The organism is Marinobacter sp. DS40M6 (genome assembly GCF_028581595.1).
Lineage (GTDB): Bacteria > Pseudomonadota > Gammaproteobacteria > Pseudomonadales > Oleiphilaceae > Marinobacter > Marinobacter salarius.
The window spans coordinates 169,607-226,183 of sequence record NZ_JAFCAE010000006.1 but is presented as its reverse complement, the minus strand read 5'-3'; the positions used below and the strand labels follow the sequence as shown (position 1 = coordinate 226,183).

The window sequence follows — 56,577 nt, the reverse complement described above, 5'->3', positions numbered from 1 at the left end:
ACGAAGCCGAGCACGCAGGGCAGGTGGTTGAACAGGTGGTGCGGCCAACCGGCCTGCTGGACCCGGAAATCGAAGTTCGCCCGGCCTCTACCCAGGTGGACGATCTGCTCTCGGAAATCCGCTTGCGCACTGACGTCAACGAGCGGGTTCTGGTGACCACGCTCACCAAGCGTATGGCCGAAGATCTGACAGACTTCCTGATGGAGCATGATATCCGTGTGCGTTACCTGCATTCGGACATCGATACCGTAGAGCGTGTTGAGATCATCCGTGACCTGCGCCGGGGCGAGTTTGACGTACTGGTAGGCATCAACCTGCTGCGGGAAGGTCTGGATATGCCAGAAGTATCGTTGGTGGCTATCCTGGATGCCGACAAGGAAGGTTTCCTGCGTTCGGAACGTTCGCTGATCCAGACCATTGGGCGGGCTGCGCGTAACCTCCATGGCAAGGCGATTCTCTATGGCGATCGGATCACCGGTTCCATGCAGCGGGCGATCGACGAAACCGAACGCCGCCGAACGAAGCAGGCGGCCCATAACGAGGAGCATGGCATCACGCCGCAGGGTCTGAACAAGAAGATCGCGGATATCATGGAAGGCGCCGGTGGTGGCGGTGGTCGCGGTCGCCGTAAGGCCGAGCGTCCGGGCGAGAAGGCTGCCGAGGAGGCAGAGAAGTACCGTGCCAAGGCGGGTAACCGCTCTCCGGAAGAGGTTCTCAAGGAGATCACCCGCCTGGAGGACGATATGTACAAGGCCGCTGCGGATCTCGACTTCGAGACGGCTGCCAGGTTACGGGATGATATTTCCGAGCTTAAAGAGGCTGCCTTGCGGACTGGCTAACGCCTTGGTCCTACTATGACCGCTGCCTGCAACGGTTGGATCTTGCCGTAACGGGACATGCGGTCGAACACCCGGCGGTCTACCGGCAGGTATTGCTTGTCAGCGACGGTCTCACCAACGTCCGTGTCGATTTCCGGGTCGTGCAGGTATACAAACTGATCATCCATCGCACACACCGTCACCCAGTGGGGCACGCGGCTGCGATTCAGTTGCCAGGTGCTGATCAGGATCACCGGCACGCGGCCATCGTGGAGCGCAGCCTCCATACCATCCAGGGTGAGCGGGTCGTGATGGAGTTCGATGCCGGTCTGGCCGATGTCGTAGAGAAAGCCTTCGTGCACCAGCTCCAGAACCCGCTTCTTGTCGTCGTTGCGAACCGTGTCCTTGAATAGGGCACCTTCTTTGCTGATGTAGGCGCTGGCGTGGAACCCGCGATGCCAGGCCGCCAGTGCCAGGCCGTGGGGGCCGCAGCCGCCGTGGCCGGCGAGCATAAAGATGGTGGTGGCCTCACGCCAGAGTTTCAGTTCTTCCAGGGTGGTCATCGGCTGCTGTTCATCCAGGGCCGCCATGGCCATGATCAGGGCTGCCGGGCCGCAGGAGAATTCTGTGGTCTGGGGGTAATAGGGTACCGCCGGAAATTCCCGCGAAGGTTCGTAGAACAGGATGCGACGCTCGAAGCGCAGCGCGGTGCCGTGGTCTTCGTAGTAGTCCCGATAGGTGCCGAACTGGCGATAGCCCAGGCGTTGGTAGAGCCGTATCGCCGGGGAGTTGTCTTCCCGCACTTCGAGTCTCATCACGATGCGGCCGGCGTCGACCGCCGCAGCTTCCGCCTCACGAACCAATTGCTCGCCGATATTGCGGCCGCGTTCGGCTGGCGACACCGCGATGGAATAGATTCGCGCCAGCCGGGTGGCCGCGCTCATCAACACCAGGCAGTAGCCCACAAGTTCGTCGCCGGCCAATGCGACAATCAGGCGATCCCGCGGCATATCCAGGAAGCGCCGGAAGCTGCGCCGTGAGATCCGGTCTTCGGTGAAGCAGCGGTTCTCCAGCTTTACCAGTGCGTCCAGGTCATCGCTTGTGGCGTGACGAAAAGCGAGTGATGTCATAGTGAAAGAACTCTGGATAACTCAAATGTGGCGGCTTCGCCGGATTCAGCTTTGACGGCTATTATGAGTGAGTGCCGACGTTGCCGATAGCATGCAATCATGCGTAAAAGCACGCATTTCGTGCTAATTGTAGGCTAGAGCGTTCCGGCGTATTGTTGCGAGATTGTACAGGCACCGTCGACGCATGGTGGGCCTGTGTTCCCCAAGCTTCCGGCACTGCCTTCATGGAGGAATGCCACTGATGTCACGATTGTTGATTGTTGTTGACCGCGCCAAGGACTGGGCACCGTATTACCCCAGTGAAGACGTGCTGACTTTTGATCAGTATCTACAGTTTTCCGCGCCCACTTCCAGTCGGGTGCGGGTGATCAACCTGTGCCAGAGCGCCCGGTACCTCAGTCGTGGCTATTACTGTTCACTGCTGGCTGAGGCTCGTGGCCATCATGTGGTGCCGTCTGTGATGACGCTCAACGACCTCAGCCGCAAAGGGCTGTTCTCGCTGCAGTTGGATGAACTGGATGCGAGCGTGATCAATTGGCTTGAGGAAGCCGGGGCTGAGATCGAGCCCGCCGGTGACAATAACCACGCCACGCGGGAAGTGCGTGTCCGCACGTACTTCGGGCAGGCGGAACATGGGGATTTGAAGCCGGTTGCACGCGCGTTGTTTGATCGTTTCCCGTGCCCGGTTCTGGACGTGGTGTTCCGCCGTGGCAAAACCTGGCAGATAGCGTCCATGAAGCCAGGCTGTCCCGCCGACCTGAAAGGGAAAGAACAGGATGCATTCGCGGCGGCGTTTGACCGTTTCAGCAGCATGGTCTGGCGCAAGCCCCGTACCCGCCGTCGTTATCGGTTTGATCTTGCGATGCTGGTCAACGAGGACGAGGAAATGCCTCCCAGCGACAAAGAGGCGCTGGAGAAATTCGAGAAGGCTGGCCGTAAGCTGGGGATTAACGTGGAGCAGATCGGCCGCCGTGATTATATGCGGCTGCCGGAATACGACGGCCTGTTTATTCGCGAGACTACTGCCATCGATCATCACACCTATCGTTTCGCCCGCAAGGCCGAGGCCGAGGGCATGGTGGTGATCGACGACCCGGTGTCGATCCTGCGTTGTACCAACAAGGTCTATCTGGCGGATCTGTTGAAGAACAACAAGATCCCGACACCAAAAACCCTGATTCTGTCGAAAGATCAGAAAGACAGTGCTGAACAGGTGATTCGTGATCTGGGCTTTCCTGCCGTTATCAAGATTCCTGACGGTGCCTTTTCGCGGGGAGTCACCAAGGCGGAGGATGAAAAAACGCTGCGGGCGGGCCTGAAAGAGCTGTTCAAACAATCGGCACTGGTACTGGCCCAGGAGTACCTTTACACCGATTATGACTGGCGTATCGGGGTGCTTGGCGGCCGGGCCATCTATGCCTGTAAATACTACATGGTGGAGGGACACTGGCAGATCTACCAGCACGGTGGCGCGGAAGTGGACAGTGGTGGTTTCGATACCATGCCGACGTACGAGGTGCCCCGGAACGTCATCCAGGCAGCGCTCAACGCCACACGTCTGATCGGCAATGGCCTTTACGGTGTGGACATCAAACAGTCTGGTAACCGAGTGGCAGTCATTGAGGTAAACGACAACCCCAGCATTGATGCCGGGGTTGAGGATCGATTCCTGGGAGGGGAGTTATACACCCTGATCATGCAGGAGTTCCTGTCCCGCATGGAGGAAAAGCGGCGTCGCTAGACAGACGCCCTGTCAGTTCTCGGTATGGGCGTGCCATATCCTGAGGCTGCCGAACCACGCGTAGCGGCCAAGGTCCTCGCTGATCTGACGGGCGTCAGGAAGTGCCTCAGACTCAGGAATCTCCATAAACAGTTCCATATGGACCCGGTTGCGGAGGTAATGCAGCCGTAGCCGGTTGTTGGACGGCAGGTTTTCTATGTGTTGGTGAAGTACCTCGCGGATTTCCGCTCGAGCGGGCAGTTGCTCGGAGGTCTGGGGGTGGATTTCGTCGTTCTCGGCATCAATGTGGAAATTGATGTCGAGAATGTTGTCCAGGGCATTGCGCATGGCTTTTACCACCTGCATTCCTATCTGATGCCCTTCGGAGACACTGATCTCCGGCGACACCACGAGGTGCACATCCAGCAGGATGTCATGCCCCATGCGCCTGCTGCGAAGTTCATGCACGTTGCGCACGCCGTCGGTCTTACTGGCGATGTGTTTCAGTGCTTCGGTATCTTCCGGGGACAGGCCTGTATCGACGAGTTCTTTCACGCTGTCGCGGGTGAAGCGCCAACCGATGTGAATGATGATCCCGGAGATAATCACTGCCGCGAGAATGTCCAGCCACAGATAGCCCAGCATGGCGCCGATGGTCGAGAAGAGCACCACCACGGAGGAGAGGGCATCAGTGCGGCTGTGCCAGGCATTGGCGATGATCAGGTCCGAACGGATCGCTATGCCAACCCGGCGTGTGTAGCGATAGATCCATTCCTTGCTGGCAATGGAGATGACGGCTGCCACCAACACCGGCCATTCGGGAATGTTCACAGCGCCGCCATCAAGCAGTCGCAGGGTGTTATCCCAGGCCAGGGCCGCGCCAACGGCAATGAGGATGCTGCCGAGCACCATGGTGCCCATGGTTTCTATGCGTTGGTGGCCATAAGGATGGTCCTGGTCTGGCGCTTGACGGGACACCCGCATGACACCCAGTACGACCAGGTCCGATGCGACATCCGTAAAGGAATGAATGCCATCCACCAACAGCGCCTGGGAATGAAACAGCGTTCCGGCGATGACCTTGAGAATGCCCAGTACACCATCCAGTAGCATTCCGATAACGGTTACACGCGATGCTGCCCTGCGCTCCTGGGGGAGTCCCTTGGGTTCTTGGGAGGAAAAGGTCTGCTGGTCCGTCATTGAGGTTCTCCGTGGGCCTGATCGTCAGTATAACGAACCTGCCACTGTATGTTTTATGCACATGGGCGTAATCGCTGAATGACGTAACATTCTGTGACTGAACTGCCTGTCGTGACAGAAAAGGCTCCGTAACTATTTGATATTTATAAATAAATAAACTGATCAAAAAATGATCAATCTGTAGGCTGGCGCGAATATCAAGGGTTCGGCCGCGTTGCCCCGCGATTTTCAACAGGGTTATCCACAGATTCCGTGGAAAAGGTCACAAGAGCTTAACGCTACAGACATTTAGCCGTCATATTTAAGGTGTAGGGCGATGCTGTGGAAAACTTCCGGTATACTCCGCATCGTTCTCGATCAGGGAGATTGTGTATGTATGGCATTATGCGCGAACTGCTGTTCCGGCTGCCACCGGAGACTGCTCATAACCTGACGTTGTCGGGGCTCGATATGGCAGGAAAGCTCGGGTTGCTCCAGGCGCTCGTCAGCAAGCCGGAGCCGCTGCCAACCAAGGTGATGGGCCTGGAGTTTCCCAATCCCGTTGGGCTGGCTGCAGGGCTCGACAAGAACGCTGATCATCTGGATGCCCTGGGCGCATTGGGATTTGGGTTTATCGAAGTAGGCACTGTCACGCCTCTGGCTCAGCCCGGCAACCCGAAGCCGAGAATGTTCCGGCTCCCTGAGCACAGCGCCATTATCAATCGGATGGGTTTTAACAATCATGGCCTTGAGAACCTGCTGGATCAGGTGGACAAGCGTCGTTACGCCGGCGTACTGGGTATCAATGTCGGCAAGAACAAGGCCACACCCAACGAGGAATCCGAGTCAGATTATCGCAAAGGTATCGCGGCGGTGTATTCCCGCGCTGACTACATCACGGTGAACGTATCATCCCCCAATACGCCCGGCCTGCGGGATCTTCAGTTTGGCGACTCTCTAAAGGGCCTGATGCACGCCATCAAGGAGGAGCAGGCACGTTGTGAGAAGGAACATGGGCGCTACGTGCCGTTGGCGGTGAAGATCGCCCCGGATATGGACGACGACGGAGTGCGCTTTGTGGCCAACGCCCTGAAAGATTCGGGGCTGGACGGTGTCATAGCCACCAATACCACCATCAGCCGCGAGGCCGTTGCCGGGCATCGGTACGCGGAAGAAGCTGGGGGGCTCAGCGGGGCGCCGGTAAAGGCGTCTTCCACCCGGGTGATTCAGGCTCTGTATGCGGAACTGGGAGAGTCGTTACCGATTATCGGGGTAGGCGGCATTACCGACGGTGACAGCGCGGCTGAAAAAATTCGTGCCGGCGCAAAGTTAGTGCAGATTTATACCGGTTTTATCTATCGCGGTCCGGCGCTGATCCGGGAGTCGGTCGACGCGATTCGGCGTCTGACTTGATGCGGTGGTGAGAACGGTGTGCCATGAGGTGTGCCAGGAAGTGAGGCCAGAAATAAAGTGGGCCCGCTTAGCGGGCCCGTGCGGGGAATAAACCCCGTGGCGTTTCATCGCATGGTACGGGTCGGGAGGACCCGTTTGGGTTGCTCTGGGTACTGCGCCAAATTGTGTGTTGTTGAAAGATCAGATTAAAGATTCGGGGTGCTGACAAACAACGTTATGCCGTTACGTTTGCCAGTCTGTGGATGCCGGATACGCCGGTCATGCCCTCCCATTGATCTGTGCGGCCTTCTCGCCACCCGTTGAGCCATTCCTGGCGAACTTCCGGCTGTTCCAACGGGCAACTGTCTTTTGCTTTACCGGACACGCCGGCCAGGTAACCCCGTTTGAATGCACGAGCGTACATATCTCTTTTCTGTCTTTTCATGCCGTTCCTCACTGATGGATTAACAGAACAAGCGTGTACACATCTGCCGTGGCCGGGACTTGGGGCAACCCTTCCGGGGTAACCCACTATTGTCAGGTATGGCCAGAGCAGTCAGGATCCTGTTAACAGGGAGCCCTTTGTTGGCTCCCCGGAACGACGCGTCACCTACAAGGTAAGACTAAGCCAGCGCCCTTGTACACTATTTATTTCATCTATATGAAGCTTCTCTTATAGTTGTGTGACATAACAAGCCAGTGAAAACCTCGGAAAATGCGCTAATCCCACGACCTTAGCCGCCGTAGAAACGACTCAGGAGTCGAACGTGTCAGACCTTAACTTTTTCGTAACCTGCCCCAAGGGCCTGGAGTATTTGTTGGAGGACGAACTGCGTACCTTCGGCATGGACCCGGTCCGGAACGCACCGGCAGGTGTCTGGGCCAACGGCACCCTTGAAAGTGGCTATCGTGCCTGCCTGTGGTCGAGGCTCGCAAACCGGGTCATCCTTCATCTGGCGGACGTGGATGCCACCTCCGGTGACCAGATGCTGGGGGGTGTGACGGATCTGGAGTGGCAGCAGCATATTCCGATGAATGGCAGTTTTCGCGTCAACTTTGTGGGTCAGAACGAAGCCATCCGAAACACGCAATATGGTGCCCAGCGAGTGAAGGATGGCATTGTGGACCGTCTGCGCAGTGCCAGTGGTCAGCGGCCTTCCGTGGACGCCAAAAACCCGGATGTAACGGTATCCGCACGCCTGAATCGCGGCAAACTGTCGGTAGGCATCGACCTGAGCGGCGACAGCCTCCATAAGCGGGGCTACCGCACGGAAAAGGGGGCAGCGCCACTGAAGGAAAATCTGGCGGCGGCTCTGCTGACGAGATGCGGTTGGCCGGAACTGGCGAAAGCCGGCGGCGATTTCATCGACCCTATGTGTGGTTCCGGCACGCTGGTGATTGAGGCTGCCATGATGGCTCTGGATCTGGCGCCCGGCCGCAAGCGCGAACGTTTCGGTTTTGAGCGTTGGCTGGGCCACCAGCCGGACCTGTGGTTGTCACTGCGCCAGGAAGCCGAGAAGCGCGCCTATACCGGCAAGCAGGGCATTGAGGGGCGCGTTCCTGCCTTCCTGGGCTTTGACCAGGATCGAGGGGTGATACAAACCGCAGGGAACAACCTGCAACGGGCTGGCCTGGAAGGCATCGTAACCATCAAGCAGCGGGGAGTTGACCAGTTCAGCCACGAAGAGGCCTGGGCCGAGACCGGCCTGGCGCTGGTTAACCCTCCCTACGGCGAGCGCCTGAGCGAACGCAAGGAGCTGGGTGGTCTTTATCGCAGCCTGGGTGAAGCCGTTAAGGAAGCGTTGCCGGGCTGGCGGTTTGGCGTATTCACCGGTGCGCCCGAGTACGGCAAATCCATAGGCCTTCGTAGCTACAAGCAGTACCGACTCTACAACGGCAAGTTGCCGGCGCAGTTGCTGTTGTTCAACGTGGATGACGCCAGCGCCATGACACCGCGGGAGCCCGATGTACCTGGCGAGGTGACGCCTCGCATCGCCAATGAAGAGCGCGCTGCGATGCTGCGCAATCGCCTGAAGAAAAATATGAAGACCGTCGGCCAGTGGGCCCGCAAGCAGGGTATCGGCTGTTACCGCCTGTATGACGCCGATATGCCCGAGTTTGCACTCGCTATTGATGTCTACGAGGGTCGTGTCCACGTTCAGGAGTACGCTGCTCCCAAGTCAGTCGACGAGCGTTCCGCACGGGAACGGTTGGCCGAGGCTCTGGCGGTGATTCCTGACGCCATCGGTGTCGAGCGGGAAGACATGGTCTGCAAGCAACGACAGCGGCAGACAGGTACCAGCCAGTACGAAAAGCAGGCAGCCAGCGGAGAGTTTTTTAACGTTCACGAACATGGTTGTGTTCTGAAGGTGAACCTCAAAGATTATCTGGATACGGGCCTGTTCCTGGACCATCGACCAGTACGCAACTGGATTCAGCAGAATGCTGCGGGCAAGCGGTTCCTGAATCTTTTCTGTTATACCGGAGCGGCCACCGTGCACGCAGCGGTCGGCGGCGCGACCCGTTCACTGAGCCTGGACATGTCGAAAACCTATGTGAACTGGGCTCAGGAGAATCTCGCGCTTAACGGTGCCGATGCGTCCCATCACCGGGTGGAGCAGGCGGATTGCCTGGCGTGGCTGGCGGGCAAGCCAACCAGCGATCAGCGTTTTGACCTGATTTTTATGGACCCGCCCACCTTCTCGAATTCCGCCCGCATGGCCGGGGTACTGGATATTCAGAAAGACCATGGCCGGTTGATCCGCCAGGCGATGCAGCGGTTGACCTCAGAGGGCCTGCTGATTTTCTCGACCAACTTCCGGCGCTTCAAGCTGGATGAGAGCCTGGAAGAGGAGTTCGCCATTGAAGAAGTGACCCGGGACACCCTGGACCGGGATTTTCAGCGCAATGCTCGAATTCACCGGTGCTGGCAGGTCAGAACTCGTATTTAAAACCGGTTGAGAACTGGAAGGTGTTCGCGCCGGTTTCGGTGTCTTCAAATAACCGGCCACCTTCCAGGACGATGAAACCATTATCGATAACCTCGAAATCCAGGCCAAGCAGCCAGCTCACGCTGAAGGAACTGTCCGGATATTCGTCCGCGATTGAGGCGTAGGGCGAGTCATCGTCAGGATCGGCTTCCCGGGCCTTGCCCAGCGGAGTCAGAGTGGCAACCCCCTGGACGTGGGAAAACCCGAACTGGGCATAGGCGTTGGCGTAATCGGTGATCGGGTAATGGCCGCCGATGTACCAACTGGCGAAGTACTCGATGTCCAATTCCAGTTCGTTGTCGATTTCGGCGGTGGTGGTACCTGCACCTGCGCGGATCTCCACGTGAAAATACTCGGAAATATGCGTTCCAAGCACCATGGATCCTGTGGTTGACCAGGCTGTTTCGAGGGTGTTCTGGCCTACAGACCGGTGGTTGAGGCCGGTGGCCAGAATGCCGAAGTAGGTCATGCCTTCGCGGGGAGTTTTATCCTGTGCGCTGGCCATGCCCGGTGTGAGCAATGCTGCGGAAAGCGTGGCGGCCGTGAAGAGGTGTCGCAACAGCGTGTTCATTGTTATTGGGCTTCCTGGCGTTGTCGGATTCCGACAGATTCTGCCTTCTGTAACTGTTTGTTACGTCGACACAAGTCACAGTTCGCATTGCCAGCGACGTTGTAGGATGGGGTTCAGTCGAAGAAGCCTTCCTCACGTGCAATCAATAACAGTGCATAGACCCCGTTTTCGGGCAGTTGAGGTTCCAGGCCTTCGTCGGACAGCAGTTGCCTGCGTCGGTCGTCCAGCGCTTCCCGGGGCAGGGACGTGACCAGTTCTTCCATGCCCGCGATTTCGAAGGGCGCGTCCATGGCGACGGCAGTGAAGATCAGATCCACCAGGATTTCGTCCGGATCCATGCCGTCCACGTAAACCGTCTGGTCGGGCAGGTCCTGATGAAGCTCCTGGGCCAGTTCGATCAGGGGCACGCCCTGTTCTTCCAGGTAGAGCAGGTCGATATCGCCCAGGTCGGCGTCTTCCGGTATCCATTCGTCGGCCGGGGCGATGACGACGGTTTTCATCTGACCGTCTTCCAGTGACCAGGCCATGGCCACGGGGAACAGAACGTCGTCGGTCTGGCAGTATTCGATATCAAGAAAACGCGGTGCGGGCAAGGTACACTCTCCGGGTAGCCGGGCTGCGCGGGCAGCCGTTTTGTACGGATATGACGTCGGGCGCCATCATGCCATACTGGCGCCGCAATTATCAGTTTATCAGGGACATCATGGAACACGCTGAATTTAACACCAATCTGCTCGAATTTCTGAACGCATCACCGACCCCCTGGCACGCTGTAGCCAGTATGAAGCATCGTCTTGATCAGGCGGGTTTCAAGGCCCTGGATGAGAAAGAAGACTGGGAACTGGAAGCGGGGCAGGGCTATTACGCCATCCGTAACGGCTCATCCATCGTGGCGTTCCGCACTGGTCGCCGCGACCCCGCGGAAGCCGGTATTCGTATGGTGGGTGCCCACACCGACAGCCCCTGTCTGAAGGTGAAACCTAACCCGGAACTGCGCCGCAAGGGGTTTTTCCAGTTGGGTGTGGAAGTGTACGGCGGCGTGTTGCTGAATCCCTGGTTTGATCGTGACCTGTCCCTGGCGGGTCGGGTCACTTACGTGGATGAGTCCGGGTCGGTGAAAGACACACTGATCGATTTTCGCAAGGCCGTGGCGTATATACCCAGCCTCGCCATTCATCTGGACCGGGAAGCCAACAGCAATCGCACGGTTAATCCACAAACCGATCTTCCGCCGGTATTGATGCAAGTGCCGGAGGACGACACCACCCGCTTCACCGATCTGCTGACCGACCAATTGGCCACGGAGGCCCCAGGTGTCCGCGTTCGTAAAATTCTGGGCTATGAGCTTGGCTTCTACGACGCCCAGCCAGCATCGCTGGTGGGGCTGCGCGAGGACTTCATTGCATCGGCACGGCTGGATAACCTGCTGAGCTGTTACATAGGGCTGCAGGCTTTGATCGAATCTTCCGGAGACGAACCGGCGCTGCTGGTATGCAACGACCACGAGGAAGTGGGCAGCATGTCGGCGGAAGGGGCTCAGGGGCCGTTCCTGTCAGCGGTTCTGGATCGTTGGTGCGGTAAGGGTCGGGCGCGCGCGATTGCCCGCTCGATGATGATCTCGGCGGACAACGCTCATGGTATCCACCCCAACTACATGGACAGGCACGACGAGAACCACGGCCCGCTTCTGAACCAGGGGCCAGTGATCAAGGTCAACCATAACCAGCGTTACGCCACCAATAGCCGCTCAGCAGCGTTGTACCGCCACATCAGTGATGAGCTTGACCTGCCATATCAAACTTTTGTGGTGCGCAGTGACATGGGGTGTGGAAGCACGATTGGCCCGCTCACCGCCGGTAATCTTGGGGTGACAACGCTGGATATCGGTGTGCCACAGTTTGGCATGCACTCAATCCGGGAAATGGCAGGAACCAGAGATGGGGTGACGTTGTTCCGGGTGCTGCGGGACTTCATGCAGCGAGAGGAGGTGCTGTAAATGGCTCCCCGAGCTGGGCTCGAACCAGCGACAAACGGATTAACAGTCCGTTGCTCTACCAACTGAGCTATCGGGGAACAAAGTCGGAATGGCGCGCATAATAGGGGCTTTGCCCGGCGGCGTCAACCCCATGAATTGAAAGGTTAAATTTTGTACGACCACAATCTGTATTACAAGCCGCCCCTGTGGTTGCGCAATGGCCACGTCCAGTCTGTCTGGCCGACTCTGTTTCGCAAGGTGTCACTGACAGAGCCGGTCAGGGAATCGCTGCCAACAGACGACGATGACGAGCTACATCTGGATTGGTATCGCCAGGGGAACGACCGGTTGGCGGTGTTATCCCACGGCCTGGAAGGGCACAGTCAGCGTCCTTACATGCAGGGATTGGCGCGGGCGCTGTTGAACGACGGTTGGGATGTATTGGCCTGGAACTTTCGTTCGTGCGGCGGTGTGATGAACCATCAGCCCCGCTTTTACCACAGCGGCGCAACTGGCGACCTGGACAGGGTCGTGCAGCATGGACTTGCTCAGGGGTATGGAAAAGTGATGCTCTCGGGCTTCAGCATGGGCGGTAACCTCACTCTGCTATACCTCGGGCAGAAGTCAGAGCAGGTGGATAGCCGTATCTGCGGCGCTATCACCTACTCCGTACCCTGTGACCTGGCCGGCAGTGCCGATACGCTGGCCCGGCCCAGCCGGCGTATCTACATGCAACGTTTTCTGCGTGACCTTCACGCGAAGATGGAAGAGAAGTCGAAACGATTCCCGGGGCTGATCGATATTACCGGGTTCGAAAAGATTCGCAGTTTCCATGAGTTTGATGACCGCTACACCGCCCCGTTACACGGTTTCCGAGATGCCAGGGACTATTGGGAAAACTGTTCTGCCTTGTGGACTTTAAAGGACATCCGTGTGCCGGCGCTGATGGTTAACGCAGCCGATGACCCGTTCCTGTCCCGGCAATGTTTTCCGGAATCCCGTGCGCAACTGGGCGCTTACGTGCGGCTGGAAGCGCCCCGCTGGGGCGGCCATGTCGGCTTTGTTGAGTACGTTCAGGATGGCTATTACTGGTCGGAGCGGCGGGCTGTGGCGCATGCCCGCACGCTGGTGGCTTAAAGCAGGGCTATTCCCTGAGCATGGGTTCCAGTACTGGCCAGATGTTATCGAGCAACTGACCCTGCGCTTCTGCCGTTGGATGAATGCTATCGCCCTGCATCATGCCTTCCTGGTCATAGATACCTTCCAGGAAAAAGGGGAGTAGTTCGGTCTCGTACTGGTCAGCAAGTTCGGGGTAAATGTCCGCGAAGGCGCGGGTATATCGCTGACCGTAATTGGGCGGAATCTGCATGCCCACCAGCAGGGTTTCGGCGCCCGCCTCCTTTACCTGCTCAATCATCCGGGCCAGGTTCTGGCGGATAACGTTGGGCGGAAATCCCCGCAAGCCATCGTTACCACCGAGCTCGATGACAACAACGGCGGGTTCGTTCTTATCCAGAAGATCCGGCAGGCGGCGCAGACCGCCGTCGGTGGTTTCGCCGCTGATGCTGGCGTTCACCACCTGCCAGTGGTCCAGGCCCTCGCCCTCGAGCCGTTCCTGAAGCAGAGCCACCCAGGATTCCCCGGTTTGCACGCCGTAGGCTGCGCTGAGGCTGTCGCCAACGATCATCAGTGTGCTCTGGCTGGCCTGAGCCTGGGCACCAACACACATTAAAGCGAGAAAAACTATTGATCTCAGGCGTAAAAATACCGTATGCATAGAGGTCCTGTGTTCAAGACAACCGTTGTGGAGAGCTCGTGAGCGACTTAAGTGATCACAAACCGGATAACGTTAGCCCCATGCTGAAAGTCAGTAACCTGACGCACAAGGTCAGCCTGGAGACAGATACGTTGACGATCTTGCAGGGGGTCAGCCTGGAAATCAACCGGGGTGAATCCGTCGCAATTGTCGGGCGCTCCGGCTCCGGGAAAACCACGTTGTTGGGGCTGTTGGCCGGATTGGATACCCCATCTGATGGCACCGTTGAACTTGATGGTTCGGTGATCAGCAAGCTCAGTGAGGATGAACGCGCGAAACTCCGGTCCCGCCGTGTTGGCTTCGTGTTCCAGTCATTCCAGTTATTGCCGGCCCTAACCGCGCTGGAGAACGTTATGCTGCCACTGGAGCTGGGCGGTTTCGATTCTCCGAAAGCCAAAGCAAAGGAGTTACTGGAACGGGTCGGGCTTGGCGAACGGCTCTCTCACACCCCGAGGCAGCTTTCCGGTGGCGAACAGCAGCGGGTGGCCATTGCTCGCGCCTTTGCCTCCGAGCCGGCCATCCTGTTTGCCGACGAACCCACGGGCAATCTCGACAACCGCACTGGCGCTGACGTATCCGACCTGTTGATGACCCTGAATCGGGAGCAGGGCACAACATTGGTCATGGTGACCCACGACGAACGGCTTGCCGCCCGCTGTGGCCGACAATTCAATATTGAGGCCGGTGTATTGACCGAGCCCTCGACGGCCCCTCAGCCAGAAGCGGTGAACTGATGGCGGCTTCCAAGAAACTCATGTCGGTCAAACGTGACTGGCGCGAACGGGATGTTCGTGTGGTGCTCTCGGCGCTGATCATCGCGGTTGCCACGGTAGCAACCATTGCCTTGTTCGCCAGCCAGTTGCAGCGCACCCTGGTGTCGTCAGCCAGCTCTTTTCTTGCCGCGGATCGCCAACTGGAAGCGGAAAACGGCCGGCCGATTCCTGAGGGGTGGATGCAGGAAGCCGAGCAAAGAGGGCTGGAAACGGCCCGTATGGTCGAATTCTCCACGATGGTCTTTGGTGCCGGGAATTTCCAGCTGGTGTCGGTCAAGGCGGTGAACAACGAATACCCGCTGCGGGGCGAAGTGGAATACCAGGAGGGTGCGGAGGCACCGAGGCAAACGGTTGCTCATGGCCCTGCGCCGGGCGAGGTCTGGATCAACCCGCGTTTGCTGCGGCTCCTGGAGCTTGAACTGGGAGACACCCTGGAGGTTGGTAATCAGGGGCTGATCATTTCTGGCCTGCTGGTGCGTGAGCCGGACGGCGGCTTCAATATGTCCGCTCTGGCGCCGCGGGTAATGATGCACGTGGATGACGTTGGCGCCACCGGTGTGATTCAGGAGGGCAGTCGGGTTGAATACGTGTACCTGTTTGCCGGTGAAGAAGCGCTGCTCGACGATTACTACGGTTGGCTGCAGCCACGCCTGGAGCCCAGCCACGAGTGGGAGGGTGTGCGCGACGGCGAGACCTTCTCCCGCTCACTGGAGCGGGCTGAGCGTTTTCTGTTGCTGGGTGGCAGCCTGGCGGTGATGTTGGCGGCGGTCGCCGTGGCGGTCGCCAGCCGTCAGTACGCGTTATCGCAACGGGATACTGTCGCGCTGTTGAAAACCCTGGGGGTTCGCAGCCAGGGAATAGGCCGCCTGTACCTGCGTCGATTGGCTCTGTGGGGTATTGTTGGTGCCGTTGGCGGCCTGTTGGTGGCCTTACCTCTGTATTGGCTGCTGTCCAGCGTGTTGGGGGATGTGCTGGAGCGGCAGATAGACTACCAGATTGATCCCAATGCGTTGGCGCCGGCGTTGTTGACAGCGCTGGTGTCGCTGTTTGCCTTTGCGTATCCGCCCATCCGAAGGCTGCGGAATGTACCGGCGATGCGGGTGTTGCGAAGCCAGCCTGGCGAATCCGGCCGCGAAGCGATTCCCGACCTGGTGATTGCAGTCGTCGCAATCTTTGGCTTGGTATGGATGTATGCCAGGGAAGTGTCCCTGGTGTTGTCCCTGCTTGGTGGGCTTGCCTTGCTGCTCGGTACTCTGGGCCTGCTTGGGTGGTTGATGGTCACTACGCTGCGCCGCATCAGTGGTGGTGGGAACGCCTGGCGGCTGGCACTTGTGGGTCTGTACCGGCATCGCCGAGCCAGCCTGTCCCAGATTGCGGTCTTCGCCATGACGTTGATGCTGGCGGCTACGCTGATCCTTGTCAGAACGTCCCTGCTGGACGACTGGCAGTCGCAATTGCCTGAAGACACGCCCAATCACTTCCTGATCAACATCGCCCCGGAGGCGGTGGATGAGGTGGATGCATTCTGGGCGGAACGCGGGCACCCACTGGAGAAGCTGTATCCCATGGTCCGTGGCCGGCTTACCGAGTTGAATGGGAAGCCGGTGAAGGAAGCCGTGACCAAGGACGAGCGGGTCGGTGCCCTTAACCGCGAGTTAAACCTGACCTGGATGGAAGAATTGCCGGAGGACAACGGCATTGTTGCTGGCCAATGGTTCACGAACGGGCAGACCGACGGTGTCTCCATTGAAGCGGAGCTGGCTGGAAAGCTCGGTGTTGAGGTGGGGGATGAGCTTGGCTTCACCATTGGCTCAGAGAAGATCTCGGAAACCGTGACCAGTGTTCGTACGGTCCAGTGGGACAGCATGAAACCCAATTTCTACATGGCGTTTCCTCCGGGAGGTGGGCTGGAAGACATGCCCGCCACGTGGATTACGGCGTTCTATCTGCCGGCGGACCTGAAATCCCAGCTCAACGATTTTTCACGCCGGTTTCCCACGGTTTCCGTACTTGAAATCGACCATGTGATTGAGCGTATTCAGGAAATCGTACGGCAGGTTACCCAGGCTATCGAAGCGATATTGGCGTTGATCCTGGCCGCCGCTCTGGTTGTGATGGCTGCGGTAGTCAGTGCCACCATGCAGGATCGGCAACGGGAAGGTGCGCTGCTGCGGACTCTGGGCGGCCGACAGACACTGCTGGTAAGGAGTACCATGCTGGAATTCGCGTTGCTGGGATTCTTTGCCGGTATTCTCGGCGTTGCGGCTGCGGAAGGCGCCGTCTGGGCGTTGCAGTTCCGCATGTTTGAAGGCGAGTTCCGTTGGCACTGGCAGACCATACTGCCCATCCCACTGTTCAGTGCCCTGGTGTTGGCGCTGTTCGGTCGCTGGCAACTGAAGCCCGTATTGAGCGTATCGCCGATGCTCCTGCTCAGGCGACTTGAATAACAGAGGCGATTCCGGAGTTAACGGTAGTTGGAGAGAATTTCATCCAGTCTGCCGTTTTCCCGGAGGGCTTGGAGTTCCCGGTTAAACGCGTTGGCAAAAGGTGCCCACTCCTTCCGGAGCATCAGTCGGAAACCGTATTCGCTGAGCTTGGTCGAGGTAGTGGTGAACTCTCTCTGGAGCCCCTCGTTCCTCAGGATCCACTTGCCAACCAGGCGATCTGCGATCGCGGCGTCGAGATCTTCGCCATGGAGAACGTACAGGAACATGTCCCGGTCCTTGGAGACGTCAAAGCGCCTGATGTCTCCTGACTCAAAGTACGGTTCCAATGCGGGGTAATGGTAACCGAGGTGGGTTACCAGGGTTTTCGAAAGCAGATCCTCAGGCACTTCAAACTGAAACGCTGAGTCTTTCGGCACAAACAGGACTTCTTCAATATTCACCACGGGATCTGTGAAGACAAAATCCTCGGGGTTGTCAGTCCATTCCTTCGCCCGGGTGGTGCCGTCTATGTAGCCGTCCATCAGCATCTGATCGACCCGTTTGCGGGGAATTTTTTCGGCGACAACGCGATAATCCAACTGCTTAGCCACCAGGACAACCACGTCCCACATGATGCCGGACTGTTTGTCGCCTTCTGTGATCAGGTAAGGGGGGTAGCCATTCGGCGAGACGTTAAATCGGAATACGCGCTCTGCGTCCTGTGAGGGAGCTTCCTCGTTAGCGAATGCGGTTGCGCCGCAGAGGGACGTAAACAGGAGTGCCAGTGACGCAATAGAGATCAGGATGTGCCGACTGGATGAGTCTTTGCGCATAGATGCGAGGCTCTGTTTCAAGGAGATATTCTAATCCGGCTACATCCCTGCCAGCTACTGCGGAATTGTCACTGTTTATCCTGTCAATTTCAATGACATGATTTGAATGTTTTTGTAGCGTTGAGTGTCGGCCTGTATTCCCTGAAGGGCCTGAAACACCCGGCCTGAGCCGGGTGCCGGGCGTTACCCGATCAGGCCCAGGCGCGCTTCAGAACCGCGCGAGCATCTTCGAGGCTAACCTCTTTCGGATTGAACATCATGGCGCCGTCGTCCATGGCCATTTCGGCGATGGTATCAAGCTGGTGTTCCTCAACGCTGCCTGTTTCCTTGAGAGTGCGGGGCAGTTTGCAGCGTTTGTGGAGCTCGTCTCGCAGCTTGCGCAGGGCTGATATGCTGGCTTCCGCGCGGCGGCTGGCCGGTGTGGCGGAATAGACATCAGGCCCCTCGAGGTAGAGCAGTAACTCGCCTAGCGGTGCCCGGATCGACTCGAGGTTGTACTCCAGTACGTAAGGCAGGTACAGGCTCATACACAAACCATGGGGCAGGTGGCAGATGGCGCCGGTGGCGTGCCCGAGGGCGTGAACCAGTCCCACCATGGAGTTCGAGAAGGCGATCCCGGCCATGGTCGAGGCCTGCGCCAGCTCCAGTCGGCCATCGCTGTCCTTCGGGTTATCCATGACCTGCAACAGCGAGGTGCTGATCTTTTTAACTGCCGCTGTGGCATAGGCATCACTAAGCGGGTTCTTGGCCATGCAGGTAAAGGCTTCCGTGGCATGGGTCATGGCGTCCATGGCGGTGGCAGCCGTGATGTGGGGAGGCAGTGTCAGTGTCATCCTGGGGTCGATCACGGCCGCATTGGGCAGCAGGAATGACGAAGTGAAGGGGAGTTTCACCGATTTGGTTGTGTCAGTGATGACGGCTACCGACGTTACCTCCGAGCCTGTACCGGCGGTGGTAGGAACCACCAGGAACGGTTTCAGGGGATGTTTGATCACCCCCGCGCCACTGTAGGCGGCGATGTCATCTCCGCCTTCTGACACCAGAATGTTCACGGCCTTGGCGGTATCGATGGCAGAGCCACCACCCACCGCAATGATGGAGTCGCATTTCTCGCTACGATAGATGCCAGCAATGTCCCTGACCACGTCGGTGGACGAATCCGGCGGTACATCGTCGTAGATGCTGATAATTTCCAGCCCGCTTTCCTCGCAGGCCGCGACTACCGGGTCCAGAAGGCCGGCGGCCCTGACACCCTTGTCGGTTACGATCATCGGGCGCTTGGCGGCGAGGCCGGTGAGCTCGTAAGGAATATGCTCAAGAGCCGCTTTGCCGGCGATGACTTTGACCGGGCAGAAAAACTCGTAATATTGGTTCGTCATTATGCTCTTACCGTCTCGACAAAATGGGTTGCAACCTTGAGGTAGATACGGGCTGCGCTGAGGAGTTTCTCAGGCAGGTGAAGGTTTGAGGGGTATTCCTTTACCGCACGTTTCGCCACCAGCTTGGGCAGGATGAAGGTTTCAAGCCGATTGAGGACGCGGGTCATGCGAATGGCATAACTGATATCGCCATCCACCAGCATGCGGTCATTGGCGAACGCCACCGAGGTTTTCTCCTGGAACGAGAGCACCAGGAAGGCGTGAGCGATGTGCTTGAACTGAATGGACAGGTCCACCGGGCGAGGTGCGGAGTCCCCATGGTAATGAAAGCGGCCATTCCCGGTGTGTTCAACAATGAGTCGCGACCCGTCTGGCATCACCATCATTTCAAACAGGAAGCCATCGGGCAGGGCCCGGGCTTCCTTTTGCACCGCGGAATCAATTTCACTGACAGCCTGGAGCGCGCGCCCCATCACCTGGAACATCAGCTCCACATAAAGCCGCCGGGCCTGGAACACCATCGGCTGGATACGTTTCGCAAGCATGGCAATCGTCCGATTGTTGTTTAAGTACATCGATTTTTAGAGTTATTGCTCTAAAAGTCAATGCGGACGATGACGTCAGTTCTGCGTCAGTTGGGCCAGCTTGCGTTTTGCTTCCTCGGCCACCTCACCGCCGGCCTCTGCTGCGGTGCTGTAATACTGGATGGCTTCCTGGCGTTTACCCTGCTTGACAGCGACATCACCCAGCCGCAGGTAGGCGATTGATGTCGGCACAACCTGATTGGCCTGGCTCAGGTGTTCGCGGGCTTTGTCATAATTGTTCAGCTCCAGGGCATTCAGGCCGCTGTGAAGCTGGTAAGTGAACATCTCCGGATACAACGACGTGGCCTTGTCGAAGTCTGCGGCGGCTTTATCAAGGTTTTCTTTGGCCCGGTAGATGCGCCCACGAAGTGAGTAGAAAGCGGCTTCTTCCGGTTCTACCTTGATGGCCTCATTCACTTTGGCGAGTGCTTCGTCCAGCTTGTCGTTGCTGGCCAGTTTCATGGCTTCGTCATAGGCATCGTAAGCAGGCTGGCGGCTGCGCAGGAACGACAGCTTCTTCTCGTAGGTTTCTTCGCCGCGATAGCCGCCCGCGCCAATTTTATTGACCAGTTCCTGGTTTTCACGAACGCGTTTCTGTGACGGCGGGTGAGTGGCGAACATGCCTTCAATGAAACTTGTGTCACGGTCCTCAGAGAGCCGCACAAACACTTCCTGCAACTCCACCGCTGCCTGTGGGTCGTATCCGGCGGCTTTCATGTAACGAATGCCGTAGTGGTCGGACTCCAGCTCATCACCCTGGCTGTATTGGGCGAGTGCGAGTTGCGCCCCCATGGCCGCGCCGCCCATGATCAGGCCGGCCCATTCGTTATCAGAGAGGGCAAAACCCAACCCCGCCACGCCTGCGCTGATCAGCATGCCTTGCTGCATGCGCTGGACACTGTGGCGAGCGGCGGCGTGAACAATTTCATGGCCAAGGACTGATGCCAGCTGGGCTTCATCTTCCAACTCCATCAACAAGCCACGGTTGATGGCAATCTTGCCACCCGGGAGCGCCCAGGCATTGGGCACACTGCTGTTCAACACCACGAACTCGTAGGGCAGGTCGGGCCGATCACTGACCTTTGCCAGCTTCTGGCCTACCTGGCTGACGTACAGATTCAATTCCGGGTCGAGATAGAACTGGCCGCCCTGGGTTTGCTGAGTGGGCTTGTACTGCTCACTGCCAATGGAGAGTTCCTGGCTCTCGGGAATCAATGACAGCTGCTTTTCGCCGGTTACCGGGTTGACTGAACAACCGGCGAGGAAGGCCACCAGCACAAAAACGGAAAGATGTCGAAAGCCTTTGTGAACGTTCACGATAAACTCCTTGTTTGAATACCTGGGCAGACCCTGGCAGATATCCGCGGTCGCCATTGCTGGGCATTGGGATGTTTATACCATATCCCTGTGAGCGCCTGTGATACTACCCGTAAGAGCTTGTTGTGTGGAGGCTTTGTCGGCTTTGCGGTATGATCAAAGACTCCAATTCCCGTTTTATACCGCATCCGGAACGACTTCATGAGCAACTATCTGGAACTCATTGCCCTGGTCTGGTTTTTGATCTGCTGGCTGGGCTATTCCGAGTATTCCAGGCGCAAAGCCAATGATCGACCCTGCCTCTCCAACACTCTCGACCTTTATCGTGAAGACTGGATGCGCGTGATGCTTCGCCGGGATAACCGTATATCCGACGCCTCCGTGGTGGGTAACCTTGAGCGCAACGGTGCCTTTTTCGCGTCCAGTTGCCTGTTGATCCTGGCCGGTATCATCACGGCGCTGGGTTACACCCAAGAGGTCATGGAAGTGTTCAGTACCATGCCGTTTGGCACCTTGCCCAGCCGGGAAATCTGGGAAATGCGGATGGTCGTGTTGATGGTGATCTTCATCTACGCGTTCTTCAAGTTCACCTGGTCCATGCGGATGTACAACTTCGTCTCCGTGCTGATCGGCAGCGCACCGCTGACAACCGATACCAAGGCAAGTCCTGCTGCCCGGGAAGCCTTTGCAAAGAGCGCCGGAAGGGTTTGCAATCTTGCGGGCGATGCCTTCAACCTTGGGTTGCGCTCTTACTATTACGCATTGGCCGTGGTTTCCTGGTTTATCCACCCGCTGGTATTCATGGGTGCCTCTACCTTGATCGTCATCGTTCTGTACCGTCGGGAGTTCCGTTCTACCGCGCTGAGGGCGCTGCGAGACGGCAAGGTGTTCGAGGAGCCGCTGCCAAAGTCGGACACTGAGAAAGACTCCGGTAAAGAATCGGATAAAGAAACCCAACACTGACGTGATGAGCCGAACGTTATGAAAGACTCCATTGGGATGGATCGGGTGCGCCGGTTTATCGACACCCTGAACCAGGGGCGAGAACTGGGTTTGACGGTAACCGCGGTAAAAAATGGGCAGTTGACGCTGTGCCTGCCGTACAGTGACCGTATCATCGGTAACCCGGACACGGGAGTGATCCACGGTGGCGCCATCACGACATTGATGGATACGGCGTCTGGCTCCGCGACCCTGTGCGCCCTGGACGAATTCGAGCTATGCCCGACCCTGGACCTGCGAGTGGACTACATGCGCCCGGCCGAGCCCCGTAAACCGGTATATGCTCGGGCGGAAGCCTACAAGGTTACCCGCAACATTATTTTTACCCGTTGCGAGGCCTTCCAGGACCCCGGTGAGACCATCGCGAACTGCGTGGGCACCTTCATGCGGATCGGCAGGGAAGCAACCCCGAAATCCTTCCGCGATCTGATTACCGGAGGCGAAGAATGACCAACCCGGAAATCCTCCGCTATACCCAGGAAACCGGTGACTTCTCCCGCATGCTGGAAAGTATCCCTTACGCCCGGTTTATCGGCCTGGAGTGTGATCGCTATGGCGATGACCTGATCTTCCGCCTGCCGAAGAAGGAAGAAAACCTGGGCAATCCGATACTGCCGGCCATCCATGGCGGGGTGATTGGTGGCTTCATGGAGCTTTCTGCGTTGATTTACCTGATGATGTCCCAGGAAACCCTGCGCATGCCCCGCATTGTGGATTTTTCCCTGGATTACCTGCGTGCCGGCCTCGACCGCGAGACCTTTGCGGAATGTCAACTCACCCGCCAGGGCAACCGCGTAGCCAATGTGATGATCACTGCCTGGCAGAAGTCCCGCTCCCAGCCCATCGCGACCGCACGGGCGCACTTTCTTCTGGAAGACTGAATTCGTTGGATCGGGGTTGAAATGCCCCGGTCTAGCCCCATTTCTGGTTCTAACAACTCAGGCACTGGTGCAGGCAAGCAGTTGAGGATGGGCTTACGAAACACGCCTCGAGACGTCCCTGTGCGGCTCGGGCTCCGCCATCCATGGCTCCGCACGGTTTCGTAAGCCCATCCTCAACTGCTCGCCCGGGCTCCGTGCCAGAATCAGTATTACTCAATAGTCGGGTGGCGTGGGTTTGAAGCCCTGTCCAAAACCGTGCGGAGCCATGGATGGCGGAGCCGAGCGTACATGGACGTATTCACAGCGTGTTTTGGACAGGGCTTCGAACCCGCGCCGCTCCACCGAAGCAAACACAGCAGGAGACAAAACAAGCCATGACGGTTGAATCGCAAAAAGAGACCCTGGGTTTTCAGACCGAAGTTAAGCAGCTGCTTAACCTGATGATCCACTCCCTGTACTCCAACAAGGAAATTTTCCTTCGTGAGTTGATTTCCAACGCGTCGGATGCGGAAGACAAACTGCGTTTCGCTGCATTGAAAGACGACAGCCTGTTCGAGGGCGACCCGGAACTGAAAATCCGCCTCGACTTCGATGCAGAAAAGAACACCGTCACGCTGAGCGACAACGGTATTGGCATGAACCGGGACGATGTTATCCAGAACCTGGGCACCATCGCCAAGTCCGGCACTGCGGAGTTTCTCAAGCAGCTTTCCGGTGATGAGAAGAAGGACAGCAAGCTGATCGGTCAGTTTGGTGTCGGCTTCTATTCCTCATTCATCGTGGCCGATTCCGTGGAAGTGTTTACCCGCCGCGCCGGTGCACCGGTGGAAGAGGGCGTTCATTGGCAGTCTGCGGGTGATGGCCAGTTCACCATTGAGAATGTGGACCTGAACGAGCGCGGCACGCAGATCGTCCTGCACCTGAAGGATGACGCCAAGGAATTTGCCGACGGTTTCCGTCTGCGCAACCTGGTGAAGAAGTACTCCGACCACATTTCTTTCCCGGTGGTGATGAAGTCCGAATCTGAAGAAGAGGGTGAAAAGGGCGAGTATGAGACGGTCAACGACGCCACCGCCCTGTGGACGCTGTCTCGCAGTGAGATCAAGGACGAGGAGTACAAGGAGTTTTACAAGCACATTGCCCACGATTTCGAAGACCCGCTGACCTGGTCGCACAATAAGGTGGAAGGCAAGCTCGATTACACCAGCCTGCTGTATGTGCCTGGGCGTGCGCCGTTTGACCTGTATAACCGGGAAGCGCCCCGCGGCCTGAAGCTGTACGTGCAGCGCGTGTTCATCATGGACGACGCAGAGCAGTTCCTGCCGTTGTACCTGCGCTTCACCAAGGGTGTGATCGATTCCAACGACCTGTCACTGAACGTCTCCCGTGAGATCCTGCAGAACGACAGCACCGTTGAAAGCATCCGTACAGCGGTGACCAAGCGGGTTCTGGATATGCTGTCCAAGCTGTCCAAGAAAGAGCCGGAGCAGTACCAGAAGTTCTGGAATGAATTTGGCACTGTGCTGAAGGAAGGCCCGGCGGAAGACTTCAGTAACCGCGAGAAAATCGGCGGCCTGCTGCGCTTTGCGTCCACCCATACCGGTGAGCAGGCGCAGACCGTGTCTCTGGATGAGTACATCGGCCGTATGAAGGAAGGCCAGAGCAAGATTTACTACATCACCGCCGACAACTTCATGGCCGCCAAGAGCAGTCCGCACCTGGAAGTGTTCCGCAAGAAAGGCATCGAGGTGCTGATCCTCTCTGACCGCATCGATGAGTGGATGATGGGCTACCTGAACGAGTACGACGGCAAACAGTTCCAGGACGTTGCCCGTGGTGATCTCGACCTTGGCGAAGTGGAAACTGAGGAAGACAAGAAGCACAAGGAAGAGGCTGCCGAGGAACACAAGAACCTGCTGGAGCGCATCAAGACCGCACTGGATGACCGGGTGCAGGAAGTGCGGGTAACCAACCGCCTGACTGATTCACCGGCCTGCCTGGTGGTTGGCGACTTCGATATGGGCGCGCAGATGAAGAAAATCATGGAAGCGGCGGGCCAGAAAGTGCCCGACAGCAAGCCGATTTTCGAGATCAACGTTGAGCATCCGCTGGTTCAGCGCCTTGAGAACGAGCAGGGCGAGGACCGCTTCAAGGAGCTGTCTGCCGTATTGCTGGACCAGGCCACATTGGCCAGTGGTGAACAACTGCAGGACCCGGGCGCGTATGTAAGCCGCCTGAACCGCCTGCTGCTTGAGCTTGCCAACTAAGGCCGCCTGATGCAGCAGATTATCGTGGACGTCGATATCAGCCCTGATGAGTGGATCAAGCTCTATCAGGGTTCGGCGACGGACGTCCACACCAGGGCCCGGGACGGGCGTTCCGTCCGCTTCCCGGCCCGTATTCTCTCCCGCTTTTACCTTCGTGACGGCGTCCAGGGCAGTTTCCGTATCCTGTTTGATGACCAGGGCAAGTTCGTCAGCGTGGAACGCTTGTAATTCCGGCCTACCAACGCCCTTAAAAGTTCTCTACAATTCCCACCCGTTTATTCCTTGATCAATTCGTGGAGCCCCAATGCGAATAATCCTTGCCCCAATGGAAGGGCTGGTTGATGCACCCATTCGAGAGACACTGACAGCCGTTGGTGGCATCGACCGGTGCGTAACGGAATTTATTCGCGTGACTCAGGGCATGCTGCCGCCCCGTATTTTCTACAAGTACGCCCCGGAACTGCACAACGGCTGCGAAACCCAGGTTGGCGTGCCGGTGGCCGTTCAACTGTTGGGCTCGGACCCCGTCCAGATGGGCCGGCATGGCGCCAAGGCGGTGGAGCTGGGCGCCACACAGGTTGATATCAATTTCGGTTGCCCCGCCAAGACTGTGAACAAGCACAAGGGTGGCTGTGTGCTCATGCGCGAGCCCGAATTGATGCAGCAGATTACGGAAGCGGTTCGTGCCGCCGTACCTGCCCATGTGCCGGTGACCGCGAAAATGCGTCTGGGGTACGATGACCGTTCCATGGGCGTTGCCTGTGGCCAGGCGCTGGAAGCGGCCGGCGCGTCCGAAATCGTGGTTCACGCCCGCAGTAAGGTGGATGGATACAAGCCGCCGGCTTACTGGGAAGATGTGGCCCGAGTCAGGGAAGCGGTTAATGCCCATGTGATCGCCAATGGCGAGATCTGGACCGTGGCGGATTACTGGCGCTGCCGGGAGGTCTCTGGCTGTGACGATGTGATGATTGGTCGTGGGCTGATCGCCCGACCGGATCTGGCACGGCGGATTCGTGCCAGTCAACGTAAGGAGTCGGTGGCGGATATGACCTGGCCCGAGGTGGTCAGGCTGGTAGAGGGCTACGCCGTTGCGCTGCAGGAACGCCTTGAAGACAGGTTCGTGACCGGCCGTATCAAACAATGGCTGAACTATCTGCGTGGCGGCTACGCGGAGGCCCAGTGGCTGTGGCCTGAAGCCAGAAAGATCCGTGACGTGGCACCCATGCTGGCTTGCCTGCGACAGCCCGTCCCGGTGACTGAAGCTGCATAGATCTGTTCACGTTTACTGCTCCGGAATTCCATTCTCCAGCTACACTGCTATGAAGTGACGCATCCATCGTATTGGTTACGGTACCGCCAAAAACCGTGGAGAGGGAGAAATGAACAACGCCTGCAAGAGCCTGGTTGCTGCCTTTCTGGCAAGCACCGTATCGCTGTCGGCTGCCGCCGACTCCGTCAAGGTCACCCCGCTTGGGAGCCATGATGGCGAATTCTGCGCCATGGACCGGGCGCTCATCTTTGAAGACCCCAATGGCACCCGTATTCTCTATGACGCCGGTCGAACCGTTGCGGGTGCCGATGATCCCCGATTAGGCAACATTGATGTGGTGCTGGTCTCCCACGTTCATGGCGACCATGTGGGGGATCGCCATATCCGCGACGTCAATCAGGGTAGCTGTGGTGGGCCGGAGGTTCCGGTGGTGGTGCTTCCCGAGTCCAATTCCGTGAACATCACCGCCGCCAAGAAGGCAAAGATCGTAACGGGTAGCGAAATGCCGGCGTTTTTCGCCAGCAAGCTCAAAAGCGTTGAGGGTAATCCAGAGGATTCACTGCTGGTGAGGTTCGGGGCTGAACGGGTGGTGGGCGGTGTGGCCATCACGACCGTGCCCGCCGTGCACAGTAACGGCCTGTCGCCGAGCTTTCTCACCGGCCCGCTGGCGGAATACCTGAAAGCGGCGGGCGTCGGCGCCAGTGTCGGACCGCCCACCGGCTACGTGCTCACGTTCACCAATGGCCTGGTGGTGTACCTGTCCGGCGATACCGGTATCACCGCTGAGCAGAAACTGGTTGTCAAAGACCACTACGGCGCCAGCCTTGTGGTTCTCAACATCGGTGACACCTACACCACGGGCCCGGAAGAGGCGGCCTACGTGGTAAATGACCTGATCACGCCAAACGCGGTGATCGCGTCCCACGCCAATGAGGCCGCCACACAGGATGGCATGGTCCGGGACGGAACGCGCACCAAACAGTTCATCAGCCTGTCCTCAATGCCCGTTCACGTTCCTCTTAGTGGCAAAACCATGAGCTTTGATGGTACTGCCCACTGCACCGACGGTTGTTGAAAGGAAGGCTGGCCGTAGCGGTCAGCCTTCCATTTCTGATGAGTATTGCCCCAGGGTGGCCAGGCTGTTCAACTTGGCACGTTTAACCATTGCGGCCTGGGCAGCTTCGCGGTTGGAGGAAATACCTGCCCAGGCTTTCTGGGTCGGCTCCTGCAGTGCCCGCCCGTAGGAAAAGCTGAGTGTCCAGGGCAGGGGCGGGCCACTGTTCATGGCGTTCAGGTTCAGGGTCGCTTCCGCCGGGGTCTGGCCACCGGACAGGAAGTTGATACCAGGCACCGCTGCCGGCACCACACGCCGGAACACTCCCAAGGTGTGTTTTGCCACGTCCTCTGGGCTTGCCTTCTGGCCATTGGCGTTGCCAGGCGTCACCATGCTGGGTTTGAGGATCATGGTCTCAAGCTCAACACGATGGCGTCGCAGGGCCTGAAATACCTCGTTGATAACGGCCTCGTTCACCTCCGCGCTTCGCTCGATGCTATGGTTGCCATCGATCAGCACTTCGGGTTCCACAATGGGCACCACGCCGCAGGACTGGCAGATGGCGGCATAGCGTGCCAAGACCTCGGCATTTGCCTCGATGGCAGCGCGACTGGGGTTGGTATCGGTGATGTGGTAAACGTTCCGCCACTTGGCAAACCGCGCACCGAGTTGTTTGTAGTCTTCAAGCCGTTGGGCTAGCCCATCCAGGCCCTCGGTAATCTCATCACCGGGTGCATTAATCATCGGGCCCTTGCCCTTATCCACCTTAATGCCGGGCACAATGCCCTGTTTTGCCGCCACAGAGGGTAGGCTGGCGCCATCGTCCGCGTGCTGTCGCAGGGTTTCCTCGAACAGGATCACACCACTGACGTACTCTCCCAGCCCCGGCGCAGCGAGAATCAGGTTGCGGTAGTGTCGTCGGTTTTCTTCGGTGGATTCCACACCAACCGCCTTGAACCGTTTGGCGATGGTTGGGTTGCTCTCGTCCGCCGCCAGAATGCCCTTACCTTCGCAGACCAGTTCACGGATGGTGCTTTCAAGCTGTTCCTGAGTGTTCATCCAAAACTCCCGTCGCTATGCCAGTGAACGTTTAAAACTCTGGTTTCAAACCCCGAGTGTTCAGTATAGATCTTCAGCAAGCAGATCACAGTTATCAACCGGTAACTCGCGGGAGATATGGTGATAAACAAAAACTATTACATTGGTACGAAAAAACAACCTGAACTAATAGTGAAAAATGGGAGTACATTGACTAGATTGGTAGCTGATTGGTTCAGTTTGTCAGTGCAACAACGATCAATGAAACAGTGAAATAGATGGTAGCAACCCACGGAGAGAGTGATATGAGCGGAAACGAAGGTAAATGCCCGGTTATGCACGGGGCCCGCACAAAGCTGCAGGACGAGGGGCCGGGTGTCAACGATTGGTGGCCGAACCAGCTGAACCTGGGTATTTTGCACCAGCACAACCCCAAGTCGAACCCGTTGGGGGAAGACTTCAACTACGCCGAAGAATTCAAGAAACTTGACCTGCCTGCGGTCAAAAAAGACATCGAAGCCGTATTGAAAGATTCACAGGACTGGTGGCCTGCAGATTACGGCCATTACGGTCCGTTCATGATCCGTATGGCATGGCACAGCGCCGGTACCTATCGAACCGGTGATGGCCGCGGTGGTGCCGGCACCGGCAACCAGCGTTTCGCGCCCATCAACAGCTGGCCTGACAATGGCAACCTGGACAAGGCTCGCCGCCTGCTATGGCCTGTCAAACAGAAGTATGGCAACAAGCTGTCCTGGGCCGACCTGTTTATCCTGACTGGCAACGTGTCCCTTGAGTCCATGGGCTTCAAGACCTTTGGTTTTGCCGGTGGTCGTGAGGACATTTTCCAGCCCGAGGAAGACATTTACTGGGGTGCGGAAAGGGAATGGCTGGCCACCAGCGACAAGCCGAACAGCCGTTATTCCGGTGATCGCGATCTGGAAAACCCCCTGGCTGCGGTACAGATGGGGTTGATCTACGTGAATCCGGAAGGCCCGGATGGGAACCCGGACCCGCTGGCATCGGCTCGTGACATTCGCGAGACCTTTGCTCGCATGGCGATGAATGACTATGAAACAGCAGCCCTGACTGCTGGCGGTCACACCTTTGGTAAGACCCACGGGGCCGGTGATCCCGACAAAGTTGGCCCAGAACCGGAAGCAGCGCCGATCGAAGAGATGGGCCTGGGCTGGAAGAGCAGCCATGGCAGCGGCAAGGGCCGTGATGCTATCACCAGTGGTCTCGAGGGCGCCTGGACGCCCAGCCCCACCCAGTGGGACATGAGCTATTTTGACGTGCTGTTTGGCTACGAGTGGGAACTGACCAAGAGCCCGGCCGGCGCCCAGCAGTGGCGGCCGAAAGGATTGACCGAGAAAGACATGGCGCCTGATGCGGAAGATCCGTCCAAGCGCGTGGGAATCATGATGTCCACCGCCGATATGGCGATGAAGCAGGACCCGGAATACCGCAAGATCTGCGAGCACTTCCATAAGAACCCGGAAGAGTTTGCGGACGCCTTTGCTCGCGCCTGGTTCAAGCTGACGCACCGCGATATGGGCCCGAAAGCCCGCTATCTCGGCCCGGAAGTGCCGGCAGAAGACCTGATCTGGCAGGACCCGGTGCCAGCGGTCGATCACGAACTGATCAATGCCCAGGACATTGCTGACCTTAAGAGCAAGATCCTGGGAGCGGGCCTGTCGGTCTCCGAGCTGGTTTACACCGCATGGTCTGCCGCGTCGACGTTCCGTGGCTCCGATCTGCGCGGTGGGGCCAACGGCGCCCGCATCCGCCTGGCTCCCCAGAAAGACTGGGAAGTAAACGAGCCACAGCAACTGGCGAAGGTGCTGCAGGCGCTTGAAGGCATCCAGAAGTCCTTTAACGATGCCCAGTCGGGCAACAAGAAGGTTTCCCTGGCTGACCTGATCGTGCTCGGCGGTAATGCCGCGGTTGAGAAGGCCGCCAAGGATGCAGGCCACAGCATCGACGTGCCGTTCTCACCGGGACGCACCGATGCAACCGATGACCAGACGGACGTTGAAGCCTTTGACTGGCTCAAGCCCGAAGCGGACGGCTTCCGCAACTATCGCCGCGCGGCGTTCACCGTTTCCGACGAGGAAATGTTGATCGACAAGGCGCAGTTGCTGAACCTGAGCGCACCGCAGATGACGGTACTGGTAGGTGGCTTGCGGGTACTGGGTGCCAATTACAAGCAATCGAAGCACGGTGTATTGACCAACTCGCCGGGCAAACTCACGAACGATTTCTTCGTGAACCTGACCGACCTTAACACCGAGTGGAAGCCAACATCGGCTGACGCGGACGTGTTTGAAGGGCGCGATCGCAAAACCGGCGACGTGAAGTGGACCGGTACGCGTGTGGACCTGATCTTCGGTTCCAACTCGCAGCTTCGCGCGGTGTCTGAGGTGTATGCCCAGGCAGACGCGAAGGAGAAGTTCGTCAAGGACTTTGTCACCGCCTGGAACAAGGTGATGAACGCGGATCGCTTCGATCTGTCGTGATTGAATGCCCGCACCAAAGTGCGGGCATTTCGATAGTAAAACGGCGTTTCAATGAAAGTTGAAACGCCGTTTTTTTATGCAAGTTCTGCTATTCAGAGCCCCTGGGCACCCCTGCGAAGCCAGTCATGCACAAACGCCAGCTTGTGGCGCGCGAAATCCGACAGAACAAAGGGGTACAGGTCAGACAGACCCATTGATCGGTTTACATGGTTCACGCCCATGGCGATGGACGCGGCGATATGGATCAAACGCTGGGCGTCTGGTTCTGAATAGGGATCCCAGTTCGGACCTGGCACTTCCGGAGAGGTTAAACCGGAGGCCACAAAGCTGTCGGTCAGGTCCGTCAGGTGTAACAGATGCGCCGCGGTTTCCGCCCAGTCTTCATGGGGATGGGCCGAGGCATAGCTGGTGAGGTAGAACTTTTTCCAGTCCTGCGGCGGGCCGTTCTCATAGTGGTGCTGAAGCGCGCCCGGGTAGCTGATGCGCTCGTCACCAAACATTGCGCGGAAGGCATCCAGGAAGTCCTCACGCAGGCTCAGACGCCACCAGAGCATGTGGGCAATCTCATGGCGCATGTGGCCAATCATCGTTCTGTAGGGCTCTTCCAGCGCCTCCCTGCGGGTGGTGCGCAGCACCGGGTCTGCTTCTGCGACACTGATGGTGACGACGCCCTGGGCGTGGCCCATTGGCACCGGAGTAGGGCCCTCGGCGAGCATATGGAACACCGGCCTTGCGCCGGGGTCTTCCGGGCGAAACCAGTGCCAGCGACCCAGATTATCGATCACCCAGCGTTTGGAGGCCTCGGTTTGGGCCCAGTTGGGGATGGCGTTAGCAATCGATGGGTCTGGTGCCAGCGCCGTCATTGCACAGGCGCGACAGAAAGCGCCTTGCTCCGGTGCGATCCAGTTGCAGCCAATCACGTCCCGGTTGGCGCAGAAGGGTGGCATCGGTAGAAATGCTCGCGCCTGGGGGTCGTAGGCCACAGGCGTACCGTCAGCCGTAGCAAGATTATCAAACCAGAGAGAGCCGGAACCGACGGGGTTGGCGAAAACGCGCATAAAGAAAGTCTTCCAGCGGAATGGACTTCGAGTATAGGAATTGACTGCGCCGGATGTCCAACGCTGCGTTGACGGGCTTGTCAGATATTTCACATGTGTAGTATATTTGATTCACATGTGAAGTAACTGGATGACTAATGGATAAACGGTTTTTCTATCTCCTGAACAAGGCCCGCCATCGAGTATACAAACACGCTGACCAGCGCAGCGAAGAAGCGCTGGGTATTTCGGTCACCCAGGTGGGGGCTCTGTTGCTGGTTGCGGGTGACGAGGGGTGTCTGCTGAAGGACCTGGCCCACAGCCTGCACCTGAACAGTTCCGCGCTGACGGGGCTGGCCGGGCGGATGGAGAACAAGAGCCTGTTGGAGAGACGCACCTGTGATAGGGATGGCCGTGCATCCCGCCTGTATCTCACCGATGTCGGGCGCGAGAAAATCGAGAGCGCCAAACCGCTAATCACGGAATTGAACAATCGTATGACCGAGGGTTTCAGTGACGAAGAAGTGACCGTCATCCTTAAGTTCCTCAATCATCTCGCCAACGATTTCTGACACCAGGGCAAGGTATTCGGCAAGTATCAGGAGAACTATCATGAGTGCCAGGGAGTCTTCATTACCCCCAACCAATAGAAAGGATGTGCCCGTCACAACGCCGGGTGGTCATCGAATCCAGCTTCGGGTATTTCCTGCGGCTCAGTCCAGTTCGGTCGTCATCGTAGCTGGCGCTATGGGTGTGGGGCAGCATTGCTACGAGAAATTCGCACGCTATCTGAGCAGCCAGGGCTTTACCGCGATAACCTTCGATTATTTCGGTATGGGCGCCTCCCAGAACAGCCATCTTCGGGATTGCCCGGTCAAGGTGACGGAGTGGGGGAGTGAAGACTGCCGGGCGGTTATCGACTTCGCCCGGCAGCATTACCCAGGGCAGCGTCTTCAATGGATTGGGCACAGCGTCGGCGGCCAGTTGCTGGGTATGACGCCGAACGTAAACGATCTGGATCACGCGGTTACCGTCGCCTGTGGCAGCGGCTATTGGCGTGAGAATTCACCACCTACCAAACGCATTGCCTGGTTTCTGTGGTATTTCATGGCACCTGTCAGTGTGCGGATGTTTGGCTATTTTCCCGGAAAGCGCCTGAACATCGTGGGTGACTTACCGCCCAATGTGATACGCCAGTGGCGGCAATGGTGCCTCGACCCCGAATACGCGGTGGGGAAAGAAGGCCGGGCACTGCGCGATCAGTTCGCTGCGGTAAAGGTACCCATTTCCGCCGTCGCCTTCTCTGATGACGAAATGATGTCCCGGCGGAATGTTGATTCACTGCACAGTTTCTACACTCACGCGGCTGTCACCATGCACCGAGTTAATCCGAAGGAGGTTGGCGAAAGTCGCATTGGCCATCTTGGGTGGTTCCGCGAGCAATATGAAACGTCGATCTGGCAAAACACGTTGCTGCCACTGCTTCGTTGATCGGGCAGAATGTTCACTCTGGCGGGCGCTTCAGTGCGCCGATTTTCGCGCCCGCCAGAATCGAGCGATGGTCGGTTTAACGCTTACGCCATGAACCAGGATCGACAGGGCGACCACCACCAGGGTCAGGTGAATCAACTCCAGGGCAATGTTTTCCGGTAGCCCATGTTGGATGGCGTACATCAGATAGTAGAGAGAACCAATGCCCCGCACACCGAACCAACCTGCGAGATTTCTCAACCGGATCGGCGCCTTGCTGCCGAGCAGGCCAAGGTGAACACTGATGGGGCGGGCGACGAAGAACAGAAAGGCGGCGAAACCAACCGCGCGCCAGCTCCATGAATCCCAGAACAGGGAACCGCCAATCAGCAGGACCAGAACGATTTCTGCCAGCCTCTCCAGATGTTCGTTGAATATCAGAGAGCTCTGATGCACATGGGCGATGGCCAGCGGCGCCTCGCCCGGATAGGTTTCTCCGGACGTTGCATCTGAATAGGACTGCTTAAGACCGGCCAGCTTCAGTTCGGTATGCCGCAATGCCACTGCCGCGCTGAATACCGCCAGAAATCCCCAGGCATTGACCAGCAGACTGATGCCATAGGCAAACGCAATCAGGCCCAGCCCAAGGAAACTTTCCAGAAACTCGGAGTGGGTGAACGTGGTGCGCAGTTTCTGAACCAGCCAGCCGACCAGGCAGCCGGCCACAATGCCGATGACGATTCCCGCGCCGCTGGCCCAGACAACATCAACCGCGAACCATCGCCACCCGACGTCTCCCAGATCATGCAAACCTAACAGTCCGAGCCCCAGCATCACGAAAGGAAAGGCGCTGCCGTCGTTCATTCCGGCTTCACTGGTTAGCGCAAACCGCAGCCGGTCAGGATCATCGGCATGCCGAACCTGTACTTCGGTGGCAAGCACCGGATCGGTGGGCGCCACTACGGCACCAAGCAGTACGGCTGCGCCTAGGGGCAGGGCCAGCCAGAAGTATCCAAACAGCGCCACAATACCCACGGTCAGCGACATTGACACAACCGCCAGTCTCAGGGGGTTGCGCCAGCGCCTGAAGGTCACCGGGGCGGGCATTTTAACGCCCGCGCAGTACAGCGAAATCAACACGGCTATTTCGGTCAGTAGTTCCAGCAGTGCGGATTCTTCAAGTGGGTTGAAGTGGAACAGTCCAAAGCCCATCGGGCCGACAACAAAACCGACCAGCAGGTACACAATGGCTGACGTGGCAGGCCCGTTTTTGATATAGGACGCCGTAAAGCCCACTAACAGAAGAAGGGCGCCCAGTAATAGAAACCAGGTAGCAGTGGTCATAGGTAACTCAGTAAGAGAGTGGTGAAGTAAAGGCCTCGCGGTAATCGAGATTCCTAACGATGCGCTCTTATCTGGAATTCTGCCAGCGGAAAGCCCCGAGTTTCCTATACGGTTCAGTAATTACCGATGCGGTCGCGGGTATCGGTGAATCGGGGGCTTGACCTAAACTAAGGTTTAGGTCTTATCGTCCATAACCACATCCACAATACAGCGAGGAGACCAATATCATGAGTCAGGACATTGAGGTGGGCGTTATCTATGGCAGCATCCGTGAGGCCCGGCGTAACAACCCTTATGGGGAGGTAACGGCATGAATACAGCGGTTAAGGAAGAGTCTATTTCCCTGAACGGAGCACGTGTTCTGGTGTTGGGGCGTTCCGAGGCGGTCCTGGAAGCGGTGCTGGGTGAACTCACGGCCCTGGGTATCGATGCCCAGGGCACGGCTGAGCCTGAGAAGGCAACGGAGCGTTACGACGCCCGGAATTATGATCTCATCGCTCTTGGGCGGGGTCTTCTTGGTGAAGCCGGCCAGTCCCTCAAAGCACAGTTCCGGGAGCGCAACGCCGATGTGCGCTTCCTGGATACCTACGCCCCCTTTGCGGTCTATGAGATTGCCACGGCTCTGGAGTGCTCGTACCCACCGAATGTGGACCTGGAGCCTTACCTGGCACGCATCGGTAGTGAGGGGCCCGTGGCACCGACCCTGGAGACTCTCAAAGAACTCCATGAGCGCCATCCGGACGCCATCCCGTTCGAGGCCATTGATGTACTGCTGGAGCGCGGCGTGAATATCGCCCCGGATGCCGTAGAAGACAAGCTGGTCCATGGCAGGCGCGGTGGTTACTGCTTTGAGCACAATGGCCTGTTCAAGAGAGTGCTTGAGGCCATCGGTTTCCACGTGGAAGGCCTTTCCGCCCGTGTACGCTGGAATGCAGCACCCGGCACCGCCCCGCAGCCATACTCTCACATGGCGCTAAGGGTTGTTGTGGACAACGTGCCGTGGCTGGTGGACGTGGGTTTTGGAGGCTGCGTACTCACGACGCCGCTCCGCATGGACACGATAGAACCCCAGGCCACTTCCCACGAGACATTCCGGCTGATCCCGTTCGGGCCGGGAATGCTGCTACAGATGTGGATAGACGAGCAATGGAAGCCCGTCTACGAGTTGTCTGGAGAACCCCGTCTGGAAGGTGACTACGAGGTTGCCAACTGGTACACCGCTGAGCACCCGGATTCACACTTCCGGAGAAACCTGATGGTGGCTCGCACCAGCACGGAGGCACGCTACACACTGCTGAATGGCCGCTATACGGTCCGTTATTCCGATGGCCGTACTCACCGGGAGGTCCTGGAGGCAGATGGTATAGAACGGGTGCTGGCGGATACATTCCAACTGCCGGTGCAACCGGACTGGCGCCCAATGATTGAGCGTGCTGCCTTGCTGACCGAGCGCTAGCATGGCCCCTGCTGAAATCAGTCCCCCGTGAGGGCCTGATTCACGGCCTGCGCTGCATGGATCGCCGTTGTGTCATACAGCGGGACGGGGGTATCGGTCTGCTTGATCAGCAGGCCGATTTCCGTGCATCCCAGGATGACCGCTTGCGCACCTTGCTCGGCCAGTGAGTTGATGACGGCCAGATACGCCTCCCGGGAAGGCGCCTGGATCTCGCCCTGGCAGAGTTCTTCGTAGATGACCCGATGAACCTCCGCCCGCTGGGGAGCATCCGGTGTGACCACCTCAATGCCAGCTGCTTCCAGGCGCTCGCGGTAGAAGGCCTGCTCCATGGTAAACCGTGTGCCCAGGAGCCCCACGCGCTGGATATTGTCCTGTGTCAGCACCTTCGCTGTGGCATCGGCAATGTGAAGCAGGGGGATGTTGATAGCCTCTTCAATCTCCGGCGCTACTTTGTGCATGGTGTTGGTGCCGATCATCAGAAAATCCGCTCCCGCGTTCTCCAGGGAAAGCGCTGCGCCGGAAAGAATTCTGGCGGTTGCCGGCCAGTCTCCCTGGTGTTGAAGCGCTTCAATTTCCGCGAAGTCCACGCTATAGAGCACCAGCTTTGCGGAATGCAATCCGCCCAGACGTGATTTCACGCCCTCATTGATCAGCCGGTAATAGGTTTGAGTGGATTCCCAACTCATACCGCCAAGAAGGCCAATGGTTTTCATAAAACGCTCCCTGTTCTAACAATGGTAGACACGATGAGACTAACAAATACGTCCGTAGCTGTATTGGATAGTTGAACATCTCAGGTATTCGGGGCAATGTGGAACTTCCCGAACATACGCATAGGAGCGGTGCCGTGAGTAATGTATTGGAGTCTGCCGAACAACGTTGCGACGCTATCGAGGCACCCTGCAGTGCAATTCAAACCATACTGAGCCCTCGCATCACGGATCTCGGTGGGTTTTCCGTGCGCCGCCTGCTACCGACTGCAAAACAGAAAATGGTTGGCCCCTGGATCTTTTTTGATGAAATGGGGCCGGCGGATTTTCCGGCGGGGCAGGGCATCAATGTGCGCCCGCATCCGCACATTGGCTTAGCAACCGTGACCTACCTGTTCGAGGGCGAGATTCTCCATCGGGATTCCATCGGCAGCCTCCAGCCCATCCGCCCCGGCGACATTAACCTGATGGTGGCCGGCCGTGGCATCACCCATTCTGAACGTGAACGCCCCAGCATCACAGTAGAGGATCACCGGCTGCATGGCCTGCAGCTCTGGCTGGCGCTGCCGGAAGACCACGAGGAGACAGAGCCAGCTTTCCATCATTATCCAAGTGACGATATCCCGGCGATCACCATCCAGGATGTCCCGGTACGGGTTATGATCGGTAGCGCCTATGGTGTGGTTTCGCCGGTGCGACAATTCAGCGACACCCTATATCTGGAAGCCTCCCTCAAGGCCGGGCAGACACTCGAGCTGCCCGATGCCCCCGAACGTGCTGTTTACGTGGCCCAGGGCGGCCTGACGGCTCATGGCTCCGAACTGCCAGCGCACAGTATGACTGTGTTTGCTCGTGAACCGGGTGTATCCGTCACCGCTACGGAAGACACCCGCATCGCGGTGATCGGCGGTGAACCGGTAGGCCGCCGGTTTATCGAATGGAACTTTGTATCGTCCCGGAAAGAACGAATCGAGCAGGCCAAGGACGATTGGCGGGCAGGGCGGTTTGATAAGGTGGTTGGGGATGAGACGGAGTTCATTCCTTACGAATAAAGCGCTTTCCTGTTCGGGTTATGGTTGAATGAAATTTGACCAGATAGGCAGTCGCGTGTCTGTGAAACAGGATTGCGGTCGGAGCAACTGTCATGAGCGAGGATGTGCTTTCCGGATTGCTTCGTCGTATTCGCCTGCGGGGAGCACTGTTCTTCCATGTTGAATGTGCAGGTACCTGGGTGATCGAGGCGCCCGCCTCGGTCTTGATTTCTGGCACCGTCCTGCCGGCCTCTGAGCACCTGATGGAATACCATGTTGTGCTGCATGGCACCTGTTGGGCAGGCATAACGGGGGAGCCATCGTTTGAAATGAACGCCGGGGATGTCATTCTCTTTCCCCATGGTGATGCCCATGTGATGTCCTGTGCTCCCGGACTCCGGGCGGAGCCCGACCTTCCATTCCTGATTGCAAATCTCAAACGGCGTGCCGGCTTACCGTTTATGGTGCACCAGCAGGACAACAAACGCGTGCGTCCGGCCACTCCTCATGACGAAACCGACATATCCCAGCCAGTTGCCACGCTGTTGTGCGGCTTTCTGGGATGCGATCTCGGCCCCTTCAATCCTTTGCTCACGTCATTACCACGGATTATCCATGCTCGGGCCAGCGAGTTGTCTGAAAACAGCTGGACCGGCCAGTTGGCCAGGCTTGCGCAAGCCGAATCTGGCGCGAGACGGCCTGGTGGTGAAGCCGTTCTGGAACGGATGAGTGAAATGATGTTTGTGGATCTTATCCGGCTTTACCTGAGCACGATGCCGAAAACGCAGACCGGATGGCTCGCGGCCTTGAAGGATCGGCACCTGAGCCGGGTTCTCAGCCTGATGCACAGCCAGCCGGCGGAAGCCTGGACCCTGGAAAAGCTCTCGAGTCATGCCGGCCTTTCGCGTTCGGCGCTGCAGGAGCGTTTCGTTGAACTGATTGGGCGGCCACCCATGCAGTATCTTCGATGCTGGCGGATGCAGGTGGCGTCCAACCTATTGGTTGAGAGTAACGCCAAGCTGGCCACCATCGCCCATAAAGTGGGTTACGAATCGGAAGAAGCGTTCAGTCGCTCGTTCAAGCGTGCCGTTGGACAAGCCCCGGCGACCTGGCGCCGGGAGAGGTCGTTCCATGAACTCCGGTAGATCAGTCATGCTTGCCGGGCGGAGGATCATTTTGCCCGAACCGGAATACCTCCACTATGGTCATGTGAGCTGCGTGCCCGGTTTTACTCAGGGAAGAGAGTAGGTTCGTCGCCACGACAACCTCATACCTCCACGAAATCCGGGAGAACGATCATGGAAGCAACTCAAGTTTTTGATGAAAACAAACTCAATGCCTTTGTCGGGCAGGTTCTTGGAGACCTTGGTGGCGCCTACAGCGCCGCCCTGGTCAAGATGGGTGATCGGCTAGGCCTGTATCGGGAGCTACAAAGTGGCGGGCCGGCAACCTCGTTTGAGCTCGCCGAGAGAACCGGCTATTCCGAGCGCTATCTACGGGAATGGCTGGCCCATCAGGCGGCCTCGACTTACCTGGACTACAACCAGGCAACCAGGCGTTTCCGATTGCCTCCGGAGCAGGCGATGGTATTCGCAGATGAGAACAGCCCGGTTTATATGATCGGGGGCTTCGAAAATGCCTTTACTACGTTCGAGAACGAACCAAAGGTGCGCGCTGCGTTCCGCACAGGTGAAGGCGTTGCCTGGGGTGACCAGGCTCAATGTATGTTCTGTGCCGTTGCCAAGTTCTTTCGCCCAGGCTACGTGCACAACCTGGTTCAGAGCTGGTTGCCCGCCCTGGACGGTGTGGTAGAGAAGCTGCAGCGCGGAGCCAGGGTTGCCGATCTTGGCTGCGGCCATGGCCACTCCACCCTGTTGATGGCAGCGGCGTTTCCCAACTCGACGTTTGTGGGGTTCGACTTCCATGGGGGCTCCATTGACGCTGCCAATGCACACCGTGAAGAACACGGCCTTGACCCCGGCCGAGTGCGCTTTGAACAGGCGACGGCGAGTGATTTCGAGGAAGGCGATTTCGATCTGGTAACCTGTTTTGATGCCCTGCACGACATGGGAGACCCAGCGGGTACGGCCGCCCATGTGTTCGAAAAACTCAAACCGGATGGCACCTGGATGGTGGTTGAACCAATGGCCGCCGACGAACTCAGTGATAACTTCAACCCGGTTGGACGGCTGTTCTACGCAGCATCCACCAGTATCTGTGTGCCCACAGCCCTGGCACAGAAGACCGGTCTCGCGCTCGGCGCTCAGGCGGGAGAGCGAAAGCTGACGGAAGTAATCAAAGAAGGCGGTTTCCAAAAGGTTCGCAGAGCGGCGGAAACTCCGTTCAACATTGTTCTGGAAGCGCGCGCCTGAACTCGGTGCATGAGGTTCCAGGGGAAATATCGCCTGGAACCTCTTCGCGAACCGCAATTTTGTTCAATACCCGCTTCGGTGTTCGGGGCAAACTCCGCTCATAACCTGAACGGAGAATACCATCCATGAGCCTTTCCCTGATTCTGCCCATGTCCGCGTTTGCGTTGGCGGCGTCCATTTCCCCGGGGCCGGTCAACCTTGTTTGTCTGAGCAGTGGCACCCGCTATCCGGTTTCCCGGGGGCTGATCTTCGTAACCGGGGCAACCCTGGGCTTCATCGCACTGTTCGTTGCCGTGGGGCTGGGGCTCTATTCGCTGCTGACCATGGTGCCGATGCTGGAGACGTTGTTGCGATGGGGCGGTGTCGCATTCCTGCTTTATCTGAGTATAAAGCTGGCCATGGACAGCGGTCAGCTACCGGAAAAAGGTGTTGATAAGGCGCCGGGCTTCGGTACCGGGGCAATCATGCAGTGGCTGAACCCCAAAGCCTGGCTGGCCTCGGCGTCTGGCATCGGCGCCTATACCAGCGCCAACGACTTGAACCAGATCCTGTTGTTTGCGTCGCTCTACCTGCCGATTTGTTGGTTGTCCCTGGCGTGCTGGGTGTATGCGGGGGCTTTCCTGCGGCGATACGTGCAGCGGCCTGCGGTGCTGGTGACCATCAACCGGACTTTGGCTTTATTGCTTGCGATCAGTTGCCTGTATCTGGTGACTGGTTGAGGACTGTCGATACTGATTCGGCGTTGCCGCCATCAGCCGTTTGAACGTGCGCTGGAAATGAGGCTGGTCGGCGAAGCCTGCGTTCAGTGCCGCCTCGGCGATAGGGGTGCCGTTGGCGAGCTCAAGGCGCCCTAGCTGGATGCGGCGGTTGAGAAGATAGGCGTGGGGCGTAAGCCCGAAATATTGACGGAACGCCCGGATCAGGTGGCCAGCGCTGTAACCGGAAATTTCACAGAGCGTATCCAGCGATACGTCTTCTGCCATGTGGTTGTCCAGATAGCGCGCCAACTCAGTCAGGGTATCCGGCGCCTTTGGTTGCTGAACCACCGGTTGCCGGGCCAACTCATGCATCAGGTCTGACAGGAACTCCACCACTTCGGTCTGCTTGTCGAGAAGGTCACGCTGAGCATCCAGAAGACACTCTGCCATGCGGCAGTAGCGTTCATACCAGATGGGCTCCGAGAGGGTTGCAGTGGCAATGTCCTGCCAGTGTGGGGTTGGCAGCAGCCCGGCCCGAAACCGCAGATCCGTCAGCCATCCGGTATCCACATACAGCATCAGGTAGGCCCGGGGCTGGTTGTCGATGGGATTGCAGGAATGAACCCACTCCGGGTTCATCAGTACCAGATCACCAGCGCGAACATGGAAAAGATCCTCCCGATACTGATAGGTGCTTTCGCCGCCGGTAATAGCGCCAATGGACCATTGCGTATGGCTGTGAGGGGCATAACAGACTTGGCGTCCGTCGCTGACCTTGCGTAATTCCACATGGGGCAGTCGGGCATCGCGCCAGAAAATGGGTTTACTCACGGTGGTGTTGGTCATGCCCGCCATCATATCCTCAGTGAGTTTACGTGCCCCTGGGCGCAAACATAATGATGGCCATGCCCGTTAAAGCCACAGCCGTGCCCACCAGATCCCAGACCGTTGGCCGAACGCCATCCACGGCCCATAGCCAAAGAATCGCCATAAAGATATAAACACCACCATAGGCTGCGTACACCCGGCCAGCCGCCGTCGGGTGCAGCGATAACAACCAGGCGAACGCGGCCAGGCTCAGGGCGCCGGGGATCAGCAGCCAGATGGTCTTGCCTTCCCGCAGCCACAGATAGGGCAGGTAGCAGCCGACGATCTCGGCCAGGGCGGTCACTAAAAAGAGGCCGACGGTTTTCAATTCTGGCATCACGCTGCGGTTTCCCGTTCAGTATCAGTCGGCGGCTTTCTCCGCGTTCATTTAGCCATGCTTCCGCTTGTACAGCCTGAGTATACCTCGAACCGTTACATCCAGCTGGCTGCCGGATGTGTAATCGCCCCGTACCACGTAGTTGGCCCGCTCTTCGGAGATAAGCTTTTCGATCTTATTCTGGGTTTTGCCGTCGTCCCATTTGTCACCATCGAACACCGCAAGACTGCACCCGCCCTGCGCCTTCACCATTTTCATTGCCGGGATATCGGTGTCACCGTCGCCAAAATAGATCATATGGTCGAAGGGGACAGGGCGTTCACCGGGTTCGATGTATTCGTTAATGGTGACGTTGTCCCAGCTGTTCTCGATGCCCTTGTTGATGCGGAACAGGTACTGGGTTTTAGTGGTGTAGTCGATGGCTACGGCAGGCCATTTTGCATGCCCGGTGGCCTCATCATAGTGATAACGGCACCCGAAAATTTTCTTGAAATGCTTTGCCACCGGCGTGCCGCGAATCATCTCCTCCAGCCCGCTGGAGACAATGTAATGGCTCAGGGCGATACCCTGGTCGCTGGCGAAGCGGTTGATGGCGTCAAACCAGTCCACGACCCCGGGGAACAGGGGGATGGACTTTCCGTAGGCTTGTAGCCTCTCCGGTTTCAGCTCATCCTGCTTGCTCTCATCGCGGGCGCGCTTGGCCAGTTCGCCGAGGTAGGTGAGTATCTCATCGCCGTCCCGCTCACGGTTCTTGCGATTCACTTCCGGCCAGAAGTCGGAATGCTCGTTCAAACCCAAGGCCGGCATCAGGCCGTGTTCGGCGCAGTTGCCTTTGGCAAGGGTGCCGTCGAAGTCATAGATCAGAGCGCATTGCATTGTCTTTGTGCCTTCTTTCCATGGATGACATCAGCGTAGCCGGTTATTACAAACGACGCCCGGCCAGTCGATTTTTCTGGGCGCGGACGGCCTCTGTCAGAAAATCCATCAGCGCATGAATCCTCACCACGCCTCGCAGGTCCGGATGCATCAGAAACCACAGGCCGTATTCCAGCTCTGGAATGGGGTCGGTGAGTTGAACGATGTCCGGGTCCTCGTCCGCGAGATAGCAGGGCATCACGGCCAGCCCCATGCGGGAGCGAATGGCGCTGAGGATGCTCACCAGGGTATCCACACGGTAAACACAGGCCTGCTTCAGCGCGTGGTTATCCATCCACTGGTCCACGGAGGAATCCTGAAGCCTCGGCCCGGCGCCAATCCAGGGCTCACTGGCAAGGGCCTCTATGGAGGTTCCCGGCGTCAGGCCGAGGTCTTTGTGAGCATAGACAGCCTGGCCGAGGGTGGTCAGTGGCCGGCCAATCAGGTTTTCCGGTGGACGGTTGGAGGGACGTATAGCCACGTCCGCCTCCCGACGTGTGAGATTGAACAACTGGTTGGACACCGCAACATCCAACACAATGCCTGGGTATTTGTGCCGGAACTGCGTGAACAACGGTGCCAGCACGCCCATCAGCAGAGAGTCCGTTGTGGTGGTCCAGATTTCGCCACTGGGCTCCAGGTCACGGCCGGCCACCTTGCGCTCGGCGGCCAGGGCGGCCTCGTCCATGACCTTTGCCGTGTCTGCGAGTTCTTCCCCTGCCAGTGTTGGCCGATAACCTGTGCGGCCTCTCTCAAAGAGGATCACCCCAAGGCGCTGCTCAACATCGCCTAGCCGCCGGAACACCGTAGCGTGGCTCACGCCCAACGCCCGCGACGCGCCTGAGAGCGAGCCAGAAGTAGCAATGGCGAGCACCAGTTCAAAGTCATTCCACGCCAGATTGCTCCGTGTTCTCGCGGAGGCGGTGGGCGATTTTTTGGGTTGTTTATCTGTTCGTTTTTGCAAAGTCTGTTCTCGATTCTAGGGAATAGTTTGCAGTTTAGAACAAGTTTAGCATGTACCTGAACTCATACGACAACCAGTGCGATCCGCCACAAGGTGCGGCGCCAGGGAGGATAGAGACATGTTGATCTCAGCAGAAAAGACCTACCTTAGCGGTGGCAATTCGCTGGCTTTCCGCGAGCCGGCAGACGGTAATGCAAAAGAGTTGCACCGGAGCAGCATACCGCTCAGATATCGCGATGGGATGGGAGGCGTCAATCTTGAGCAAGTGAAGCGGGATCAGCGCAGGGCGCGTCGAGACCTCATGCGGGCGATGATCCGGGGCCTGAACCGGCTGCTACGTCTGCACTAGAAGAACGCTCCGGCTGCGGCACGCCAACCGGTGCTGATCGTTCAGTGTTGCTATAGTCATATAACAAGCACTGATACCGGAGCGCGAAATGACCCAGAATATGGAATTGATCGAGCGGATTGAGCGTATGCGCGATCTCAATCCGCTGGATGCCGCTGAAGAGCTGATGCAGTCACCCGTGGACGATATTCAGTTCATCCTTTCGCGATTGCCTGCGGAACAGGCACAGGTCATCGCTTCACATCTGGGGGATCTGTCCGCACCGGAAGAAGCGGCGACCCGCGCAGTGCTTTCCGGCATGGAAGAAACCGTCGGCGAACTGATGACGCCGGTAACAGCAACATTACCGGACAGCTACACCGTGGCGGAGGCGCTGACCTTCATGGTGAAAAGCGCCGATGTTTCGGAGATTAGCTACATTTTCGTGACGGATAATGACTGCCTGGTGGGTGTGGTCGGCATGCGGGACCTGATTCTGGCCAAACCCTCTGAGGCGCTCGCTACCATTATGGTGCGAGAGCCGTTTGCGTTCCAGGAAGGCACGCTGGTGAAGGATGCAGTCAGTGAAGTGCTCTACCGACACTACCGCATGTACCCGGTGGTGGACGAGCAGCAGCATGTGGTGGGCGAGGTGCGGGGTTGGAAGCTCTACGAACGCATCGCATCGGAACTCAGCGCCCAGGCCGGTTCCCAATACGGTGTGGCAAAGGAAGAACAGATCAACACACCGGTGCTGGCGGCGTTTCGCATGCGCCACCCCTGGCTGCAGGTGAATCTGATTACCGCGTTCGCTGCTGCCTTCGTAGTCGGCATGTTCGAGAGCACTATCGCCCAGATTGTTGCCTTAGCAGCCTTCCTGCCGGTTCTTGCCGGGCAGAGCGGCAACACCGGCTGTCAGGCGCTGGCCATTACCCTGAGGGGCATCACCCTGGGGCAGATCAATGACTATCCGATCCGGCGATTGCTGCGCAAGGAAGTTCTACTGGGCGCACTCAATGGCGCTGCCGTCGGCGTCATTGCCGGTATTGCCATGTTTGCTTACGCCTTGTCCACCGATTCGGCCAACCCGGCCATGCTCGGCCTCGTAATCTTTATTGCCATGGTGGGCGCTTGCATGGGCAGCGGCATCTTCGGGGTGGCGGTGCCGTTGGTGCTCAAACGGTTCGGCGCCGACCCGGCCACCGCCAGCAGCATCTTTTTGACAACCTTCACCGACATTATCGGCATGGGCCTGATGCTGTTCCTTGCAACCTCGTTGGTGCTGTAACCACGTTGCCTGACAACAGGCTCGCTTTTCATCACTATGCGGGTTCTTTGAAGAGTTCCTTTCAAGCGGGAAAAGCACGCCAGCTTCACGTTTACGGATGCCGTATTTCTTGAACTAGCGCAGCTGACTGTCCTTGCTGCCACGGCGATTGATACCACCATGAGACGTTTCGTGTTTTTCAAGACTAGACTGACACGCAACGCAAAGTTGAACCCCGGGAATCGCTTTGCGGCGCGCTTCCGGAATCGCACTGTCACACTCCTCGCAATGGGTGGCACTCTCGCCGCTCACCAGTTGGCTGCGTGCGCGCTGCACCTCGTCGTCTACGCTCGCGTCGATCTGATCCTGAACGGCGCCATCCCGGGACCAACCACCTGCCATAGTGCTCTCCCATCTTTGCAAAAGTCGTGTAAAACTGCGTCTGACCCGTTTCGTACGGTGCGCTAGTCTGGAAAACTGCTCGTACTCTCAATGGCTTTGAATCACTGTCAATCATTTTCCAGCTTCTGCGCGGCTGCCCGCTATCGTCATAATCGCCGTGCCAGCTACATTCTGTTATTAAAAAAGAAAGGTGCCTTTGTGTCCACCAGCGTCCAGATAAGCGACATTAACCTTACCTACCCAACTGAGTCAGGCACCGTCGCGGTGCTCAACAACGCTTCACTCACAATCCCGCCCGGCGACACACTGGCGATTACCGGCCCCTCCGGAAGCGGGAAAACCTCGCTGCTTCTGTTGCTATCCGGGCTCCAGCGCCCGACCAGTGGAGAGATCCTCGTAGGCAACCAGCGCCTGGGCGAGATGGATGCCAACGCATTGGCCGACTGGCGCAGCGAACACCTGGGCATCATCTTTCAGTCCTTTCATTTATTGCCGGGCTTGACGGCACTTGGGAACGTTAGTCTGCCGCTGGAAATCGCCGGGCAGTTGGATGCCCGCGAGCAGGCCCTTTCGATGCTGGAGGCGGTCGGCCTTACCCACCGGCTGCAGCATTATCCAGGACAGCTTTCCGGGGGTGAGCAACAGCGTGTCGCGATCGCACGGGCACTGGTGCACCAGCCAAGTCTGCTGCTGGGCGATGAGCCCACCGGCAACCTGGACCATGCTACCGGCGAAAAAGTGCTCTCACTGCTGTTCGACCTCCACAAGGAAAGCAAATCCACCCTGGTGCTGGTAACCCACGACGAACGTGTCGCGGAGCGCTGTCAGCACCGGGTCCGGATGGATGGTGGGCGCCTTTATGAAGCGTAATGCTCAGACAAAGCCGCTGTGGATGCTCAAATTCGCGATCACCGATCTGCGATCGCGCATCTCTGCGCTCAAGGTCTTTCTCGCCTGCCTTATCCTCGGCGTTACCCTGGTGGCCGCTACGGCCAGCCTCTACCGGGTGATCGAGCTGAGCCTGCTGGCGGATACCCGCATGTTATTGGGTGGCGATGTGGAGCTCGATGCCAGTGAGCCGTTACCAAGTGACGTGATCGATTGGGTAGGGCGCACCGGGACTCTTTCGCTGGTTCGGGAGTTCGACACGATTGTCAGTGGCGAAAGCGGTGACGGCTTCTTTCGCGCCGAGATCCTGATTCCGGATGCGGCCTATCCGCTCTACGGTGAGCTGCAGCTAACGCCGGATCAGTCGCGTGCCGAGCTAACCGCACGCAAGGATGGCCGATGGGGCGCCGTAATTGACCCCTTGCTGGCCGAGCGCCTGGGCCAGACTATAGGAGACCAGATTGAGATAGGCGCAGCCACGTTTCGCATCAGCGGCCTGATCCAGAAACAGCCGGATCGCCGCCTGAACGCCAACTGGCGTGGCCTGCCCATCATGATTTCCGAACAGGCGGTCGAGGCGACGGAACTGATCCGGCCAGGCAGCCGCGTGGACTACGAATACCGGGTGAAGACCGACCAGAATCTGGATACGTGGCTGGCGGACTTCGAACAGGCATTCCCGGAACCAAATTGGGACACCACCACCTTCGCCGAGCGCAGCCAACGCATCGCCGAACGGCTGGACCAGATTGCCACAGCGCTCATCCTGATTGCCTTTACCACGCTGTTTATTGGTGGCCTCGGTGTCGCCAACAGCATACACGCCTACCTGGATGAAAAACTGGGCACCATCGCCACCCTGCAGACGCTGGGCCTGCGCCGCAAACCATTGGTGGCCATCTACCTGTTGCAGATCGGATTGCTGGGCAGCCTGGCTGGCCTGATCGGAGGCGGAATCGGACTGGGGTTCTCTGCGGTGGCGATATCCCTGGCCGGCGACGCCTACGCGCTGTCCGGGCCCGAAGGGGCAGGGGGCTGGTTATCCCTGTGGTTTGTTCCCTTGCTGCTGAGCTGGCTGTTTGCGGTACTTACGGCCTACGTCTTCGCGCTGCCGGCCCTGGCCAGGGCCCTTGCCGCGTCGCCGGCTGGGCTGTTCCGGGGGCAGGTACAGGCCGCCCGTAACGAACCCCGCACATGGCGGGTCGCGAGTTATGTGCTGCTGGCGATCTATATCAGCGCCACTCTGTTCTGGTTGCCGTCGCCGCAACTGGGATTCCTGTTTCTGCTGGCGGTGGTCGTACTCTGGGCCTTGCTGGAGGGCATCATCAAAGGGCTGCGGCGAGGCGCCAAAGCGCTGGAAAACAGTGGCTTTGCTGACCGCAAGTTCGCCCGGCGGCTGGCGCTCGCCAACCTCCACCGGCCGGATTCGCCACTGCGGGCAACGTTGTTGTCGCTCGGCACCGCGTTGACCCTGGTGGTGGCTTGCACCCTGATGGTCACCACCCTTCTGAGAGCACTGGAAACCACGATCCCGGCGGAATCCCCCGCGCTGATCCTCTATGAAGTGTTCCCGGACCAGATGGAACCGCTCACGTCAGGCCTTGAATCGCTGGACCCGTCCAGCAGGACGGAGCTTCTGCCACTGGTTCGCGCCCGAATGGCCGCCATCAATAAAGAGCCCATCGCAGACGCGCTCGCTGACGACCCCCGAGCCAGGCGCGAAGCCATGGGTGACGAATACAAGCTCACCTACCTGGCGGGAAATCCGGAAGGCCTTGAGCTGGTAAAAGGCAATTGGTGGAGCACTCCGGCCCCGGAAGGGCAGCCCGCCTACATGGCGATGGAAGACCGCGAAGCCAACGCACTCGGGCTAACGGTGGGCGACCGGATTGAGTTCACGGCACAGGACCAGCCGATTGCCGTCGAAATCCGGGCCATATACCGCCAGAAAGGCTTACAGACCCGGTTCTGGTTTGAAGGTGTTCTGCAGCAAGGCGCCCTGGATGGATTGATCAGCCTGTACGTCGGCGCGGTCTACCAGAGCGACCCCGCCGCCAAGGAATCGCAGCAATGGCTGGCCAGCAACATCCCCAACGTGATCACACTGCGCACGGCGGACTGGCTTGAAACGGCGGGAGACCTGCTCAACAAGGCAGCCGCTGGCCTTGCGGCGGTTGCGTCCGTCAGCCTGCTGGCGAGCCTGTTGGTGTTGTCCAGCGTGGTCAGCGTCAGCCGCAGGCGCCAACTCTACGAGGCCAACCTGCTGCATTGTCTCGGTGCCAGGCACCAGGCCATCCGGAACTCCATGCTGCTGGAAACCGGCTTGCTGACCTTGCTGGCGACGGTGTTCGCCACCGGGCTGGGTTCGCTGATCGCGCTGCCGGTGGCAGACCTGGCGCTGAAACTGCCAGCGGGAGATCTGTGGTGGATCGGCGCATTGGTGGCCGGCGTCGTCAGCGCGCTGGCGTTGCTAGGAGGATTGCTGCCTACGTTGAGGGCGATGCGGCTGAATCCGGCGGTTCTGTTGCGGGATGGGTAATTGACTGGTTACATCGCCCTCGCGAACAACCCAAAGGGCAGGGCCTTCAACACATAACTGAGCGGTGTCCAGGGCCACCAGGGCACATAGGCGCGGCGTACCTCGGAATCGATCGCTTTCACCAGAGCTTTTACGCCGGTTTCCAGATCCACCCGGAAGGGGGCGTTCTTGGTATCGCGGTTGATGTCGGTGAGGATGTAGCCCGGCATGATGTTGCTGACGTTGATGGGCTTGCCCTTGGTGTCCAGTTGCAGGCCTTCAGCCAGTGACGCTACGGCGGCCTTGGTGGCTGCGTAGACGTTGATAGGGCCACGGAAGCCGCGAACACCGCTGACTGACGACATCAGTACCAGATGCCCACTGTTCTGTTCCCGGAAAATCTCCATCGCCGCCTCGCTCTGGGCAATGGCGGCGATGAAGTTGGTTTCCGCCGTCTGCCGGTTGGCGGCAAAGTGCCCGCGCCCAATTGGCTGGGAGCTGCCAATACCTGCATTCACCACCACGCGGTCAAGGCCGCCCAGCTCTTCCCGAAAGCCCCGGAATACCTCGAACACCTGCTCGTAGTCGCACACGTCCAGGCCGCGGACCAGCACCCGAATATCGGGGTAGGCCTGCTGTAATTCCCGCTGTAACGCCTCCAGCTTATCCGCCCGCCGCGCACAGAGCGCAAGATTGCAGCCCTTGGCGGCCCATTCGCGGGCCATGCCTTCACCGAGGCCGGTGCTGGCACCGGTAATCAGAATGTTCTTTCTCATTGGTTATGCCTTGGCTGGTTCAAGTTGTTTGAGATCAGCCTAGCATGATTGGTTGAGTTTGGAATTGGGTGACGCGCCTTAATCTACGGTTCCCGTTAGCCCCGACTCATGCAGCGCCTTGCCAATCGCCTGATAGGCTCTTTCCGCTTCCGACAGTGCTGCATAATCGCGTGCGCAAACCGCGACGATAACCGCCTCATCGGGCGCCTGAGGGTTGAGCAGGCCGATATCACAGGAGCGGGCCACCTGGGTGCCGGTTTTATGGGCGAAGTGGGTGCCTGCCGGCAAGCCTCCTGCAATACGATGATCCCCCGTGGTGATTTCGGACAGATAACCCAGCAATTGGTCCGTGTGGGCGTCATTCAGAAGTTCGCCCCTGACCAGTTGCTCCAGCAATGCCCCGAAGGCTTCGAGACTGCCTGAGTTGATTCCCCGCTGGTAATAGCGCTCAAAGGCTTCACGCACGCCTTTGGCATCCGCCTCTCTTGCAGTAATGTTGAGTTTTTCCAGCAACATATCGTACCGCGCCTGGTAGGTGCGGGCGGTTTTCAGATCGATGAAATCACGATTGGTCAGCACCGATACACTGGGGTGAACTTCCCTGTATGCGTCGTAGCGCACCTGAAGGATCGTGGTAATCGGCCCCAGCCCTTCGGGAACCAGCCGTGCCACATCCTCTCCGAATGATTTCTCGCCAAGAAAACGTATCAACATGTCGGTTGCTGTGCTGTCACTGTCGACAATAGAGCGTCTGTTGAGCTCTTCCAGGCTGTAACGGGCACCGGGGTCCACCCAGAGCAGATCTCCAGTGCCATCCACATAATCTGCAGCCCGGAGTGTGAGTTTCTGCTCCAGATCCAGGCCTTCGTTCTCGGCACGTTGCATCAACACGATGGCCAGCGGAATTTTGACGGTAGAGGCCAAGTACCAGTCCTGGTCGATGTTATGAGAAACCTTCTGACCCGTACCCAGATGACGGATGTAGACCCCGAGATCGCCAGAGAAGGTTCGGTCAATGCGTTCGATTTCTTTCTGCAGAGTCGGGGACCAGTCATCGGCCTGGGCCACAGAACCCAGGCTGAGAACGAAGAGGGCCAACAGTGCCGCACCGGCCTGCGAGAAGATAGGTTGCAGATTCATGGGGCTCCCTGTTTGCGCCGGGTTACAAATGCTAAGGGTTCCAATGCTGCGTGCACAGTCCGACGGCTGTCAACGAACCGCCAGTTACGATCCGGTAGCCTTCAAGCGATCTTCATCTATTACCGCTAAACCTGATATGCGAAGGTTGCGTTTATACGGAAAGAACCCAACTGCGGCGCAGGGAGTATCCGAAATGGCGAGCAAAGGCGAACGTATTGACGGTCTGGATGCCCTTCGGGGCTTTGCCATCTTCGGTATCCTGCTGATTAATATTCAGGTGTTCTCGGGCTGGGGGTTCGTCTCCGCTGACACAAGGCAAGCGTTAACCTGGTCGGAATGGGACGAACCCATTGCCACCTGGCTGGACATCCTGGTGCGGGCCAAGTTCTACAGCCTGTTCTCCCTGCTGTTTGGTTACAGCTTCATGATGCTGGCCCAGCGGGTACAGCAAAGCCCCGTCCGCTATCACTTGCGGCGAATGCTGGGGCTGCTGGTTATTGGCACCGCCCATTCTCTGTTCCTATCCCCGTGGGACATCCTCATGCTGTACGGGGTAATGGGGCTTTTCCTGGGGGCCTTCCTGAACGTTCGCGCTCCAACGCTGGCTGCCTGCGGCGTTGCCCTGCTGATAGTCACGGCTGTAACACTCTGGTTCGCGCCCCAGTTGGGGTTGGCGCATCTCGGAAGCGGCACTTCACTGCGCCTGCTGCAGGACAATGTGCCAGCCCTGAGTGGGGGGAGTTACCTGGAGGTGGTGGAAGCCAATGCCTACCTCAGCGCGAGCGTGTTTCTGGATCGGATTGAACACCTGCGCCCCCTACGGGTGATGGCGATGTTTCTATTTGGCGCCGCTGCTGCCCGCCTGCACCTGGCGGAGCGCAATTCGGGCCATGTCCGGCTATTGATTGTGGTGGCACTGGTTGGCCTGGTGGTCGGCACAGCCCTGGCCATGGCCGAGGTTAAACTGGGTGAAGAGAGCCTGGCCGACAGGGTTGTGAATTTGCTGGGTAGGGTAGGCGCTCCACCGTTGCTTGCCATGGGCTATGGTGCCGTTCTGCTGCTTTGGTGGCGGGGCAGGGGACGCTTGACCGGGGCGGTTCGCTCGGCCCTTGCGCCAACCGGTCGTATGGCACTCACCAACTACATTCTGCAGTCCGCCGTCTGCATCTGCGTGTTCTATGGCATGTGGGGCGACCGCTTCGCCTCACTCTCGCTCGCAGCGCTGATGCTGTATTCAACGGTATTTTTCATCGCCCAGATGATCTTCAGCGCCGTCTGGCTGCGGCTGTTCACCCAAGGGCCCCTGGAATGGCTCTGGCGCTGGCAGATGAAGCGCAAGCGGCCGAGGTTGCTCCGAGCAGAGGCATAGAAATAGAAATAGAAATAGAAATCAAGCCTCGTCCTTCAACGCCAGGCTGACCAGCTTGTGAACCACGGGCGACACCAGCATGATGGTGGGAAAGGCGACGACAAACGCAAAAAGCCAGGCATTCAGCCAGATTGAAACGATATTGCTGGTCCACCCCACGTTAAAAACGCTGATCACCAGCGACATGATGCAGGACATCAACAGTGACATGAAAAACGAAAATACGATTCTGTGATATTTGCGGTCAATCATTCTTTATCTCTTCAATACATTGGTAGAGCCCGGCAAGGGTTCCCCAGGGCAGTTCAGACTCTCTATCGTTTTTTCCTTCAGCCAGATCGTCTCACCCTGATACGGATGTTTTCTCCAGTCTTCTGTCACCTCAATACAAAAGCCGGGCAAATCAGGCAGGCGTTTGATAAAGGTTTTTGGATAACCTTCGGGCTTTTCACCAATGATGGCAGAATCCGAGTTCTTCAGATCGACGGCTGATTGCTGCGATGCACAACCAATAAGGCCTATGCCCAAAAGTATGGTGAAAATGCACTTCATAGCGTGGACCCATTCAGGCCTTTCACATAAACATGAGTCGTCTTTGTATGCTCGAAACCGATAGACGGGTAAAACCCATGGGACTCCGAACGACTCACATTGGATCGTACCACAACCCGTGACAGCCCTTTGGCGCGGGACCAGTCTTCAACAGCCTGAACGAGCAAGCGCCCAACACCCGTCCGTCGAACATTGGCGCTCACAACCAGCCCAGTGATCTCAGAGGTAAACAGCTCACGGATAGAAATACGCCTCTCGGCGACCGCCCACCCAACCACTGCGGCATCTGAAATAGCCACCCATATCTGATGGCTCGGGGATTCCAACAACGCCTCTAGCCATGCCCCAGTCTGAGATTCGTTGGAGGAATACCCCCATTCCAGAACAAGGTGGTGTATGCCCGAGAGGTGTTCAGCTGTTCCTTGCTGGATCGAGATATCCATATTCATTCAAAAGACCTGCTACCAGAGTTCATCGTTACCTCCCAACCCGTAGGTAAAAAGGACCGGATGAGGTTGTTTGTCGTGTTATACCTGCGTTTCATTCGGAATCCGTTCCAACAGGTCGGTAACGCCAACATCCATGCCTGCCTGCGACAGCAACGTTGAAACTTGCCCGCGATGGTGGGTTTGATGGTTAAAGAAATGGAGAACCAGGCTCGAATACCGCTTGTTGGCGGAAACACCTTTCATGTTGCGATAACTGAGAACAACATCCAGGTCGCCTTCGGAGAGATGGGATATCCAGTCGATAATCTGGCGATCCAGCCAGATCCGGTGTTCTTTTAAACGCCCCAGATCGTCAAAGAGGATCTGATCCAGGCTGGCAGGATTGTCGAGCTCGGCGACCGACTGAAACGAATCCACGCAGGATGGATGGGTCACAAACCGTTTGAGCCACACGGTGTCCGCCACAACGATGTGATTGAGCGTTCCCAGAATGGAGCCGAAGAAGGCCCCACGGTCCTTGGCTAACTCCGAGGCGGAGAGGCGACCAGCCGCTTCATAGACCTTTGCGTTCATCCACTGATTGTAAGCGGCCAATAATTGGAAATGTTCTTTCAGACTCATCGGGGCTTCTCTTTGGTGGAGGGTGTCACTTCAAGTACACTGCTCTCATTTTATGCCCGCATACCGAGCCTCACAACGAAAGAAAGCGCTCGAGGCGTACCCGCTCGTCCTGCAACGCTGGCTTGAACGCTGTGTCGTCTGGGGCATGCCCGCGCACATACCCTGGCTCCAGCTCCAATTGCCCATCACGTACGGCAGCATTTGCCCAGCCTATGACATGACCGCGCCACAGCATAGGTAGGGCATAGTAACCACGTACCCGCTTGGGCGCCGGAGTGTAGGCCTCAAAACGGTAGGCCCAGCCCCAGAAACGCTCAAAGCGACCGCGGTCCCAAACTAAAGGGTCGAAGGGCGCCAGTAGGCGCAGGTGGTCATCCAGCACATCGTCACCCGCAAAGCGGCGGCTGCCAGGATTCTCGCCGATGGGCCAAAACCAGCGACAGCCATCCACGGTCGCCTGGGGCAGGCGAGCCTTTGCACGCGCGAGTGCTTCACGACGACGCTCGCGCCACTGCGGGACCGCTGAAGAGCTCACGCTCGTTACCAGGCGGCTGAGCGTAGCCGCAGGCAGCGGGGCATACTTTGCGACTGCTACGTCGACCAATGCGTCCAGTGTGGTATCCGGGTTCACCGCGTCGTGCTCATCAGCGAGCGGCGGCGCATAAAGGCGTACCCCGGCTTCGCGCTTTGCCACACGCAGCAGCCCACGATAATGCATGCCGTCCAGGAGCTGCGTACTGGCACGGCTATTACCGCCGAACCAATTCTTAGTGGTGCCATGCTCGAAGGCTGAGTCCACCTCGCGCGGGTGAACGACACCACGGCTTTGCACAAATTCCTGCACCGCCTGCGCCTGTTCCCAGCGTGAGCGTGGCCACTCGGTGCGCGCCGTGCGCGGGTGCATAAGGCGCTGCGTGGTGCGGGGCAGAACCCCGTAGTTGATAAAGAAATCTTCCTCGACCGCCAGGCGCGGGTAGCGAGCCTCCAGGTCACCCGCCTGGTAGTCGATAACACGATGGCGGAGCGTCAAATCCTGCGCCCGTGCCGGCGCTCGTATTGGGTCGAGCTGGACAAAACCCAGTTTATTGATCGCACGTGACAAAGTGGTCGGCTTGAAGAGACTGCGCGAGATGGCGTAGCGGCGCAAATGATCCATGGTGAGGGGAGCGGTCATAGTAATCAGTTGCCTTACTTGTCCGGCTGAATCGAGATGTGCCGGTCCGGCGGCGGCAGTTTGGGTAGCATGGCTTCCGCATCAACCGTGTGGGTAGCGAAAAAAGCTTCCGCCGCTTCAATCAGAGCCGCCTCGGTTTTGAGGATACCAAGATAGACCGGCCATTCGGCGTCGATCAGTTCCGTGCTGTAAAAGTTCGGATCGACTTCCACCAACTTTGCAAGAAACCGGAACTCCATTTCGTTCATGACGGCGTAATCGCAGCGTTTGTTCAGAAACATGCCCAGCATCTGTTGGGCATTGTAAGAGTCATGGCGGGCCAGGTTGGTACCAATCCGCCGCTCAAGTTGATCACTGTAGACAAACCATTTTCGCAGACAGATGCTGCCATCAAGATCATCGAAGGAGGCCGGTTGCCGGCCAGGTTGTGCGAACAGACGATCACGCCAGGTTAACACCGGTCCGACGGCGTGCATCCGGCTTGGTAGCGGCATCCACAACGGGTTGGCAAAAACCGCGTTGGCTTGTCCTTTTTCCAGGGCCCAGGCCTGGCGCTTGCGCGGCATCGGGCGAAAACCGGCTGTAATACCGGCTTCCAGGCTGAACTCATTGATCACCTCGACCAGAATGCCCTTGTTAAGGTTGTCACCGTAATAAAACGGCAGAAAACCCTCGTCCGACCCCATAATTTCGAGCGTTTGGGAAGAAACTGGAAGGCACCAGAATGCCACGATGATCAGCAAGCCTACTCTCATGAAAACTCCTCTTATGCTCCGATCCTAGGCTAGGAGCGCCTACTGTACCGGGGTAAGTCCACATTGAGAAATTCGCACGCGAGTTTCGTCTCGGCGAGCGGGTCGAGCTCATCGTCTATCAGGATACTAAGAAGTTGCTGTCAATCCTCACGCGGTTCGTGAAAGTCGCGAACGAGTAGAGACCAAACGATCGAGGCTGACTG

At 58.0% G+C, this 56,577-nt stretch carries 55 protein-coding genes and 1 tRNA gene (1 of these 56 running past the window's edge); 28 read left to right on the top strand and 28 right to left on the bottom strand.

Annotated elements, in window-relative coordinates:
- On the top strand, positions 1-839 hold the 3' end of the coding sequence (gene uvrB, locus JJO78_RS16605; RefSeq protein WP_227517948.1) for an excinuclease ABC subunit UvrB. The gene continues 1,198 nt to the left of window position 1, outside the view; 839 of the gene's 2,037 nt are visible here — the last part of the coding sequence; its start codon lies off the left edge, out of view; the stop codon is at positions 837-839.
- On the opposite strand, the gene rimI is transcribed toward uvrB, so the two are convergent.
- Positions 836-1,948, bottom strand: a complete 1,113-nt coding sequence (gene rimI, locus JJO78_RS16600) for a ribosomal protein S18-alanine N-acetyltransferase (RefSeq protein ID WP_091641955.1) — start codon at positions 1,946-1,948, stop codon at positions 836-838. The two genes, uvrB and rimI, sit on opposite strands and share 4 nt — an antisense overlap.
- A 241-nt stretch (positions 1,949-2,189) precedes the next feature.
- On the opposite strand from rimI, the gene JJO78_RS16595 reads away from it, so the two are divergent.
- Positions 2,190-3,689 (top strand): RimK family protein, encoded by a 1,500-nt coding sequence (locus tag JJO78_RS16595; protein ID WP_041333093.1) that lies wholly within the window; start codon positions 2,190-2,192, stop codon positions 3,687-3,689.
- 12 nt (positions 3,690-3,701) lie between these two features.
- Here JJO78_RS16595 and JJO78_RS16590 read toward each other — a convergent pair whose 3' ends face one another.
- Complete coding sequence (locus JJO78_RS16590) at positions 3,702-4,868, bottom strand: cation diffusion facilitator family transporter (RefSeq protein ID WP_091641957.1); 1,167 nt, start codon at positions 4,866-4,868, stop codon at positions 3,702-3,704.
- A 372-nt stretch (positions 4,869-5,240) separates the two neighbouring features.
- On the opposite strand from JJO78_RS16590, the gene JJO78_RS16585 reads away from it, so the two are divergent.
- A complete protein-coding gene (locus JJO78_RS16585; RefSeq protein WP_273624169.1) occupies positions 5,241-6,260 on the top strand; it encodes a quinone-dependent dihydroorotate dehydrogenase in 1,020 nt (339 codons plus the stop codon).
- A gap of 214 nt (positions 6,261-6,474) precedes the next feature.
- Here the strand turns inward: JJO78_RS16585 and rmf are convergent, their stop codons facing one another.
- Positions 6,475-6,684, bottom strand: a complete 210-nt coding sequence (gene rmf, locus JJO78_RS16580) for a ribosome modulation factor (RefSeq protein ID WP_040474610.1) — start codon at positions 6,682-6,684, stop codon at positions 6,475-6,477.
- A gap of 322 nt (positions 6,685-7,006) precedes the next feature.
- Between rmf and rlmKL the strand changes: the two genes are divergently transcribed.
- A complete protein-coding gene (rlmKL, locus tag JJO78_RS16575) occupies positions 7,007-9,190 on the top strand; it encodes a bifunctional 23S rRNA (guanine(2069)-N(7))-methyltransferase RlmK/23S rRNA (guanine(2445)-N(2))-methyltransferase RlmL (RefSeq protein ID WP_273624168.1) in 2,184 nt (727 codons plus the stop codon).
- Here rlmKL and JJO78_RS16570 read toward each other — a convergent pair.
- A complete protein-coding gene (locus JJO78_RS16570; RefSeq protein ID WP_273624167.1) occupies positions 9,174-9,800 on the bottom strand; it encodes an outer membrane beta-barrel protein in 627 nt (208 codons plus the stop codon). The genes rlmKL and JJO78_RS16570 overlap by 17 nt on opposite strands.
- A 113-nt stretch (positions 9,801-9,913) precedes the next feature.
- On the bottom strand, positions 9,914-10,393 hold the full coding sequence (locus JJO78_RS16565; protein ID WP_036208396.1) for a hypothetical protein: 480 nt from the start codon (positions 10,391-10,393) through the stop codon (positions 9,914-9,916).
- A 110-nt stretch (positions 10,394-10,503) separates the two neighbouring features.
- Here JJO78_RS16565 and JJO78_RS16560 point away from each other — a divergent pair, with 110 nt between their 5' ends.
- Positions 10,504-11,796, top strand: a complete 1,293-nt coding sequence (locus tag JJO78_RS16560) for a M18 family aminopeptidase (RefSeq protein WP_273624180.1) — start codon at positions 10,504-10,506, stop codon at positions 11,794-11,796.
- Between the two features lies 1 nt (position 11,797).
- Here the strand turns inward: JJO78_RS16560 and JJO78_RS16555 are convergent.
- A tRNA-Asn gene (locus tag JJO78_RS16555) sits at positions 11,798-11,873 on the bottom strand.
- Positions 11,874-11,946: 73 nt separating this feature from the next.
- Between JJO78_RS16555 and JJO78_RS16550 the strand changes: the two genes are divergently transcribed.
- A complete protein-coding gene (locus JJO78_RS16550) occupies positions 11,947-12,912 on the top strand; it encodes a YheT family hydrolase (protein ID WP_273624166.1) in 966 nt (321 codons plus the stop codon).
- A gap of 7 nt (positions 12,913-12,919) precedes the next feature.
- Here the strand turns inward: JJO78_RS16550 and JJO78_RS16545 are convergent, their stop codons facing one another.
- The gene (locus JJO78_RS16545) at positions 12,920-13,552 is read right to left on the bottom strand and encodes an arylesterase (RefSeq protein ID WP_041333102.1); all 633 of its coding nucleotides are present in this window, start codon (positions 13,550-13,552) and stop codon (positions 12,920-12,922) included.
- A gap of 80 nt (positions 13,553-13,632) precedes the next feature.
- Between JJO78_RS16545 and JJO78_RS16540 the strand changes: the two genes are divergently transcribed.
- Positions 13,633-14,325, top strand: coding sequence for an ABC transporter ATP-binding protein (locus JJO78_RS16540; protein ID WP_082040509.1), 693 nt, complete (start codon positions 13,633-13,635; stop codon positions 14,323-14,325).
- Entirely contained in the window at positions 14,325-16,811 is a 2,487-nt protein-coding gene (locus tag JJO78_RS16535; protein WP_273624165.1) for an ABC transporter permease, read from the top strand. Before JJO78_RS16540 ends, JJO78_RS16535 begins: the two co-directional genes overlap by 1 nt.
- Before the next feature lie 17 nt (positions 16,812-16,828).
- Here the strand turns inward: JJO78_RS16535 and JJO78_RS16530 are convergent, their stop codons facing one another.
- From JJO78_RS16530 to JJO78_RS16515, 4 genes are all read right to left on the bottom strand, one after another.
- A complete protein-coding gene (locus tag JJO78_RS16530) occupies positions 16,829-17,623 on the bottom strand; it encodes a substrate-binding periplasmic protein (RefSeq protein WP_127401025.1) in 795 nt (264 codons plus the stop codon).
- Between the two features lie 191 nt (positions 17,624-17,814).
- Positions 17,815-19,002 carry an iron-containing alcohol dehydrogenase gene (locus JJO78_RS16525; protein WP_041333110.1) on the bottom strand — a complete coding sequence of 396 codons (1,188 nt, stop codon included), beginning with the start codon at positions 19,000-19,002 and terminating at the stop codon, positions 17,815-17,817.
- Positions 19,002-19,547: a hypothetical protein gene (locus JJO78_RS16520; protein ID WP_007154360.1), complete on the bottom strand. Its 546-nt coding sequence runs from the start codon at positions 19,545-19,547 to the stop codon at positions 19,002-19,004. Before JJO78_RS16520 ends, JJO78_RS16525 begins: the two co-directional genes overlap by 1 nt.
- Before the next feature lie 75 nt (positions 19,548-19,622).
- A complete protein-coding gene (locus tag JJO78_RS16515) occupies positions 19,623-20,903 on the bottom strand; it encodes a M48 family metalloprotease (RefSeq protein WP_075196936.1) in 1,281 nt (426 codons plus the stop codon).
- 201 nt (positions 20,904-21,104) lie between these two features.
- Here JJO78_RS16515 and JJO78_RS16510 point away from each other — a divergent pair, with 201 nt between their 5' ends.
- The 7 genes from JJO78_RS16510 (at position 21,105) to JJO78_RS16480 (ending at position 27,398) form a co-directional block, all read left to right on the top strand.
- Positions 21,105-21,866, top strand: coding sequence for a DUF599 domain-containing protein (locus JJO78_RS16510; protein WP_036208375.1), 762 nt, complete (start codon positions 21,105-21,107; stop codon positions 21,864-21,866).
- Between the two features lie 18 nt (positions 21,867-21,884).
- Positions 21,885-22,355: a PaaI family thioesterase gene (locus JJO78_RS16505; RefSeq protein ID WP_041333114.1), complete on the top strand. Its 471-nt coding sequence runs from the start codon at positions 21,885-21,887 to the stop codon at positions 22,353-22,355.
- On the top strand, positions 22,352-22,786 hold the full coding sequence (locus JJO78_RS16500; RefSeq protein ID WP_007154356.1) for a PaaI family thioesterase: 435 nt from the start codon (positions 22,352-22,354) through the stop codon (positions 22,784-22,786). The genes JJO78_RS16505 and JJO78_RS16500 overlap by 4 nt, the downstream gene beginning before the upstream one ends.
- A gap of 374 nt (positions 22,787-23,160) precedes the next feature.
- Positions 23,161-25,053 carry a molecular chaperone HtpG gene (gene htpG, locus JJO78_RS16495; protein WP_075196898.1) on the top strand — a complete coding sequence of 631 codons (1,893 nt, stop codon included), beginning with the start codon at positions 23,161-23,163 and terminating at the stop codon, positions 25,051-25,053.
- Positions 25,054-25,062: 9 nt separating this feature from the next.
- On the top strand, positions 25,063-25,281 hold the full coding sequence (locus JJO78_RS16490; protein WP_036208369.1) for a DUF2835 domain-containing protein: 219 nt from the start codon (positions 25,063-25,065) through the stop codon (positions 25,279-25,281).
- 76 nt (positions 25,282-25,357) lie between these two features.
- Positions 25,358-26,323 (top strand): tRNA dihydrouridine synthase, encoded by a 966-nt coding sequence (locus JJO78_RS16485; RefSeq protein WP_036208366.1) that lies wholly within the window; start codon positions 25,358-25,360, stop codon positions 26,321-26,323.
- Positions 26,324-26,432: 109 nt separating this feature from the next.
- Positions 26,433-27,398 (top strand): MBL fold metallo-hydrolase, encoded by a 966-nt coding sequence (locus JJO78_RS16480; RefSeq protein ID WP_036208364.1) that lies wholly within the window; start codon positions 26,433-26,435, stop codon positions 27,396-27,398.
- A 21-nt stretch (positions 27,399-27,419) separates the two neighbouring features.
- Here the strand turns inward: JJO78_RS16480 and JJO78_RS16475 are convergent, their stop codons facing one another.
- Positions 27,420-28,436: a class I fructose-bisphosphate aldolase gene (locus tag JJO78_RS16475; protein WP_269400024.1), complete on the bottom strand. Its 1,017-nt coding sequence runs from the start codon at positions 28,434-28,436 to the stop codon at positions 27,420-27,422.
- Between the two features lie 284 nt (positions 28,437-28,720).
- On the opposite strand from JJO78_RS16475, the gene katG reads away from it, so the two are divergent.
- Positions 28,721-30,934 (top strand): catalase/peroxidase HPI, encoded by a 2,214-nt coding sequence (gene katG / locus JJO78_RS16470; RefSeq protein WP_075196896.1) that lies wholly within the window; start codon positions 28,721-28,723, stop codon positions 30,932-30,934.
- Between the two features lie 92 nt (positions 30,935-31,026).
- On the opposite strand, the gene JJO78_RS16465 is transcribed toward katG, so the two are convergent.
- On the bottom strand, positions 31,027-31,992 hold the full coding sequence (locus JJO78_RS16465) for a zinc-binding metallopeptidase family protein (protein WP_041333119.1): 966 nt from the start codon (positions 31,990-31,992) through the stop codon (positions 31,027-31,029).
- Between the two features lie 137 nt (positions 31,993-32,129).
- Between JJO78_RS16465 and JJO78_RS16460 the strand changes: the two genes are divergently transcribed.
- Complete coding sequence (locus JJO78_RS16460) at positions 32,130-32,543, top strand: MarR family winged helix-turn-helix transcriptional regulator (RefSeq protein WP_126812940.1); 414 nt, start codon at positions 32,130-32,132, stop codon at positions 32,541-32,543.
- A gap of 40 nt (positions 32,544-32,583) precedes the next feature.
- A complete protein-coding gene (locus JJO78_RS16455) occupies positions 32,584-33,462 on the top strand; it encodes an alpha/beta hydrolase family protein (protein WP_269400023.1) in 879 nt (292 codons plus the stop codon).
- Positions 33,463-33,492: 30 nt separating this feature from the next.
- Here the strand turns inward: JJO78_RS16455 and JJO78_RS16450 are convergent, their stop codons facing one another.
- Positions 33,493-34,785 (bottom strand): cation:proton antiporter, encoded by a 1,293-nt coding sequence (locus JJO78_RS16450; protein WP_151981957.1) that lies wholly within the window; start codon positions 34,783-34,785, stop codon positions 33,493-33,495.
- A gap of 310 nt (positions 34,786-35,095) precedes the next feature.
- On the opposite strand from JJO78_RS16450, the gene JJO78_RS16445 reads away from it, so the two are divergent.
- Complete coding sequence (locus JJO78_RS16445; RefSeq protein WP_269400022.1) at positions 35,096-36,241, top strand: arylamine N-acetyltransferase family protein; 1,146 nt, start codon at positions 35,096-35,098, stop codon at positions 36,239-36,241.
- A 17-nt stretch (positions 36,242-36,258) separates the two neighbouring features.
- Here the strand turns inward: JJO78_RS16445 and JJO78_RS16440 are convergent, their stop codons facing one another.
- Positions 36,259-36,954: an aspartate/glutamate racemase family protein gene (locus JJO78_RS16440; protein ID WP_036208346.1), complete on the bottom strand. Its 696-nt coding sequence runs from the start codon at positions 36,952-36,954 to the stop codon at positions 36,259-36,261.
- Between the two features lie 134 nt (positions 36,955-37,088).
- Between JJO78_RS16440 and JJO78_RS16435 the strand changes: the two genes are divergently transcribed.
- From JJO78_RS16435 to JJO78_RS16420, 4 genes are all read left to right on the top strand, one after another.
- Positions 37,089-38,003 (top strand): pirin family protein, encoded by a 915-nt coding sequence (locus JJO78_RS16435; RefSeq protein WP_269400021.1) that lies wholly within the window; start codon positions 37,089-37,091, stop codon positions 38,001-38,003.
- A gap of 92 nt (positions 38,004-38,095) precedes the next feature.
- A complete protein-coding gene (locus JJO78_RS16430; protein WP_091641978.1) occupies positions 38,096-39,127 on the top strand; it encodes an AraC family transcriptional regulator in 1,032 nt (343 codons plus the stop codon).
- 153 nt (positions 39,128-39,280) lie between these two features.
- Entirely contained in the window at positions 39,281-40,354 is a 1,074-nt protein-coding gene (locus JJO78_RS16425) for a class I SAM-dependent methyltransferase (protein WP_269400020.1), read from the top strand.
- Positions 40,355-40,479: 125 nt separating this feature from the next.
- Complete coding sequence (locus tag JJO78_RS16420; protein ID WP_091641981.1) at positions 40,480-41,073, top strand: LysE family translocator; 594 nt, start codon at positions 40,480-40,482, stop codon at positions 41,071-41,073.
- Here JJO78_RS16420 and JJO78_RS16415 read toward each other — a convergent pair.
- Genes JJO78_RS16415 through JJO78_RS16400 form a run of 4 tightly spaced genes read right to left on the bottom strand, consistent with a single transcriptional unit; the run spans position 41,032 to position 44,135 of the window.
- Positions 41,032-41,898 carry an AraC family transcriptional regulator gene (locus JJO78_RS16415; RefSeq protein WP_269400019.1) on the bottom strand — a complete coding sequence of 289 codons (867 nt, stop codon included), beginning with the start codon at positions 41,896-41,898 and terminating at the stop codon, positions 41,032-41,034. The genes JJO78_RS16420 and JJO78_RS16415 overlap by 42 nt on opposite strands.
- A 25-nt stretch (positions 41,899-41,923) precedes the next feature.
- Entirely contained in the window at positions 41,924-42,256 is a 333-nt protein-coding gene (locus JJO78_RS16410) for a YnfA family protein (RefSeq protein WP_036208334.1), read from the bottom strand.
- Positions 42,257-42,307: 51 nt separating this feature from the next.
- Complete coding sequence (locus tag JJO78_RS16405) at positions 42,308-43,132, bottom strand: haloacid dehalogenase-like hydrolase (RefSeq protein ID WP_273624158.1); 825 nt, start codon at positions 43,130-43,132, stop codon at positions 42,308-42,310.
- A gap of 46 nt (positions 43,133-43,178) precedes the next feature.
- Positions 43,179-44,135 (bottom strand): LysR family transcriptional regulator, encoded by a 957-nt coding sequence (locus JJO78_RS16400; RefSeq protein ID WP_075196889.1) that lies wholly within the window; start codon positions 44,133-44,135, stop codon positions 43,179-43,181.
- A gap of 118 nt (positions 44,136-44,253) precedes the next feature.
- On the opposite strand from JJO78_RS16400, the gene JJO78_RS16395 reads away from it, so the two are divergent.
- Both JJO78_RS16395 and JJO78_RS16390 read left to right on the top strand, forming a co-directional pair.
- The gene (locus JJO78_RS16395; RefSeq protein ID WP_007154336.1) at positions 44,254-44,484 is read left to right on the top strand and encodes a hypothetical protein; all 231 of its coding nucleotides are present in this window, start codon (positions 44,254-44,256) and stop codon (positions 44,482-44,484) included.
- A gap of 88 nt (positions 44,485-44,572) precedes the next feature.
- Positions 44,573-45,751 (top strand): magnesium transporter, encoded by a 1,179-nt coding sequence (locus tag JJO78_RS16390; protein ID WP_227664032.1) that lies wholly within the window; start codon positions 44,573-44,575, stop codon positions 45,749-45,751.
- A gap of 114 nt (positions 45,752-45,865) precedes the next feature.
- Here JJO78_RS16390 and JJO78_RS16385 read toward each other — a convergent pair whose 3' ends face one another.
- Entirely contained in the window at positions 45,866-46,132 is a 267-nt protein-coding gene (locus JJO78_RS16385; RefSeq protein WP_091641986.1) for a DksA/TraR family C4-type zinc finger protein, read from the bottom strand.
- A 198-nt stretch (positions 46,133-46,330) separates the two neighbouring features.
- Here JJO78_RS16385 and JJO78_RS16380 point away from each other — a divergent pair, with 198 nt between their 5' ends.
- Both JJO78_RS16380 and JJO78_RS16375 read left to right on the top strand, forming a co-directional pair.
- Positions 46,331-47,002 (top strand): ABC transporter ATP-binding protein, encoded by a 672-nt coding sequence (locus tag JJO78_RS16380; protein WP_256713647.1) that lies wholly within the window; start codon positions 46,331-46,333, stop codon positions 47,000-47,002.
- Positions 46,992-49,559 (top strand): ABC transporter permease, encoded by a 2,568-nt coding sequence (locus JJO78_RS16375; RefSeq protein WP_269400016.1) that lies wholly within the window; start codon positions 46,992-46,994, stop codon positions 49,557-49,559. The genes JJO78_RS16380 and JJO78_RS16375 overlap by 11 nt, the downstream gene beginning before the upstream one ends.
- 8 nt (positions 49,560-49,567) lie before the next feature.
- Here the strand turns inward: JJO78_RS16375 and JJO78_RS16370 are convergent, their stop codons facing one another.
- Both JJO78_RS16370 and JJO78_RS16365 read right to left on the bottom strand, forming a co-directional pair.
- Positions 49,568-50,314: an SDR family oxidoreductase gene (locus JJO78_RS16370; protein WP_075196886.1), complete on the bottom strand. Its 747-nt coding sequence runs from the start codon at positions 50,312-50,314 to the stop codon at positions 49,568-49,570.
- A 78-nt stretch (positions 50,315-50,392) separates the two neighbouring features.
- Complete coding sequence (locus JJO78_RS16365) at positions 50,393-51,454, bottom strand: serine hydrolase (RefSeq protein WP_273624148.1); 1,062 nt, start codon at positions 51,452-51,454, stop codon at positions 50,393-50,395.
- 193 nt (positions 51,455-51,647) lie between these two features.
- On the opposite strand from JJO78_RS16365, the gene JJO78_RS16360 reads away from it, so the two are divergent.
- The gene (locus tag JJO78_RS16360; protein WP_273624147.1) at positions 51,648-52,823 is read left to right on the top strand and encodes a DUF418 domain-containing protein; all 1,176 of its coding nucleotides are present in this window, start codon (positions 51,648-51,650) and stop codon (positions 52,821-52,823) included.
- Positions 52,824-52,844: 21 nt separating this feature from the next.
- Here JJO78_RS16360 and JJO78_RS16355 read toward each other — a convergent pair whose 3' ends face one another.
- The 6 genes from JJO78_RS16355 to JJO78_RS16330 all read right to left on the bottom strand — a co-directional run bounded on the left by JJO78_RS16355 (position 52,845) and on the right by JJO78_RS16330 (position 56,374).
- Positions 52,845-53,075, bottom strand: a complete 231-nt coding sequence (locus JJO78_RS16355) for a DUF2798 domain-containing protein (protein WP_036208309.1) — start codon at positions 53,073-53,075, stop codon at positions 52,845-52,847.
- A gap of 3 nt (positions 53,076-53,078) precedes the next feature.
- Positions 53,079-53,375 carry a hypothetical protein gene (locus JJO78_RS16350; protein ID WP_036208306.1) on the bottom strand — a complete coding sequence of 99 codons (297 nt, stop codon included), beginning with the start codon at positions 53,373-53,375 and terminating at the stop codon, positions 53,079-53,081.
- Positions 53,372-53,824, bottom strand: a complete 453-nt coding sequence (locus JJO78_RS16345) for a GNAT family N-acetyltransferase (protein ID WP_269400013.1) — start codon at positions 53,822-53,824, stop codon at positions 53,372-53,374. Before JJO78_RS16345 ends, JJO78_RS16350 begins: the two co-directional genes overlap by 4 nt.
- A 78-nt stretch (positions 53,825-53,902) precedes the next feature.
- Positions 53,903-54,445, bottom strand: a complete 543-nt coding sequence (locus tag JJO78_RS16340; protein WP_269400012.1) for a DinB family protein — start codon at positions 54,443-54,445, stop codon at positions 53,903-53,905.
- A 70-nt stretch (positions 54,446-54,515) separates the two neighbouring features.
- Entirely contained in the window at positions 54,516-55,619 is a 1,104-nt protein-coding gene (locus tag JJO78_RS16335; RefSeq protein WP_269400011.1) for a DNA glycosylase AlkZ-like family protein, read from the bottom strand.
- Positions 55,620-55,633: 14 nt separating this feature from the next.
- Entirely contained in the window at positions 55,634-56,374 is a 741-nt protein-coding gene (locus JJO78_RS16330; protein WP_085680952.1) for a substrate-binding periplasmic protein, read from the bottom strand.
- Positions 56,375-56,577: the final 203 nt, after the last annotated feature.

Coding starts and splice junctions, on each gene's coding strand:
- rimI (WP_091641955.1), bottom strand. CDS start 1,948: ATGACATCACTCGCTTTTCGTCACGCCACAAGCGATGACCTGGACGCA.
- JJO78_RS16595 (WP_041333093.1), top strand. CDS start 2,190: ATGTCACGATTGTTGATTGTTGTTGACCGCGCCAAGGACTGGGCACCG.
- JJO78_RS16590 (WP_091641957.1), bottom strand. CDS start 4,868: ATGACGGACCAGCAGACCTTTTCCTCCCAAGAACCCAAGGGACTCCCC.
- JJO78_RS16585 (WP_273624169.1), top strand. CDS start 5,241: ATGTATGGCATTATGCGCGAACTGCTGTTCCGGCTGCCACCGGAGACT.
- rmf (WP_040474610.1), bottom strand. CDS start 6,684: ATGAAAAGACAGAAAAGAGATATGTACGCTCGTGCATTCAAACGGGGT.
- JJO78_RS16570 (WP_273624167.1), bottom strand. CDS start 9,800: ATGAACACGCTGTTGCGACACCTCTTCACGGCCGCCACGCTTTCCGCA.
- JJO78_RS16560 (WP_273624180.1), top strand. CDS start 10,504: ATGGAACACGCTGAATTTAACACCAATCTGCTCGAATTTCTGAACGCA.
- JJO78_RS16545 (WP_041333102.1), bottom strand. CDS start 13,552: ATGCATACGGTATTTTTACGCCTGAGATCAATAGTTTTTCTCGCTTTA.
- JJO78_RS16540 (WP_082040509.1), top strand. CDS start 13,633: ATGCTGAAAGTCAGTAACCTGACGCACAAGGTCAGCCTGGAGACAGAT.
- JJO78_RS16535 (WP_273624165.1), top strand. CDS start 14,325: ATGGCGGCTTCCAAGAAACTCATGTCGGTCAAACGTGACTGGCGCGAA.
- JJO78_RS16530 (WP_127401025.1), bottom strand. CDS start 17,623: ATGCGCAAAGACTCATCCAGTCGGCACATCCTGATCTCTATTGCGTCA.
- JJO78_RS16525 (WP_041333110.1), bottom strand. CDS start 19,002: ATGACGAACCAATATTACGAGTTTTTCTGCCCGGTCAAAGTCATCGCC.
- JJO78_RS16520 (WP_007154360.1), bottom strand. CDS start 19,547: ATGCTTGCGAAACGTATCCAGCCGATGGTGTTCCAGGCCCGGCGGCTT.
- JJO78_RS16510 (WP_036208375.1), top strand. CDS start 21,105: ATGAGCAACTATCTGGAACTCATTGCCCTGGTCTGGTTTTTGATCTGC.
- JJO78_RS16505 (WP_041333114.1), top strand. CDS start 21,885: ATGAAAGACTCCATTGGGATGGATCGGGTGCGCCGGTTTATCGACACC.
- JJO78_RS16500 (WP_007154356.1), top strand. CDS start 22,352: ATGACCAACCCGGAAATCCTCCGCTATACCCAGGAAACCGGTGACTTC.
- htpG (WP_075196898.1), top strand. CDS start 23,161: ATGACGGTTGAATCGCAAAAAGAGACCCTGGGTTTTCAGACCGAAGTT.
- JJO78_RS16490 (WP_036208369.1), top strand. CDS start 25,063: ATGCAGCAGATTATCGTGGACGTCGATATCAGCCCTGATGAGTGGATC.
- JJO78_RS16485 (WP_036208366.1), top strand. CDS start 25,358: ATGCGAATAATCCTTGCCCCAATGGAAGGGCTGGTTGATGCACCCATT.
- JJO78_RS16480 (WP_036208364.1), top strand. CDS start 26,433: ATGAACAACGCCTGCAAGAGCCTGGTTGCTGCCTTTCTGGCAAGCACC.
- JJO78_RS16475 (WP_269400024.1), bottom strand. CDS start 28,436: ATGAACACTCAGGAACAGCTTGAAAGCACCATCCGTGAACTGGTCTGC.
- katG (WP_075196896.1), top strand. CDS start 28,721: ATGAGCGGAAACGAAGGTAAATGCCCGGTTATGCACGGGGCCCGCACA.
- JJO78_RS16465 (WP_041333119.1), bottom strand. CDS start 31,992: ATGCGCGTTTTCGCCAACCCCGTCGGTTCCGGCTCTCTCTGGTTTGAT.
- JJO78_RS16460 (WP_126812940.1), top strand. CDS start 32,130: ATGGATAAACGGTTTTTCTATCTCCTGAACAAGGCCCGCCATCGAGTA.
- JJO78_RS16455 (WP_269400023.1), top strand. CDS start 32,584: ATGAGTGCCAGGGAGTCTTCATTACCCCCAACCAATAGAAAGGATGTG.
- JJO78_RS16450 (WP_151981957.1), bottom strand. CDS start 34,785: ATGACCACTGCTACCTGGTTTCTATTACTGGGCGCCCTTCTTCTGTTA.
- JJO78_RS16445 (WP_269400022.1), top strand. CDS start 35,096: ATGAATACAGCGGTTAAGGAAGAGTCTATTTCCCTGAACGGAGCACGT.
- JJO78_RS16440 (WP_036208346.1), bottom strand. CDS start 36,954: ATGAAAACCATTGGCCTTCTTGGCGGTATGAGTTGGGAATCCACTCAA.
- JJO78_RS16430 (WP_091641978.1), top strand. CDS start 38,096: ATGAGCGAGGATGTGCTTTCCGGATTGCTTCGTCGTATTCGCCTGCGG.
- JJO78_RS16425 (WP_269400020.1), top strand. CDS start 39,281: ATGGAAGCAACTCAAGTTTTTGATGAAAACAAACTCAATGCCTTTGTC.
- JJO78_RS16420 (WP_091641981.1), top strand. CDS start 40,480: ATGAGCCTTTCCCTGATTCTGCCCATGTCCGCGTTTGCGTTGGCGGCG.
- JJO78_RS16415 (WP_269400019.1), bottom strand. CDS start 41,898: ATGACCAACACCACCGTGAGTAAACCCATTTTCTGGCGCGATGCCCGA.
- JJO78_RS16410 (WP_036208334.1), bottom strand. CDS start 42,256: ATGCCAGAATTGAAAACCGTCGGCCTCTTTTTAGTGACCGCCCTGGCC.
- JJO78_RS16405 (WP_273624158.1), bottom strand. CDS start 43,132: ATGCAATGCGCTCTGATCTATGACTTCGACGGCACCCTTGCCAAAGGC.
- JJO78_RS16395 (WP_007154336.1), top strand. CDS start 44,254: ATGTTGATCTCAGCAGAAAAGACCTACCTTAGCGGTGGCAATTCGCTG.
- JJO78_RS16390 (WP_227664032.1), top strand. CDS start 44,573: ATGACCCAGAATATGGAATTGATCGAGCGGATTGAGCGTATGCGCGAT.
- JJO78_RS16385 (WP_091641986.1), bottom strand. CDS start 46,132: ATGGCAGGTGGTTGGTCCCGGGATGGCGCCGTTCAGGATCAGATCGAC.
- JJO78_RS16375 (WP_269400016.1), top strand. CDS start 46,992: ATGAAGCGTAATGCTCAGACAAAGCCGCTGTGGATGCTCAAATTCGCG.
- JJO78_RS16370 (WP_075196886.1), bottom strand. CDS start 50,314: ATGAGAAAGAACATTCTGATTACCGGTGCCAGCACCGGCCTCGGTGAA.
- JJO78_RS16365 (WP_273624148.1), bottom strand. CDS start 51,454: ATGAATCTGCAACCTATCTTCTCGCAGGCCGGTGCGGCACTGTTGGCC.
- JJO78_RS16360 (WP_273624147.1), top strand. CDS start 51,648: ATGGCGAGCAAAGGCGAACGTATTGACGGTCTGGATGCCCTTCGGGGC.
- JJO78_RS16355 (WP_036208309.1), bottom strand. CDS start 53,075: ATGATTGACCGCAAATATCACAGAATCGTATTTTCGTTTTTCATGTCA.
- JJO78_RS16350 (WP_036208306.1), bottom strand. CDS start 53,375: ATGAAGTGCATTTTCACCATACTTTTGGGCATAGGCCTTATTGGTTGT.
- JJO78_RS16345 (WP_269400013.1), bottom strand. CDS start 53,824: ATGAATATGGATATCTCGATCCAGCAAGGAACAGCTGAACACCTCTCG.
- JJO78_RS16340 (WP_269400012.1), bottom strand. CDS start 54,445: ATGAGTCTGAAAGAACATTTCCAATTATTGGCCGCTTACAATCAGTGG.
- JJO78_RS16335 (WP_269400011.1), bottom strand. CDS start 55,619: ATGACCGCTCCCCTCACCATGGATCATTTGCGCCGCTACGCCATCTCG.
- JJO78_RS16330 (WP_085680952.1), bottom strand. CDS start 56,374: ATGAGAGTAGGCTTGCTGATCATCGTGGCATTCTGGTGCCTTCCAGTT.